The organism is Streptomyces sp. CB02366 (genome assembly GCF_001905905.1).
GTDB lineage: Bacteria > Actinomycetota > Actinomycetes > Streptomycetales > Streptomycetaceae > Streptomyces.
Genome location: NZ_LIVT01000007.1, coordinates 112,806 through 169,967, shown reverse-complemented (window position 1 = coordinate 169,967; position 57,162 = coordinate 112,806). Strand labels below are relative to the sequence as shown.

The 57,162-nt window shown below is 73.2% G+C and carries 44 protein-coding genes and 1 pseudogene (1 of these 45 cut by a window edge); 23 read left to right on the top strand and 22 right to left on the bottom strand.

What is annotated here, in order from left to right; genetic code table 11:
• The 4 genes from AMK24_RS21670 to AMK24_RS21655 all read left to right on the top strand — a co-directional run.
• Positions 1-807, top strand: the 3' portion of a protein-coding gene (locus tag AMK24_RS21670) for an SAM-dependent methyltransferase (protein ID WP_073770482.1). 12 nt of this gene lie to the left of the window's left edge; the window shows 807 of its 819 coding nt (coding positions 13-819); the start codon falls outside the window, past its left edge; the stop codon is at positions 805-807.
• Positions 808-1,480: 673 nt separating this feature from the next.
• On the top strand, positions 1,481-1,828 hold the full coding sequence (locus tag AMK24_RS21665; protein WP_073770481.1) for a BatC protein: 348 nt from the start codon (positions 1,481-1,483) through the stop codon (positions 1,826-1,828).
• A 2-nt stretch (positions 1,829-1,830) separates the two neighbouring features.
• Positions 1,831-3,141, top strand: a complete 1,311-nt coding sequence (locus AMK24_RS21660) for a cupin domain-containing protein (RefSeq protein WP_107427437.1) — start codon at positions 1,831-1,833, stop codon at positions 3,139-3,141.
• Positions 3,138-4,043, top strand: a complete 906-nt coding sequence (locus AMK24_RS21655) for a sucrase ferredoxin (protein WP_073770479.1) — start codon at positions 3,138-3,140, stop codon at positions 4,041-4,043. The genes AMK24_RS21660 and AMK24_RS21655 overlap by 4 nt, the downstream gene beginning before the upstream one ends.
• Positions 4,044-4,082: 39 nt before the next feature.
• Here AMK24_RS21655 and AMK24_RS21650 read toward each other — a convergent pair whose 3' ends face one another.
• Positions 4,083-4,493, bottom strand: a complete 411-nt coding sequence (locus AMK24_RS21650; protein ID WP_073770478.1) for a Fur family transcriptional regulator — start codon at positions 4,491-4,493, stop codon at positions 4,083-4,085.
• A 383-nt stretch (positions 4,494-4,876) separates the two neighbouring features.
• Between AMK24_RS21650 and katG the strand changes: the two genes are divergently transcribed.
• Positions 4,877-7,132: a catalase/peroxidase HPI gene (gene katG, locus AMK24_RS21645; RefSeq protein ID WP_073770477.1), complete on the top strand. Its 2,256-nt coding sequence runs from the start codon at positions 4,877-4,879 to the stop codon at positions 7,130-7,132.
• 135 nt (positions 7,133-7,267) lie between these two features.
• Here the strand turns inward: katG and AMK24_RS21640 are convergent, their stop codons facing one another.
• The 5 genes from AMK24_RS21640 to AMK24_RS21620 form a co-directional block, all read right to left on the bottom strand.
• Positions 7,268-8,746, bottom strand: a complete 1,479-nt coding sequence (locus AMK24_RS21640) for an aminotransferase class I/II-fold pyridoxal phosphate-dependent enzyme (protein WP_073770476.1) — start codon at positions 8,744-8,746, stop codon at positions 7,268-7,270.
• Between the two features lie 54 nt (positions 8,747-8,800).
• A complete protein-coding gene (locus AMK24_RS21635) occupies positions 8,801-9,400 on the bottom strand; it encodes a flavodoxin family protein (RefSeq protein ID WP_073770475.1) in 600 nt (199 codons plus the stop codon).
• 188 nt (positions 9,401-9,588) lie between these two features.
• Positions 9,589-10,476, bottom strand: coding sequence for an SDR family oxidoreductase (locus tag AMK24_RS21630; RefSeq protein WP_073770474.1), 888 nt, complete (start codon positions 10,474-10,476; stop codon positions 9,589-9,591).
• Between the two features lie 145 nt (positions 10,477-10,621).
• A complete protein-coding gene (locus AMK24_RS21625) occupies positions 10,622-11,806 on the bottom strand; it encodes a zinc-dependent alcohol dehydrogenase (protein ID WP_073770473.1) in 1,185 nt (394 codons plus the stop codon).
• 188 nt (positions 11,807-11,994) lie between these two features.
• Positions 11,995-12,414: an FKBP-type peptidyl-prolyl cis-trans isomerase gene (locus tag AMK24_RS21620; protein ID WP_073770472.1), complete on the bottom strand. Its 420-nt coding sequence runs from the start codon at positions 12,412-12,414 to the stop codon at positions 11,995-11,997.
• Positions 12,415-12,772: 358 nt separating this feature from the next.
• Between AMK24_RS21620 and AMK24_RS21615 the strand changes: the two genes are divergently transcribed.
• Entirely contained in the window at positions 12,773-13,582 is an 810-nt protein-coding gene (locus AMK24_RS21615; RefSeq protein WP_073770471.1) for an alpha/beta fold hydrolase, read from the top strand.
• On the top strand, positions 13,582-14,853 hold the full coding sequence (locus AMK24_RS21610; RefSeq protein ID WP_073770470.1) for a PP2C family protein-serine/threonine phosphatase: 1,272 nt from the start codon (positions 13,582-13,584) through the stop codon (positions 14,851-14,853). Before AMK24_RS21615 ends, AMK24_RS21610 begins: the two co-directional genes overlap by 1 nt.
• 102 nt (positions 14,854-14,955) lie before the next feature.
• Here the strand turns inward: AMK24_RS21610 and AMK24_RS21605 are convergent, their stop codons facing one another.
• From AMK24_RS21605 to AMK24_RS35450, 5 genes are all read right to left on the bottom strand, one after another.
• On the bottom strand, positions 14,956-16,254 hold the full coding sequence (locus tag AMK24_RS21605) for an LLM class flavin-dependent oxidoreductase (protein WP_073770469.1): 1,299 nt from the start codon (positions 16,252-16,254) through the stop codon (positions 14,956-14,958).
• Positions 16,251-17,657 carry an NtaA/DmoA family FMN-dependent monooxygenase gene (locus AMK24_RS21600; RefSeq protein ID WP_073770468.1) on the bottom strand — a complete coding sequence of 469 codons (1,407 nt, stop codon included), beginning with the start codon at positions 17,655-17,657 and terminating at the stop codon, positions 16,251-16,253. Before AMK24_RS21600 ends, AMK24_RS21605 begins: the two co-directional genes overlap by 4 nt.
• A 120-nt stretch (positions 17,658-17,777) precedes the next feature.
• Positions 17,778-18,077: a hypothetical protein gene (locus AMK24_RS21595; protein ID WP_242435217.1), complete on the bottom strand. Its 300-nt coding sequence runs from the start codon at positions 18,075-18,077 to the stop codon at positions 17,778-17,780.
• Between the two features lie 101 nt (positions 18,078-18,178).
• A complete protein-coding gene (locus tag AMK24_RS21590; RefSeq protein WP_073770467.1) occupies positions 18,179-19,474 on the bottom strand; it encodes an MFS transporter in 1,296 nt (431 codons plus the stop codon).
• A gap of 107 nt (positions 19,475-19,581) precedes the next feature.
• Positions 19,582-20,103: an SDR family NAD(P)-dependent oxidoreductase gene (locus AMK24_RS35450; protein WP_443333913.1), complete on the bottom strand. Its 522-nt coding sequence runs from the start codon at positions 20,101-20,103 to the stop codon at positions 19,582-19,584.
• 163 nt (positions 20,104-20,266) lie between these two features.
• Between AMK24_RS35450 and AMK24_RS21580 the strand changes: the two genes are divergently transcribed.
• A complete protein-coding gene (locus AMK24_RS21580) occupies positions 20,267-23,557 on the top strand; it encodes a BTAD domain-containing putative transcriptional regulator (RefSeq protein WP_073770466.1) in 3,291 nt (1,096 codons plus the stop codon).
• 215 nt (positions 23,558-23,772) lie between these two features.
• Here AMK24_RS21580 and AMK24_RS21575 read toward each other — a convergent pair whose 3' ends face one another.
• The gene (locus AMK24_RS21575; protein WP_073770465.1) at positions 23,773-24,195 is read right to left on the bottom strand and encodes a secondary thiamine-phosphate synthase enzyme YjbQ; all 423 of its coding nucleotides are present in this window, start codon (positions 24,193-24,195) and stop codon (positions 23,773-23,775) included.
• A 195-nt stretch (positions 24,196-24,390) separates the two neighbouring features.
• On the opposite strand from AMK24_RS21575, the gene AMK24_RS21570 reads away from it, so the two are divergent.
• Entirely contained in the window at positions 24,391-25,515 is a 1,125-nt protein-coding gene (locus AMK24_RS21570; RefSeq protein ID WP_073770464.1) for an NAD(P)-binding domain-containing protein, read from the top strand.
• A 70-nt stretch (positions 25,516-25,585) separates the two neighbouring features.
• Here the strand turns inward: AMK24_RS21570 and mltG are convergent, their stop codons facing one another.
• The 3 genes and pseudogenes from mltG to AMK24_RS21555 all read right to left on the bottom strand — a co-directional run bounded on the left by mltG (position 25,586) and on the right by AMK24_RS21555 (position 29,001).
• Complete coding sequence (mltG, locus tag AMK24_RS21565) at positions 25,586-26,446, bottom strand: endolytic transglycosylase MltG (RefSeq protein WP_073770463.1); 861 nt, start codon at positions 26,444-26,446, stop codon at positions 25,586-25,588.
• Between the two features lie 462 nt (positions 26,447-26,908).
• A pseudogene (locus AMK24_RS21560) lies at positions 26,909-27,088 on the bottom strand (hypothetical protein); the annotation flags it as partial.
• Positions 27,089-27,183: 95 nt separating this feature from the next.
• Positions 27,184-29,001, bottom strand: a complete 1,818-nt coding sequence (locus AMK24_RS21555) for an ABC transporter ATP-binding protein (RefSeq protein ID WP_073770462.1) — start codon at positions 28,999-29,001, stop codon at positions 27,184-27,186.
• A gap of 166 nt (positions 29,002-29,167) precedes the next feature.
• Here AMK24_RS21555 and AMK24_RS21550 point away from each other — a divergent pair, with 166 nt between their 5' ends.
• The 5 genes from AMK24_RS21550 (at position 29,168) to AMK24_RS21530 (ending at position 38,281) form a co-directional block, all read left to right on the top strand.
• Complete coding sequence (locus AMK24_RS21550) at positions 29,168-29,698, top strand: MarR family winged helix-turn-helix transcriptional regulator (RefSeq protein WP_199876476.1); 531 nt, start codon at positions 29,168-29,170, stop codon at positions 29,696-29,698.
• A gap of 61 nt (positions 29,699-29,759) precedes the next feature.
• Complete coding sequence (locus tag AMK24_RS21545; RefSeq protein ID WP_073770461.1) at positions 29,760-32,714, top strand: FAD-binding and (Fe-S)-binding domain-containing protein; 2,955 nt, start codon at positions 29,760-29,762, stop codon at positions 32,712-32,714.
• A gap of 260 nt (positions 32,715-32,974) precedes the next feature.
• Entirely contained in the window at positions 32,975-34,456 is a 1,482-nt protein-coding gene (locus AMK24_RS21540; RefSeq protein ID WP_073770460.1) for a Gfo/Idh/MocA family protein, read from the top strand.
• A gap of 157 nt (positions 34,457-34,613) precedes the next feature.
• Positions 34,614-36,503: an ABC transporter transmembrane domain-containing protein gene (locus tag AMK24_RS21535; protein ID WP_073770459.1), complete on the top strand. Its 1,890-nt coding sequence runs from the start codon at positions 34,614-34,616 to the stop codon at positions 36,501-36,503.
• Positions 36,500-38,281 (top strand): ABC transporter ATP-binding protein, encoded by a 1,782-nt coding sequence (locus AMK24_RS21530; protein WP_073770458.1) that lies wholly within the window; start codon positions 36,500-36,502, stop codon positions 38,279-38,281. Before AMK24_RS21535 ends, AMK24_RS21530 begins: the two co-directional genes overlap by 4 nt.
• A gap of 96 nt (positions 38,282-38,377) precedes the next feature.
• Here AMK24_RS21530 and AMK24_RS21525 read toward each other — a convergent pair whose 3' ends face one another.
• On the bottom strand, positions 38,378-39,940 hold the full coding sequence (locus AMK24_RS21525) for a fused MFS/spermidine synthase (protein ID WP_073770457.1): 1,563 nt from the start codon (positions 39,938-39,940) through the stop codon (positions 38,378-38,380).
• 281 nt (positions 39,941-40,221) lie between these two features.
• On the opposite strand from AMK24_RS21525, the gene AMK24_RS21520 reads away from it, so the two are divergent.
• Complete coding sequence (locus AMK24_RS21520; RefSeq protein WP_073770575.1) at positions 40,222-41,178, top strand: phosphotransferase; 957 nt, start codon at positions 40,222-40,224, stop codon at positions 41,176-41,178.
• A 126-nt stretch (positions 41,179-41,304) separates the two neighbouring features.
• Positions 41,305-42,666, top strand: a complete 1,362-nt coding sequence (locus AMK24_RS21515; protein ID WP_073770456.1) for an NAD(P)/FAD-dependent oxidoreductase — start codon at positions 41,305-41,307, stop codon at positions 42,664-42,666.
• 46 nt (positions 42,667-42,712) lie between these two features.
• Here AMK24_RS21515 and AMK24_RS21510 read toward each other — a convergent pair whose 3' ends face one another.
• Both AMK24_RS21510 and AMK24_RS21505 read right to left on the bottom strand, forming a co-directional pair.
• The gene (locus AMK24_RS21510) at positions 42,713-44,248 is read right to left on the bottom strand and encodes an ATP-dependent DNA ligase (RefSeq protein ID WP_073770455.1); all 1,536 of its coding nucleotides are present in this window, start codon (positions 44,246-44,248) and stop codon (positions 42,713-42,715) included.
• A gap of 89 nt (positions 44,249-44,337) precedes the next feature.
• Positions 44,338-45,129 carry a metal-dependent hydrolase gene (locus AMK24_RS21505; protein WP_073770454.1) on the bottom strand — a complete coding sequence of 264 codons (792 nt, stop codon included), beginning with the start codon at positions 45,127-45,129 and terminating at the stop codon, positions 44,338-44,340.
• Positions 45,130-45,267: 138 nt separating this feature from the next.
• Between AMK24_RS21505 and AMK24_RS21500 the strand changes: the two genes are divergently transcribed.
• Together AMK24_RS21500 and AMK24_RS21495 are read left to right on the top strand one after the other, a co-directional pair.
• On the top strand, positions 45,268-47,781 hold the full coding sequence (locus AMK24_RS21500) for a DEAD/DEAH box helicase (protein ID WP_073770453.1): 2,514 nt from the start codon (positions 45,268-45,270) through the stop codon (positions 47,779-47,781).
• Positions 47,782-47,828: 47 nt separating this feature from the next.
• On the top strand, positions 47,829-48,704 hold the full coding sequence (locus AMK24_RS21495; RefSeq protein ID WP_073770452.1) for an acyl-CoA thioesterase: 876 nt from the start codon (positions 47,829-47,831) through the stop codon (positions 48,702-48,704).
• Between the two features lie 153 nt (positions 48,705-48,857).
• Here AMK24_RS21495 and AMK24_RS21490 read toward each other — a convergent pair whose 3' ends face one another.
• From AMK24_RS21490 to AMK24_RS21480, 3 genes are all read right to left on the bottom strand, one after another.
• A complete protein-coding gene (locus tag AMK24_RS21490; protein ID WP_073770451.1) occupies positions 48,858-49,268 on the bottom strand; it encodes a four-helix bundle copper-binding protein in 411 nt (136 codons plus the stop codon).
• 145 nt (positions 49,269-49,413) lie between these two features.
• On the bottom strand, positions 49,414-49,932 hold the full coding sequence (locus AMK24_RS21485; RefSeq protein ID WP_073770450.1) for a DUF4396 domain-containing protein: 519 nt from the start codon (positions 49,930-49,932) through the stop codon (positions 49,414-49,416).
• A 169-nt stretch (positions 49,933-50,101) separates the two neighbouring features.
• On the bottom strand, positions 50,102-50,353 hold the full coding sequence (locus AMK24_RS21480) for a DUF6011 domain-containing protein (protein WP_107427441.1): 252 nt from the start codon (positions 50,351-50,353) through the stop codon (positions 50,102-50,104).
• Positions 50,354-50,677: 324 nt separating this feature from the next.
• Here AMK24_RS21480 and AMK24_RS21475 point away from each other — a divergent pair, with 324 nt between their 5' ends.
• The 5 genes from AMK24_RS21475 (at position 50,678) to AMK24_RS21455 (ending at position 55,768) form a co-directional block, all read left to right on the top strand.
• Positions 50,678-51,643 (top strand): DUF389 domain-containing protein, encoded by a 966-nt coding sequence (locus tag AMK24_RS21475; RefSeq protein WP_073770449.1) that lies wholly within the window; start codon positions 50,678-50,680, stop codon positions 51,641-51,643.
• A 77-nt stretch (positions 51,644-51,720) separates the two neighbouring features.
• Positions 51,721-53,181, top strand: coding sequence for a DUF2252 domain-containing protein (locus AMK24_RS21470; protein WP_073770448.1), 1,461 nt, complete (start codon positions 51,721-51,723; stop codon positions 53,179-53,181).
• Positions 53,182-53,309: 128 nt separating this feature from the next.
• Complete coding sequence (locus tag AMK24_RS21465; protein ID WP_073770447.1) at positions 53,310-54,647, top strand: chloride channel protein; 1,338 nt, start codon at positions 53,310-53,312, stop codon at positions 54,645-54,647.
• A 58-nt stretch (positions 54,648-54,705) separates the two neighbouring features.
• Complete coding sequence (locus AMK24_RS21460; RefSeq protein WP_073770446.1) at positions 54,706-55,230, top strand: GNAT family N-acetyltransferase; 525 nt, start codon at positions 54,706-54,708, stop codon at positions 55,228-55,230.
• A gap of 49 nt (positions 55,231-55,279) precedes the next feature.
• A complete protein-coding gene (locus AMK24_RS21455) occupies positions 55,280-55,768 on the top strand; it encodes a glutathione peroxidase (protein ID WP_073770445.1) in 489 nt (162 codons plus the stop codon).
• 77 nt (positions 55,769-55,845) lie between these two features.
• On the opposite strand, the gene AMK24_RS21450 is transcribed toward AMK24_RS21455, so the two are convergent.
• Positions 55,846-57,072, bottom strand: coding sequence for an acyl-CoA dehydrogenase family protein (locus AMK24_RS21450; RefSeq protein WP_073770444.1), 1,227 nt, complete (start codon positions 57,070-57,072; stop codon positions 55,846-55,848).
• Positions 57,073-57,162: the final 90 nt, after the last annotated feature.

Here is a 57,162-nt window from a genome sequence, read left to right as displayed (position 1 = left end):
CAGTCCGGCCGGGGCCTCGACACGAGCAGGCCGCACTCGGCCCGGATGTACGACTACTTCCTCGGGGGCAAGGACCACTTCGAGGTGGACGAGCGGGCGGCTCTGGCCGCCGCCGAGGCGCACCCGGGCCTCTACGTCACCGCCCGTGAGAACCGGGCGTTCATGCACCGGGCCACCCGGGTGCTGGCCCAGGAGCACGGCATACGCCAGTGGCTCGACATCGGCACCGGCATTCCGACCGAGCCGAACCTGCACCAGATCGCCCAGTCGGCGGCGCCCGACGCCCGTGTCGTGTACGCGGACAACGATCCCCTCGTCCTCAAGTACGCCGAACGCCTCATGCGCAGTACGGCGCAGGGGCGCACCGCCTACGTCGAGGCCGACGCCCGGGATCCCGACGCCCTGCTGCGGGCGGTGGAGGACGCGGACGTCCTGGACTTCGACCGGCCCGTCGCCCTCACGCTCAACGCGCTCATGCACTTCGTCACCGCCCCGCACGACCCGTACGCGATCGTGCGCCGGCTGCTCGACCCGCTCCCGCCCGGCAGCGCTCTCGCCATGAACCACTGCACCCCGGACTTCGACCCCGCCACCTGGAACCGGGTCGCGGAGTCGTACACGAAGTCCGGAACCCCGGTGGAGTTCCGTTCGCACGGCGACGTCGCGCGCTTCTTCGACGGGCTGGCCCTGATCGACCCCGGCATCGTCTGCTGCCACCGCTGGCGGTCCGCCGGACTCGACGCGGACGGAAAGGAGATCCCGGACGCGCAGATCAGCCTGCTGGCGGGCGTCGGCATCAAGCGCTGAGGGGACTCCTCCGCGAAAGGGCCCCGGTCGCGGCCCCGGGAAGCCGGAACCGGGGCCTTCGGCCGGGTGCGGAGCCGTCGGGCGGGCGCGGGGCCGGGCGAGGGCGCCGCCCCGCTACCAGCCGGCCTTCACCGCGTCGTAGTCCGCCCCGGGCCGTGTGCCGGGGCCAGGCGGCGCCGGAGTCCCGGCGAGTCGTCTACGAGGTGTTCGTCCAGGGCGTGTCGGCGGGGCCCGTGCCGACGCTCCACGCCGACGCCTTCGGGTCGGTGGACGGGAAGAAGGCGTTCCTGGGTCACGGCGCCGGCCTCGTATGTCGGCAGCGCGACGACCAGCGAGCAGGATCTGCTGTTCTGCAATCTGGACGGGGCGAAGAAGGTCACCGGCGAGGTCACCGCCCGAACGCACACGATCCGGGGGCTGGGCGTGCGGGTGGTGCCGGGAGACCCGGCCGGGCGGTGAGCGGGCGGTGGCAGCCCGGCCGGGCGGTGGGCGGGCGGGGCCGCCGTCTCGGCCGCTCCGGCATTCGGAGGACGCCCGGCCGCCCGAATCGATGTTTCCCCGCCCCGGCTATACGGTGATTACGGGCAATTCATCCCTATGTCACCGTCCTGGACGAGCAGGTTTCCGGGCGACGGAAAGCCGCCCGTCCATGGCGTGATCCCCAGGAGGCACGATGACCCAGCACGACGCGAGCGGACAGGAAGGCCCCGCCGACGGAGGCGCGGCCGGCACCCCCGGCGTCCACGACGGCGGAGCCGACGGCGGCGCGGAAGGGCCCGCCGACGGAGGCGCGGCGGGCACGCCGGGCGTCCACGACGGCGGCGCGGACGGCGGAGCCGACAGCGGTGCCGAAGGACCCGCCGACGGAGGCGCGGCCGGCACCCCGGGCGTCCACGACGGCGGCGCGGACGGCGGAGCCGACAGCGGTGCCGAAGGACCCGCCGACGGAGGCGCGGCCGGCACCCCGGGCGTCCACGACGGCGGCGCGGACGGCAGTGCCGACGGCGGCAGCCGCTCTTGAGCATGACCCGGACCGAGCTCCGGGATTCCGGCGCGCGTCAGGGCGCCGGAATCCTGGAGTCTCGCCTGACCAGCCTCGGCCGGGAGGAGTTCGCCCGTGACGTCTGGGGCCGCACGGCGGCGCTGACGCGCGGGGCGGACGACTTCTCCGACGTCTTCTCCACGGCCGCCGTGGACGATCTGATCTCACGGCGCGGGTTGCGTACGCCGTTCCTCCGGGTCGCCAAGGACGGTTCCACGCTTCCCGAGTCGTCGTTCACCGCGCCCGCCGGGGTGGGGGCCACCGTCGCCGACCAGCTCGACGACACCGCCCTGTGGCGAGCGTTCGAGGGCGGGGCGACGCTCGTCCTGCAGGCGTTGCACCGTACCTGGGAGCCGGTTGCGGAGCTGGTCTCCGCACTCGGCAGGGAGCTGGGGCACCCCGTACAGGCCAACGCCTACGTCACCCCGCCGCAGAACCGCGGGTTCGACGCGCACTACGACGTGCACGACGTCTTCGTCCTCCAGATCGAGGGGACGAAGCGGTGGGTCGTCCACGAGCCCGTGCTGCCGGACCCGTTGCGCGACCAGCCGTGGACCGGTCACCGCGCGGCCGTCGCCGAGCGGGCCGCGCACGACGCCCCGCACCTGGACACGACGCTCCGCCCCGGCGACGTGCTCTATCTGCCGCGCGGCTGGCTGCACTCCGCGCAGGCCCGGGGGGAGGTCTCGGTCCATCTGACCCTCGGGGTCCACGTCTGGACGCGCTACGCGCTGGCCGAACACCTGGTCCGGGCCGCCCTCGCGGACCTGGCCGACGACCCGTCGATGCGCCGCAGCCTCCCCCTGGGGGCGGGCGGGCCCCTCCTGGAGGCGGGCGGGCCGGACAGCGTGAACGGCACAGCCGGACCGAGCGGCGTTCCGGACGCTCCGGATGCTCCGGGCACGGTGAACGGCAGAGCGAACGGCTCGGGCAGTGCGACGGACCTGGTCCGCGAACGTCTGCTGGCCGCCGTCGCCGACGCCGACCCCGCCCCGTCGTTCCACCGTGCGCACCGGTCCCTGGCGCGCCCGGCGCCCCTGGGGCCGCTGGCCCAGCTCGCCGCTCTGAACAGCCTCGGCCCCGCCTCACCGGTCCGGCTGCGGGAGGCGTTGGAGCCACGGCTGGAGGGAACACGCCTGTTCACCCGTGTGGGCTACCTCGACTTCCCGGCGGACGACCTCGTCCCCGTGGCCCGGCTGCTCGGCGGGCAGGTCCGCACCGCCGGCGACCTCGGCCTCGACCTCGCCGGGCGACTGCTGCGGGCGGGCGTGCTGGTGCCCGCGGACCGGTGACCCCGTCCGGCCGCTTCTTCTGCGCCGACGCCGCCCGGGAGCGCGGCGACGCGTTCGTCGGCACGGCTCCGTACGGCACGGCCTGGATCCTCATCGAGTACCGGCGCGGCTGGCCCGCCGACGGCTACGACGGCCTCGCCCTCGATCCGGGGACCAAGGCCCTGGTGTACTCCGCCGCCCGGGCGCACCGGGCACGGATCCTGCTGGTCCGGCGGCACGGCCGCCGCCCCCTCCCCGACGGGGGCGGCCGGTGGGCAGTGCTGCGCCACGACGGCTCCGGCGGTCTGCGCCAGCAGTGGGGCGGCTGGCGCCGCGACGAGGACCTGGTGGGGATCGCGGCGGCGCTGGACTCCCCGGGGGAGCCCGGCCTTCCGCCGGTCGTCCTCGTCTGCGCCCACGGCACGCACGACGCGTGCTGCGCGGTGCGCGGGCGCCCGGTGGGCGCGGTGCTCAGCGCGCGCTGGCCCGACCTGGTGTGGGAGTGCACGCATGTGGGCGGGGACCGGTTCGCCGCCAACGTGGCCGTGGTGCCCGACGGCGTCTACTACGGCCGCCTGGACGCGACGTCGGCGGTCACCGTGGTGCGGGAGCATCTGGCCGACCGCATCCACGCCGGCCATCTACGCGGCTACACCACCCTCCACCCGCCGCAACAGGCGGCCGTGGCCGGGGTGCTCGCGCGCTACGGTCCGGCGAGCCGGTACGCGTACGACGTCGTCGAGACGGTCCGCGACCCGTGGGGCTGGCGTGTCCGCGTCAGCGACCGGGCGGACGGCGCGAGGGCGCTCGACGTCGAGGTACGGGCCCGTCGCACCCCGCCGCGCCGACTGACCTGCCGCGGCCCGGCCGACAGTTCGGCCCTCGTCTACGACGTGGCGTCGATCCGCGAGGTCCGGGCCTGACCGCCGGGCCTGCGCCCCCGGCCGCCGTCCGCCTCCGGCTCAGGCGCAGTCCGGGCACAGGCCGCGGTAGGTGATCTCCACCGCGCCGACCGTGAAGCCGAACCGCTCGCTCCCGGGCAGGTCGCCCAGAGCGTCGCCGACCGGGTGGACGTCGCGGACCGTGCCGCAGCCGGAGCACACCAGGTGCTGGTGCGCGCGGTGGGCGTTGGGGTCGTAGCGCTTGGCCCGGCCCACGGTGGAGACCTCCACCACCTCGCCCAGCGCGACGAGTTCTCCCAGCGTGTTGTAGACGGTCGCGCGGGAGATCTCGGGCAGTCGCGCGGCGGCCCGCAGATGCACCTCGTCCGCGGTCAGGTGCACGTGGTCGCCGTCGAGGACCTCCGCGACGACGCGCCGCTGCGAGGTCAGCCGCCAGCCACGGCCCCGTAGCCGTTGCAGGAGGTCGCTCATCCCGTTTCACCCGCTCCGCTTCGCCGGGAGGCGCGATCGCCGCAAGGAATCGGACGACGTCGCACCTCGGTCGATATGGTTTTAGCCCACTTCTTGACTTGGACGAAGTCCATCGTAGGATCGATCCCGGCGACATCCAAGAGACAGGAAGGCTCCGGCACGGCAGCAGAGACACCTGACGGGACACCGCCGTTCGACCGCGCGGTGCCGCCTGCCGACGCGGCCCGCACCGCACCGCCCGGGGCCACCCGGTCCACGGCACGTGAGGCGTTCGGTCCGGCCGCGGCGACGTCCTGGATCACAGCGTGCCCCTTCTGCACGGCCCGAATCCTTCTCCCCGTTCAGCGCCCCACGACCCGCCGCCGGGTCCGGAAGGATTTCCCATGACCGAGAACCACGAGTCGCACGTCTACGACCCCGTCACCCCGGATTCGCCCGAGACGGCTGTTCCCGAGGTGCCCGAGGCGCAGGCGAGCGGCTGCCCCGTGGCCCACGGCCGCGCGCCGCACCCCACGCAGGGCGGCGGGAACCGCCAGTGGTGGCCGGACCGCCTCAACCTGAAGATCCTCGCCAAGAACCCCGCCGTGGCCAACCCGCTGGGCGAGGACTTCGACTACGCGGCCGCTTTCCAGGCCCTCGACCTGCCCGCCGTCAAGCGCGACATCGCCGAGGTGCTCACCAAGTCGCAGGACTGGTGGCCGGCCGACTTCGGCAACTACGGACCGCTGATGGTCCGGATGGCCTGGCACAGCGCCGGCACGTACCGCATCAGCGACGGCCGCGGTGGCGCGGGCGCCGGCCAGCAGCGTTTCGCCCCGCTGAACAGCTGGCCGGACAACGGCAACCTCGACAAGGCCCGGCGGCTGCTGTGGCCGGTCAAGAAGAAGTACGGCCAGGCGCTGTCCTGGGCCGACCTGCTGATCCTCACCGGCAACGTCGCCCTGGAGACCATGGGGCTGAAGACCTTCGGCTTCGCCGGCGGCCGCGAGGATGTCTGGGAGTCGGAGGAGGACGTCTACTGGGGTCCGGAGACGACCTGGCTCGACGACGAGCGCTACACCGGCGACCGTGAGCTGGAGAGCCCGCTCGGCGCGGTCCAGATGGGCCTGATCTACGTCAACCCCGAGGGCCCCAACGGGAATCCGGACCCGGTCGCGGCAGCCCGCGACATCCGCGAGACCTTCCGCCGGATGGCGATGAACGACGAGGAGACCGTCGCGCTCATCGCCGGTGGCCACACCTTCGGCAAGACGCACGGGGCGGGTCCGGCGGAGAACGTCGGCGCCGACCCCGAGGGCGCCCCGCTGGAGGAGCAGGGCCTGGGCTGGCGCAGCTCGTACAGGTCGGGCAAGGGCGGCGACGCCATCACCAGCGGCCTGGAGGTGACCTGGACCAGCACGCCGACGCAGTGGGGCAACGAGTTCTTCCACAACCTCTTCGCCTACGAGTACGAGCTGACCACGTCCCCCGCCGGGGCGAAGCAGTGGGTTGCCAAGGACGCGGAGGCGACCATCCCGGACGCGCACGACCCGTCGAAGAAGCACAGGCCGCAGATGCTCACGACCGACCTGGCGCTGCGCTTCGACCCGGCGTACGAGCAGATCTCGCGCCGCTTCCACGAGAACCCGGAGGAGTTCGCGGACGCCTTCGCCCGCGCCTGGTTCAAGCTGACGCACCGTGACATGGGCCCGGTCCAGCGCTACCTGGGCCCCGAAGTGCCCTCCGAGGTGCTGCTGTGGCAGGACCCCCTGCCCGAGCGCACGGGTGAGCTGCTGGACGCCGCGGACGCCGCCGCGCTCAAGGAGCAGGTGCTCGCCACGGACCTGTCGGTGGGACAGCTCGTCTCGGCCGCCTGGGCCTCGGCGTCCTCCTTCCGCGGCAGCGACAAGCGCGGCGGCGCCAACGGCGCGCGGGTCCGGCTGGAGCCGCAGCGCGGCTGGGAGGCGAACGACCCGGACGAGCTGGCCCGCGTCCTGCGCGTGCTGGAGGGCGTGCAGGAGTCCTTCAACGCCAAGGGCGGCAAGCAGGTCTCGCTGGCCGACCTGATCGTCCTCGCGGGCAACGCGGCCGTCGAGCAGGCGGCCGCGGACGCCGGGGTCGAGGTGGAGGTGCCGTTCACGCCGGGCCGGGTGGACGCCACCCAGGAGCAGACGGACATCGAGTCGTTCGCCGCTCTGGAGCCGGCGTACGACGGCTTCCGCAACTACGTCGGCAAGGCCGCCCGCCTGCCCGCCGAGTACCTGCTCCTGGACCGGGCCAACCTGTTGACGCTGAGCGCTCCGGAGACCACCGTCCTGGTCGGCGGCCTGCGGGTGCTGGGCGCCAACACCGGCGGCTCCCAGCACGGCGTCCTCACCGACCGGCCGGGCACGCTGACCAACGACTTCTTCGTGAACCTGCTCGATCTGGGCACCACCTGGAAGTCGACGTCCTCGGCGCAGGACGAGTTCGAGGCCCGCGACGCGTCCGGCCGGGTCAAGTGGACCGGTACCCGCGCCGACCTGGTCTTCGGATCCAACTCCGAGCTGCGCGCCCTCGCCGAGGTGTACGCGAGCGACGACGCCCGGCAGAAGTTCGTGACGGACTTCGTCGCCGCCTGGGCCAAGGTCATGGACCTGGACCGCTTCGACCTGGCCTGACCACGTCCGGCCGCGGACGACCCGCCCGAGGCCGGCACGGATCGAACGGCGGGGCCGGTGCACCTTCGCACCGGCCCCGCCGCCGTGCCGGGGTTCCGTGCCGCCCCGCCGGTCCGAGGCCGTGCGGGGCCGGGCTCAGTCGGCGCCCACGTCGTGCACGGAGACGCGGATGGTGGCGACCGTGCCGTCGGCGGCGTCGGGGACGAACATGCCCGCCTCGACGCCGGTGCGCAGGTAGTCCACCACCGCCTGGTCGAGCAGCTCGCCGGGGAGGGCGGCGGGGATGCCGGGCGGGTACGGGGTCAGCGTCTCCGCGCAGACCCGGCCGACCGCCTCGTCCGCGGGCACCTGTTCGACCTCGCCGAAGAACGCGTCCCGGGGAAGCGTCACCTGTTCGAGGCGGAGGTCGCGCGGGTCCGGGACACGGATCTCGGGGGCCGGCGGCAGGTCGTCGGCGTGGGCCACCAGGTCGCGCAGGCCGTCGAGGAGCCGGCCCGTGGTGCTTTCGTCGTCGGCGTGGGTGAGCTGGGCGTTGATGCGCCGGTGGTCGGAGGTGTGCAGGTTGATCCGGTGGTTCCGGCGCAGCCAGTCGGCGGCGTCGTAGCCGCTGAACTTCACCTCGCCCAGGTCGATGAAGATCTGCAACGGGTCCATGTCGAAGGCGAGTCCGGCCGAGCAGAAGTCCTCGCGCCCGTTGACGTGCAGCCCCTCGACGGCCTGCACGGCCGCCCGTACGCGGCGGGCCCGCGCCAGGGACTCCTCCATGAGCCTGTGGCCGTGCTCCACCATCTGGCGGCGCCAGCCGTCCATGGCCGCGTAGACCAGGACCGAGGGGCTGGTGGTGTCCAGCAGATCGGCGCGGGAAGCGAGGGTGGCGGGGGTGATGAGGTCGCCCTGCAGGTGGAAGACCGACCCCTGTTCGAGCCCGGACCCCATCTTGTGCACCGACGTCACGCACACGTCGGCGCCGGCGTCCATGGCCCAGGTGGGCAGCTCGGGGTGGAAGGGCAGGTGCGCGCCCCACGCCTCGTCCACGATCAGCGGCACGCCGCGCGCGTGGCACAGCTCCGCGACGGCGTTGATGTCGGCGCAGGTCCCGTAGGGGGTGGGGCTGGTCAGCAACGCGCCGCGCGCGTCGGGATGCGCCTCGAAGGCCGCGCGGAAGGCGTCCGGCGTCGGCGGGTGGGCCAGATGCAGCCGGGCGTCCCACTGGGGCTCGACCCAGACGGGGCGGATGCCCGCGAGGATCAGGCCCGAGACCACCGATTTGTGCGCGTCCCGGCTGACCAGCAGCTTCTCGTGCGGTCCCGCGACGGCCAGCATGGCGGCCTTGACCGAGAGGGAGCTGCCGCAGGTGGAGAAGAAGGTGTGCTCGGCGCCCACGGCGTCGGCCATGAGGCGCTCCGCCCGCTCCAGGACCTTCCGGGAGGTGGTCCGGTCGTCCAGACCGGACACGGCCAGCATGTCCGCACGGAACAGGGCGTCCCCCAGGACGGCCCGCACTCTCGGGTCGGCTCCGCGGCCCTGTTTGTGGCCGGGCGGGGTGAAGGGCAGGTGGTCCTGGTCCTGGTAGGCCAGGAGAGCGTCGAGTACGGGGGCGGTGGAGTGATCCATACAGTCCGGCTTCCCGATGCGGGGGGAGGAGTAACGCCGCGCCGTCGACCGCCCTCAGGGCGCCGGGTAGGAGTCGCCGGCGAGCAGGCGGGCGAGGTGGACGGCGTTGGCCGCGAGCGCCGCGGTGGTCGAGGCGACGGCCTCGGGGGTCTCGTCCAGGTCCTGGTAGTCGGTGCCCTGCATGGCTTCGCCGACCCAGTACGCGACGGCTCCGGGGGCCAGGGAGAAGCCCACGTCGTTGAGGCCCTGGAAGACGTCGGCGCTCACCTTGTGCGCCCCGTCCTCGTTGCCGACGACGGCCACCGCGGCGACCTTGCCGTACGTGTGCGGCCTGCCCTGGTCGTCGGTCTCGGAGGACTCGGCGTTCAGGCGCTCCAGGACCCGCTGGCAGACGCTGGAGGGGTGGCCGAGCCAGATGGGGGTGGCGATGAGGAGGATGTCGGCGGCCAGGACCTTCTCCCGGATGGCCGGCCAGGCGTCTCCGTCACCCATGTCCACGCCGATCCCCGGACGGACGTCGTGATCGGCGACCCGGACGATCTCGCCCGGTACGTCGTGGTGGGCGAACCGGGCCATGACCTGCTCGGCGAGGCGCTGGCTGCTGGAAGGGGCGGGAGAGGCGTTCAGGGTGCAGACGAGGGCGAGAGCGCGCATGGCGGAGGAGGACTCCTTACTGGTGGGGGCGGAAAGACCGCTCACATCCGGCAGGGCCTGGCCGGCCCCCGAGGGGGCGCGGGCGGGCGCGGGGAGGCGACGCCCCCCGGACGGGGCCGGCGCGGTTCAGCCGTACCGGGGCGGGGACCGCGGACCGCCGCTGCCAGGGGGCGGCGGCGCCACCGCTGTCAGGGGATGGGGGTGCCGCCGGTGGCGTTCATGATCTCGCCGGTGATGAAGGAGGCGTTCGCGGAGGCGAGGAAGACGTAGGCGGGCGCCATCTCCGCGGGCTGGGCGGGCCGGCCCAGCGGGCTCTGCTTCCCGAACTCGGCGGTGTCGGGCAGGGTCGCGGGGATGAGCGGCGTCCAGACGGGGCCGGGGGCGACGGCGTTGACGCGGATGCCGTCGGAGGCCAGCATCTGGGCCAGCCCCTGGGTGAAGGTGACGATCGCCCCCTTCGTCATCGCGTAGTCCAGCAGGTGGGGGCTCGGCTTGTACGCCTGCACCGACGTGGTGTTGATGATCGAGCCGCCGGCCGGGATGTGCGGCAGGGCGTTCTTGCACAGCCAGAACATGCCGTACAGGTTGGTGCGCACCACCCGGTCGAACTGCTCGGTGGAGATCGCGGAGATCCCGTCGGGCTGGGACATCTGGTAGGCCGCGTTGTTGACCAGGACGTCGATCCGCCCGAACTCGGACACGGTGCGCTCCACGAGTGAGCGGCACTGTTTCTCGTCCCGGATGTCGCAGACGACGGGGACGCCCCGGCGTCCGGCCTCTTCGACCAGGCGGACGGTCTCCCGGGCCTCCTTCTCCTCCTCGGGGAGGTGGGTCAGCACGACGTCCGCCCCTTCGCGGGCGTAGGCCAGGGCGACCGCGCGACCGATACCGGAGTCGCCGCCGGTGATCAGGGCCTTCCGGCCGTCGAGCAGGCCGGAGCCGCGGTAGGACTCCTCGCCGTGGTCGGGCGGCGGGTCCATGGGCCCGGTCCAGCCGGGATGTTCCTGGTCCTGCTGGGGGAAGTCGGGACGGGGGTGGAGCTGGTTCGGGTCCTGCGGCTGTTCGCTGCCGGCCATGGGCCGTCCTTTCTCACGTCGTGGAATCGGCTCCCGAGGCGGCGGGGCGGCGGGGTGCGCCGCCCCGCGGAGCCGGGCTGTCCGGCTGTCGGGTTGTCGGGCTGCCGGAGGCGCCGGGTACCGGGGCTGCCGGTCACCGCGGGCGTCAGGGGATGAGGAGGGTCTTGATCATGCCGTCGGCCTTCTTCTGGAACGTCTCGTACGCCTTCGGCCCCTCCTCCAGCGGCAGGTGGTGGGTGGCGAAGGAGTCCACGCCCAGCGGGTCCCCGTCGACCAGCAGCGGCAGCAGGTCGTCGACCCAGCGCCTGACGTTGGCCTGCCCCATGCGGAACTGGATCTGCTTGTCGAACATGGTCAGCAGCGGCATCGGGTCGGCGGCTCCGCCGTACACCCCGGAGAGGGAGATCGTCCCTCCCCTGCGCACCAGGTCGATCGCCGTGTGCAGGGCGGTGAGCCGGTCGATCCCGGCCGTCTCCATGAGGCGCCGGCCGACCGCGTCGGGCAGCAGGCCGACCGCCGTGTGCGCGGCCTTGGCCAGCGGCGCGCCATGGGCCTCCATGCCGACGGCGTCGATCACCGCGTCCGTACCGCGCCCGTCGGTGAGGTCGCGGACGGCGTCCCCGAGGTTCTTGCCGTGGCGGCGCAGGTCGAGACAGGTGGCGCCGTAGGCGCTCACCCGGTCGAGGCGGTCGGGGACGAGATCCACGCCGATGACGAGGCCCGCGCCCCGGTGGAGGGCGATCCGGGCGGCCATGGCGCCGATCGGGCCGAGGCCGAGGACGGTGACGCTGCCGCCGGGCGGGACGGCCGCGTACTCCACGGCCTGCCACGCGGTGGGCAGGACGTCCGAGAGGTAGACGAACCGGTCGTCGGCCGGACCGTGCGGCACCTTGATGGGCAGGTCGTTGCCGAAGGGCACCCGCAGGTACTCGGCCTGCCCGCCGGGCACCTGCCCGTACAGCTTGGTGTACCCGAACAGGGCCGCGCCGGTGCCGTACTCCCGCACCTGGGTGGTCTCGCACTGGGAGTGCAGCCCCTGCTCGCACATGTAGCAGCGGCCGCAGGACACGTTGAAGGGGACCACGACCCGGTCCCCCGGGGCGAGGGCGGTCACCTCGGGCCCGACCTCCTCCACCACCCCCATGGGCTCGTGCCCCAGGATGTCGCCCGGGTCGAGGAACGGTCCCAGCACCTCGTAGAGGTGGAGGTCGGACCCGCAGATCCCGGTGGACGTGACCCGGACGATGATGTCCGTCGGGTCCTGGATCCGCGGATCCGGGACCGTCTCCACCCGGACGTCCCGCTTTCCCTGATACGTCAATGCGCGCACGGTCCCGCTCCTTCCTCGCCGATGTTCGCGAACGGGAGAGCCGGGTTCCCCCGACGCGCTCCGTGAAACACCCGGTCCGCAGGAGTGCCCGCGCCGCGCCGCTAGGGCGTCGGTCCGGAGCCGGGCCCGGGGCGGGGCGGGGCTGACGCGTCGGGCGGAGGAGGACGGCCGGGGCCGGCCCGGAGGCGTCAGACGGGGCCGGTCGCGCCGGGCCGGGGCCGCGTGGGCGGGCCGACGACGGTGAGCAGGTCCACGACGAAGACCAGCGTCGAGTCCGGCGGGATCGACGCGGTGGGCGACTGCCTGCCGTAGCCGAGTCGCGGCGGAACGATGATCTCGCGCCGGCCGCCGACCCGCATCCCCCGCACACCCCGGTCCCAGCCCTTGACGACCTTGCCGCCGCCCACCGCGAACTTGAACGGCCGGCCCCGTTCCCAGGAGGAGTCGAACTCCCTCCCGGACGCGAACGTGACGCCGACGTAGTGCACCTGGACGACTGTGCCCGGCCGCGCCTCGGGCCCCTCCCCGACCACGAGGTCCCGCACCGTCAACGCGTCGGGCGCGGCCCCTTCCGGAACTTCGACCTCGGGCTTCGCCGGTTCGCTCATCACACGGTCCCCTCACTCGCCACCGGGCCCCTTCGAACGGACCGGCCGGACGCATGGTCCCTCCATGCGGCAGCCGGTCACGCTACCGGCGCCGGCGGGGCCCACGCCCCTCGACGGGTACGAGCGCACCTGCGCGGGGAACACGCCGATCGAGCCGTCCCGGCGCGGGCGGTCCCGCTCGCCACGTCCCCGGGGGCGGCCGTCGCCAGGACGGCAGCCGGGCGGCGTGCCGGGCCGGGAACCGGTGGAGCGGCCGGGCGAGGACCGGGGCCCGGCCTCGCCCGCCATCCGGGCGGGCCCGGTCGCGTGACCCGGGAACGCTCCGGACGCCTCCGGGGTCGTCTGGGAGGATGGTGGTATGGATGTACGGCGCAGGAACCAGGTGAGGGTGACCGGGGCGGCCGGTGCTCCGGTGGTGATGCTGGCGCACGGGTTCGGCTGCGACCAGAACCTGTGGCGTCTGGTGGCGCCGGTGCTGGAGCGCGACTTCACGGTGGTCCGCTTCGACCACGTGGGGGCGGGGAGATCCGACCTGTCGGCGTGGAGCGCGGAGCGCTACGGCTCGCTGGACGGTTACGTCGACGACGTGCTGGAGCTGTGCCGGGAGCTGGACCTCGGGCCGGTGACCTTCGTGGGGCATTCGGTGAGCGCGATGATGGGGGTGCTGGCCGCCGCACGGGAGCCGGACGCGTTCGCCGGACTCGTGCTGCTGGCGCCCTCGCCGTGTTTCGTCGACGATCCCGGAACCGGCTACCGGGGCGGGTTCAGCGCCGGAGACATCGAGGAGCTGCTGGAATCGCTGGAAGCGAACTACCTGGGCTGGTCGGGCGCGATGGCCCCGGTGATCATGGGCAATCCGGACCGGCCGGAGCTGGGCGAGGAGCTGACCGACAGTTTCTGCCGCACCGACCCGGAGATCGCGCGGGTCTTCGCCCGGGTGACCTTCCTGTCCGACAACCGCTCCGACCTCTCCGCTGTGGAGGTGCCCACGCTGGTCGCCCAGTGCTCCCAGGACGCGATCGCCCCGCCGGAGGTGGGCGCCTTCGTCCACGCGCGGATCGCGGGTAGCAGGCTGATCACGCTGAACGCCACCGGACACTGCCCCCAGCTCGCCGCTCCCGAGGAGACCGCCGCGGCCATCGCCGCCTTCGCGGGAGCCCTCCGGTGATGTGCGGGGCCGGGGAGGCGGGAGAAGGCCCCCGGGAGCGGGAGGCGGAGCCGGCGCACGAACGGGCGCAGTTCTCCGCCCTGCTCGAGGACAGCGTCGAGGACCTGTACGAGAACGCGCCCTGCGGCTACCTCTCCACCCTGCTGGACGGCAGGATCGTCAAGATCAACACCACCCTGCTGAACTGGCTCGGCCGCCGGCGCGAGGACCTGGTGGGCCATGAGCACTTCTCCGACCTCCTCACCGTCGGCGGGCGGCTCTACCACGAGACCCACTTCGCTCCTCTGCTGCGCATGCAGGGCGAGGTCAACGGCATCGCCCTGGAGCTGAGGACCGCCCACGGCGCCCGCATGCCGGTCCTGGTCACCTCGACGGTGAAGACGGGCGACGACGGACGGCCCCTGCTGATCCGCACCACCGTCTTCGACGCCCGCGACCGACGCGCCTACGAGACCGAGCTGCTGCGCGCCCGCCAGGAAGCCGACCGGGAACACGCCCGGCTCCGGACCCTGACCACCACTCTCCAGAAGACCCTGCTGCCGCCGGTGCTGGCGAACGTTCCGGGGCTGGACGTCTCCGCGCACTACCACGTCGCCTCGGCCGACGAGGTCGGCGGAGACTTCTACGACCTCTTCCCCCTGACCGCCGGCACCTGGGGGCTGTTCCTCGGCGACGTGTGCGGCAAGGGCGCCGCCGCCGCGGTCGTCACCTCCCTGGCCCGCTACACCCTGCGCGCCGCCGCCGTCTACGACCCCGACCCGGCCGCCGTCCTCGGCAACCTCAACACGGTCCTCAACCACGAGTACCAGGGGGCCGACCCCCGCTTCTGCACCGTCGTCTTCGGCCTGCTCACCCCCGACGGGGCCGGGGGCGGTTTCCACGTCGTCCTGGCCAGCGGCGGCCACCCTCCGGCCCTGTTGATGCGCGCCGACGGGACCGCCGACTTCCTGCCCACCCCCGGCGGTCAGCTCATCGGCGTCCTGCCCGACCCGGAGATCGTCACCACCGAGATCCGCCTCGCCCCCGGCGACACCCTGCTCCTGCACACCGACGGTCTCACCGAGGCCCACACCCACGCCACCACCGGCGGCACAGAGCGCTACGGCGACGACGCCTTCCTCGACTTCGCACGCTCCCTGGCCCCCACCACCGCGTCGGACACCATCGGCGCGGTCCGCGACCTGCTCGACACCTTCGGCGCCGGCGTGGACGACGACACCGCCGTCCTGGCCATCCACGTGCCCCGGCCCCCCGGCGACGAGCCCCGGTGACCGGTCCCCCGCCACGCCGGGTCAGCCGAGGAAACCCAGTCGCACCCGGCGCTCCGGACTGCCCCTGGTGGGCGGCCGGGCCCCGAACTCGGGTGCCGCGTGTCAACCCGACTTCGCGTAGCGGCTGGCGGGGCGGGCCAGGCCGAGGTGGCCGCGCAAGGTGGTGGACGCGTACTCCGTACGGAACACTCCGCGCCGCTGGAGTTCGGGGACCAGGCCGCGGGTGATCACCATGAGGTCGTGCGGCAGCGTGGCCGGGCGGAGGCGGAAGCCGTCCAGACCGGTGGAGTACCGGTCGATGAGGAGGTCGGCCAGTTCGGCGGGGGTGCCGGTGAAGACCTCGGCGTCCGAGACGAGTTCGGCACCGGCCACCTCGTCCAGGCGGGCCTTGCGCCGGGCGGCGACGCCCGGTTCGTCGTCGAGGAGGACGATGAGGTCCGCGAACGTGCGCAGGGGCCGCTCGCTCACGTCCCGGCCGGTGCGTTCCACCGCCTCGGCCACTTGAGCGAGGATCGCCGCCGTGCCCGCCCGGTCGTGCGGCGTGATGGCGACGACGTCGGAGCTGAGGGCGGCGAACTCGTACGGTGTGGTGGCGTGCGCCAGACTCACCACCGGCGGTTGCCCCTGGGGGGTGCGCGGGGTGATGGACGGGCCCTTCACGCTGAAGTTCGTGCCCCGGAAGTCGATGTGGTGAACCTTGTCACGGTCGAGGAAGCGGCCCGTCGTCGCGTCCCGTATCTCCGCTCCGTCCTCCCAGCTGTCCCAGAGCCACCGTGCTGCCTGTACCACTTCCGCGCCCTCCACGAAGAGCGCGCGCAGCGGTTCGGAGATCGAATCGGAGTCGCCCACGTCGCGCTCGGTGAGCTGGGGTGCGGTGCGGCGCCCGAAGTGTGCGGCGTCGGCGGCCCGGGACGCGATCTGCGGGCGCCAGCCGGCCCGGCCTCGGCTCGCGTGGTCGAGCGTGGCGATGCCGATGGCGAGGTGGAACGGTTCGGTGTGGGTGACGTTGGTGGTCGGGACCAAGCCGATGTGCTGGGTGAGCGGGGCCAGGTATGCGGCGAGCAACACCGCGTCGATGCTTCCTCTGACCTGGTCAGTGCGGTCGTCGGGCAGGTGGAAGGCGGCGGACTGGAGGCCGAGGGCGTCCTCGAAGGTGACGAAGTCGAGCAGCCCGCGCTCGGCCTCGGTGACCAGGTCGGCCCAGTAAGCGGCGTCGAGCAGTTCGCCGGGCCGGGCGCCTTCCTCGCGCCAGGCCGCCGGATGCCAGCCGACACCGTCGAGCGCGACGGCGAGGTGGAGGAGGGCGGTGGGGTCGGAGGCGGTGGCCGGGGTGCCGGTCGGGTCGGTGGCACCGGTCGTACCGTGCGCGGCGCCCGATGTGTCACTCGTCGTGCCGGTCATGCGGTGGTCTCCTTCTCGTCGTGCCCGGTGCGCAGGGGCCGGCCGGGGCCGCCCCAGCCGGTCGGGCGGGGTGCGGTGGCCAGGCCGAGGTGGTCCCGGAGCGTGGTGCCGGTGTAGTCGTCGCGGTGGACGCCTTTCTCCTGGAGAATCGGCACCACCCGGTCCACGAAGTCGTCCAGGCCGCCCGGCGTGAGGTGCGGGACGAGCACGAAGCCGTCGGCGCCGTCGCTCTGCACGTAGTCATCGATGGCGTTCGCGACCGTCTGCGGGCTGCCGACGAAGGTCCGGCGGCCGCCGACCTCGATGACCAGCTCCCGGATGGAGAGGTTCCGCTCCTCCGCGAGCTCGCGCCACTGCCGGGCGGTCTCCGCCCGGCCCTTGCGGAAGACGGAGTGGCCCTTCAGGAAGTGGGCGTCGTCCTCGGGCTCGATGCCGGGCAGCGGCCCGTCCGGGTCGTACGCGGAGAGGTCGCGTCCCCAGACCGCCTCCAGGTGGGCGATCGCGGTCTGCGGGCTGACCAGCTCGCGGCTGATCTCCTCCGCGTAGGCCGCCGCCTCCTCGTCGGTGTCCGCGACGACGGCGTTGGCCGTGGGAAGGATCAGCAGATCGTCGGGGCTCCGGCCGTACGTCGCCAGGCGCCGCTTCACGTCCCGGTAGAACTCCCGGGCCGTGTCGAGCCGGTTGTGCTTGCTGAAGATGACCTCGGCGTCGGACGCGGCGAACTCCCGGCCCGCGTCGGACTCGCCGGACTGGATGATCACTGGATGGCCCTGCGGTCCCGGCGGAGTGGTGAACCGGCCGTAGATGTCGAAGTGCCGGCCCCGGTGGGCGAAGCGGCCGGCGTCGGCGGCGATGAACTCGCCCGAGGCCGCGTCGGCCTTGAGATCGCCGACCGACCAGCTGTCCCACAACTCCCGCGCTGTGGTCAGGAATTCAGCGGCCCGGGTGTAGCGGTCGGCCTCCGGGAGGAAGTCGCCTCGGCGGAAGTTCTCACCGGTGAACGCGTCGTAGCTGGTCACCACGTTCCAGGCGGCCCGCCCGCCGCTGAGCCGGTCCAGGGTGGCGAACCGGCGCGCGACCTCGTACGGCTCGTTGAAGGTCGCGTTCACCGTAGCGGCCAGGCCCAGATGCGTGGTGACGGCGGCCAGGGCGCTGAGCACCGTCAGGTTCTCCGGCCGGCCCGCGATGTCCAGGTCGTAGACCTGCCCCTTGTGCTCGCGCAGCCGCAGCCCTTCGGCAAGGAAGAAGAAGTCGAACTTGCCGCGTTCGACGGTCTGCGCGAGCCGGATGAAGGAGTCGATGGATATCTGGCTCTCGGAACGGGGGTCCGACCAGACGGTCACATTGTGGATGCCGGGCAGCTGCGCTGCGAGATGCACCTGCTTCTTGGCGGGGGCGGGCACGGTGGGGCCTCCTCCTACGAAGTCCATTTGTCTGTGCGGCGAGTTCATGCAGTGGCTTTCAGAGCGTGCCTGCGACCTGTGTCGTGTGCACAGGTCGACCGGCCCTGCTTCACGAACTGTTCATGCCGTCGCGACGAGCGCGGAATCCTCGGCGGCCTCCGGTGCCGGTGCGGGTGCCGGAGTGGTGGACGGGATCGGCGAGACGTACCGCATCCGGTTCTCGAAGGCGCCCCCGTGACTCTTCACGTCGATGGCGATCCGGTCGCCGTCGGCGATATGGAACTCGTCGTGGAAGCTCGCCTCGTCGGCGCCCAGCAGGACATGGTCGACCAGCCCGGGCCGCGGTACCGCCGGGAAGGTGAACAGGTGGTCCGCCCTGTCCTGGATCAGGTGGTGGAGCGCGTCGTCCCCATGGTCCAAGGGGCCCTCCCACGCCGTCGCGCCGTTCCGGACGATGGTGACGGGGAGCCGACCGCCGGAGGGCGGAGAGGGTGTCCTCCGGCGGTCGGGGCGTCGGGCTGTCAGCTCGCGGGGGTCTTGGCCTCGGCCTCGGTCTCCGCCGCTGTCTCCTCCGCCGCCTCCGCATCCGAGGACGGCCGGTGGGCAGGGAACCCGGCCTTCCGGGCGTGGAGCACGACCACGATCACCGGCAGCAGGAGCAGCACGACTGTCCACGGGAAGGACTCGCTGCCGAGGGTGTCCAACAGGATGCCGCCGACGATGCCGCCGCCGGCCATCGCGACGTTCCAGAGCGTGACGAGCATGGCCTGCGCCGCATCCGCCGACTCCCCGCCCGCGTCACCGACGGCGGTCTGCAGCAGCGTCGGCACACCGCCCCAGCCCAGTCCCCACAGCACCGCTGCCGCATAGACGAGCACGGTGGTGTCGGAGAGGACGGCCAGGAGCAGTGAGGCGACGGCGACCAACAGCGCGCCGGCGACGGTGAGACCGCGCAGCCGGCGGTTGATCTGCGCGCCGACGATCCAGATGCTCGCCAGCGAGGCGGCGCCGAACACCAGCAGGATCAGGCCGGTGTGCTCGCCCAGGCCGAGGTCCTTGAGGTACGTGGCGATGTACGCGTACAGGATGGTGTGCGCCAGGACGAAGACCAGCGTGACGAAAAGGACCGGCGAGACGCCCGGGATGGTCAGGGTGCGCAGGAGTTTCGGCCGCTCGCCGCGGGCCTGGCCGGGGAAGTCCGGCACACCGGCGAAGACCCACACCAGCAGTGCGACCGTGAGCCCGGTCATCGACAGGAACGCCGCGCGCCAGCCGAGCCACTCGCCGAGGAACGTACCGGCGGGCACGCCGAGGGAGAGCGCGACGGGGATACCGGCCATGGCGATGGCCATCGCCCTGCCCTGGAGGTGTACGGGAGCGAGGCGGCGGGCGTAACCGGCGAGCAGGGCCCAGGCGAGACCGGCGGCCACACCGGCGACGAACCGCGCCACCATCGTCAGCTCGTAGACCGACGACATGGCGGTCACGGTGTTGGCGACGGCAAACCCGGCCATGGCCGTGATCAGCAGCTTCTTACGCTGCCAGCCAGCGGTGGTGGCGGTGAGCGGGATCGCGGTGAGAGCGGTGCCGATCGCGTAGACCGTGACCGTCTGCCCGGTGGCGGACTCGCTGACCAGCAGGTCCTGGCTGATCGACGGCAGCAGACCGGCGGGGAGGGTCTCGGTGAGACTGGTGATGAAGACGGCGGTGGCGAGGGCCAGCAGGGCGAAGAGCGGGAGCTTGCGCGCTTCCTCACCGCCGCCCGGGGGCCCCGGTTCCGCCGCGGAGGCGGCCGCCGTGTCGGGTGCAGTGCTCATGGGGTGTGCTCCAGGTTTCCTGATGGGAAGGGGTGATGGTGGGGGCAGAGGACGGTTCGGGGGCTGCTGGGATCGTTCGCGGATGGCTGGGACCGCTTGCGGATGCCTCAGGACCGCTCCCGGGGGGTGCCGGGACCGCTCACGGGCGGCCTGGGCCACCGTCGACGGGGAGCCGCGCACCGGTGGTGAACGTCGCCTCCGCGGCCAGGAAAAGCGCGGCGCGGGCCACCTCTTCGGCGGCGCCGAGACGTCCCAGCGGAGGCAGGGGTACGGCGCCGGGGCACGGGGTCGGTGCGGGTCAGCACGACGGCGCCGCCGTCCCGGAGGTGCGGCAGCAGCGGTCGGGTGGGAGGAACGGCGTCGGCGAAGAGCAGATCGACACCGGTCTCCCCTTCTGGCCCGTCGAATCCCCCGAGGCTGTCGATCCCTTCGAGCAGGCCCACGATCGAGGACGGGGAGACGACACGGGCGACGGAGCCGAGTTCACCGACCGCGTGGGCGCGCTCCTCCTCGGTGCGGGCGGTCAGCAGGACGCTCGCTCCGCCCTCCACGAGTCGCTCGGCGATGGCCGGGCCGATACCGGTGGACTCACCGACGACCAGAGCCTTCCGGCGCGCGTACTTGGTCATGGTCTGCCGCTCCTCCCGCTCCCCCGGTCGGTACGACCCTGCACCCGGCCGCTTCGGAGAACCTTCGGGAAACCTTCGGGCGGCCTTCGTGGTCGGCCGGCGCCCGGAGTGGCGGTGCTCGGCGCCCGGGGCGCGGGTTTCCCGGGCCTGTACGGTGGCGCCCATGCGGTTGGGGGTACTCGGGCCACTGGTGGTGTGGGACGGCGAAGGGCGAGAGGTGAGGGTCCCGGAGGCAAAGGTCCGGGCCCTGCTGGCGGATCTGCTCGCGAACGACGGAGGACCGGTCTCCGCCGACCGGCTCATCCACGACCTGTGGGCCGACGCGCCCCCGGCCAACCCGGCGGGCGCTCTCCAGGCCAAGGTCTCGCAGCTGCGCAGGGCCATCGGCCGCGATCGCGTGGTGCGCCAGCCTCCGGGTTACCGGCTGCGGTTCGACGGCACCGACGACGAGACGGACGCCGTACGCTTCCGGGCCCTGGTGACCCGGGCCCGTCCCGTCGGGGATCCGCGCGTCCGGGCGAAGCTGCTGACGGAGGCCCTGGAGCTGTGGCGGGGCCCGGCGTACGCGGACTTCGCCGACGCCTCTTTCGTACAGCCGGCGGCCGAGCGCCTCGCGGAGCAGCGCCTCACCGTCCTGGAGGACCAGGCCCATGCCCGCCTGGAGACGGGCGACCACACGCTCCTGGCCGGAGAGCTGGCCGGCCTCGTCGCGCTGCACCCGCTACGGGAGCGCCTGCACGCACTGCGCATGAAGGCCCTGTACGCGACGGGCCGCCAGAGCGAGGCTTTGGCGTCGTACGAGTCCCTGCGCACGCGCCTGGCCGAGGAGCTGGGCGTCGACCCCAGTCCCGAACTGGCCACGTTGCACAGAGCGATGCTGAGGCAGGAACCGGGGCTGAGCGCGGGCGCTTACGAAGGGGAGGACGGCCTGCGGGTTCCGGCGCACGGCTCAACGGGCACAGCGACGCTCACGCTCACCACCACAACGCCCCACTCGAACCTCCCCACCCCTCTGACCCGCCTCCTAGGCCGGGGCGAAGCTCTCACCGACCTGGCCCAGCTCCTCTCCGCGACACGCCTGGTGACCCTCACAGGCCCCGGCGGCGTGGGCAAGACGCGGCTCGCCGTGGCGGCGGCCGCCGCCGAGCAGGACGGCGCGCGGGCGGGCGAACTGACCGACGGGACCTGGCTGGTGGAGTTCTCCGGCATCCGCTCCGGCACTCCCGCCGACCTCGCCCAGGTCGTCGCCGCCACACTCGGCATCCGCGACGACGCACCGCGCGCACTCCCCGGCTCCGGCACCTCCACGCCCTCCCTCCCGCACCGCCTCGCCGCCGCACTGCGCAACCGCCGCGCCCTGCTCGTCCTGGACAACTGCGAGCACGTCGTCGACTCCGCCGCAGCACTCACCGAACTCCTCCTGCTCACCGCCCCGGGCCTGCGGGTCCTCGCCACCGGCCAGGAGCCACTCGGCCTGGCGGGCGAGGCGACGTTCCTCGTCGAACCGCTGCAACCGGCGGACGCGGTGGAGCTGTTCATGGAACGGGCAGCCGCATCCGCACCCGGCTTCCCGCGCGCCCCGGACGCGCCCGAGGAGCCCGAGCGCCGGGCCGTGGCCGAGATCTGCCACCGCCTGGACGGCATCCCGCTCGCGTTGGAGCTCGCCGCCACCCGTGTAAGGGCCCTTGGAGTAAGGGAGTTGGCGGCGAGGCTCAACGATCGCTTCCGGGTCCTGACCTTCGGGCAGCGCGGCGCGCCGGCCCGCCACCAGACGTTGCGAGCGGTGATCGACTGGAGCTGGGAGCTGCTCAGCGCGCCCGAACGCATCGTCCTGCGCCGCCTCGCCGTCCACAGCGACGGCTGCGACCTGGCGGGCGCCGAAGCGGTCTGCGCCGGGGACGGCGTTGCGCGGGACGAGGTGGCGGACCTGATCACGCGGCTGGTCGACCGCTCCCTGGTGGTCGTGGCGCCCGGACCGACCGGCCCTCGCTACCGGCTCCTGGAGTCCGTCGCCGCGTACGCGACCGAGCGGCTCCACGAGATGGAGGACCTCGCCGCCGTGGGGGACCGCCATCTCGTGTACTACCGGATCCTGGCCGAAGAAGCCGAGCCGCAGCTGCGCGGCGCCGGGCAGCGGCCCTGGCTGGCCCGGTTGGACGCGGAGACCGGCAACCTCCGTACCGCGCTCGACGAGGCAGTCCGCAGGGCGGGCGCGGAGCCGGACGAGGCGGTCAGGCTGGCCACCGCGCTGGCCTGGTGGTGGCTGCTGCGCGGCCGCCTGAACGAGGCCCGCCGCAGCCTGGCCGCAGTGCTGGCCGCGACGGACGGCTCACCTGAACTCGTGCTCCTGCACGCGGCGTTCGCGCTCCTCACCGGCGACCCGGAAGCCGCTGCGGCCGACACGGCGGACGGCCGCGCCACCACCTCCGCGTCCGAGGCCGTCCCCGACCCCGTGCGCCGGGCTCGCGCGCTCTGGCTCTGCGCGTACGGCCTGTTCAGCGCGGGTGACGCGACCGGCAGCGCCGAGCTGAACACTCGCGCACTCACCTTGTTCAGCACCGCCGACGACCCGTGGGGCATCGCCGCCGCACTGGGCCTGCGCGCCGCGCTGGCGCTGGTCAGCGGCGACCTCGCCGGCCTCTGCCGGGACGGCAGCCGCAGTGCGCGCATTTTCCGCGAACTTGGCGACCCGTGGGGCGAGTTGCAGACGGTCTCGCCGCTCGCCGCGCTCGCGGAGATCAAGGGAGCTTACGAGGACGCCGAGCGCCGCCAGCACGAAGGGCTCGTCATGGCAAGCGAGTTGGGCCTGCAGGCGGAGGTGTCGGCGCGGCTCTCCGGCCTCGGCCGGCTGGCGCTGCTGGCCCGTGACTTCGAGCGCGCCCGCGACCTCCACGGACAGGCGCGCCGCATCGCCGCCGAACAGGGCTACAAGTACGGCGAGATCCACTCCGTGATGGGCCTGGCCCTCGGCGCCCGCCGCTCGGGTGACCTCGACGCGGCCGAGGCCCACCTGCTGCACCTCCGCGACGGCTACGCAGACGTCTCCTCCCAGGCGGGCGACCACCTCCTCCTGGCCGAACTCGGCTTCGTCGCCGAGCTACGCGGCGACGCACACGCGGCGGAGGCCCACCATCTCGCCGGCCTGGAGATCGCCCGGACCCTGGGCGAACCCCGAGCCCTGGCCCTCTCCCTGGAAGGCCTCGCCGGCGCGTCCGTCCTCTCGGCCCACACCTCCACCGCCACCCGATCGGCCATCCTCCTGGGCGCGGCAGCGGCAGCCCGCCGACGCGCCGGAGCCCCGCTGCCTCCCGCCGAACGCACCGACGTCGACCGCATCACGACGGCGACCCGAGCCGCCCTGGGCCCGGCCGCGTTCCGGGAGGCGTACGAGCAAGGCACCGGGTGGGAACCGGAGGAGGCGGTCCAGGCGACCCGTACCGGCACGGAAGGCTGACGGCAGGACACCTCCTACCGGCCACCGAGCGGGTGGATCCGGTCCGGCAGACAGCCAGGCAGACCTCGACGCTCGCCCCCGGAGAGGTCGCGGCCGAGGGCGGCACGCGGTCCCTTCTTCCACAGCTCCAGGTGGAGACGGGGGATGCCGACCGTGCGGGGCTGCGTCCCTACCGTTACCGGAAACCGGCGGCGCACCCCCCTGAACGATCTCGGTCAGCCGAAAAAACTCAGACGGACCCGGCGCTCCGGATTGTCCCGGTTCGTATCCACCAGGCAGACCGACTGCCAGGTACCCAGTTCCAACCGGCCGGCGATGACCGGAAGGGTGGCGTGGGGCGGCACCAGGGCGGGGAGTACGTGGTCCCGGCCGTGACCGGGGCTTCCGTGGCGGTGTTGCCAGCGGTCGTCGGCGGGGAGCAGGTGGTGGAGGGCGGAGAGGAGGTCCTCGTCGCTTCCCGCGCCGGTCTCCAGGATGGCGACGCCGGCCGTGGCGTGGGGGACGAAGACGTTGAGGAGGCCGTCGCGGCCCGGGGCGACGCGAGTCAGGAACTCCTCGCAGGCGCGGGTCAGGTCGGTGACGCTCTCGCTCGTCCCTGTGGTGAGGGTCAGGACCGTGGTGCTGAAGGAATCGGACATGCCTCCATCCTCACCCCTCGCACGCGGCATGACGCGTCCACGCTCCGCGAGACCGCCGTCCGTGTCTTGACGTCTTGACGTCTTGACCGGATGACTGCGTTCAGCGCCGTGTTCCGATCAGCTCCGCTCACTCCGAGCGGTACCGCTCGTCGGGCGGCCGGGAAGATCCCGGCCGCCCGACGAGTTAGTAGAAACGTGAACGTTTCTGGGGTGCGCGAGCTGGACGTGGTCGTGGTCGGCGCGGGTCAGGCGGGGTTGTCCGCCGCCTACCACCTGCGCCGCGCCGGGTTGGAACCGGGCGCCGGCTTCGTCGTGCTGGACCACGCGCCCCGGCCGGGCGGCGCGTGGCAGTTCCGCTGGCCCTCGCTGACGTACGGCAAGGTCCACGGGATGCACGCTCTGCCCGGCATGGAGCTGACCGGCGCCGACCCCGACCGGCCCTCCTCTGAGGTGATCGGCGCGTACTTCGCCGCGTACGAGGAGCGCTTCGGCCTGAGGGTCCACCGGCCCGTGGAGGTCGGCGCCGTACGGGAGGGCAGCGGAGGGCGACTGCTGGTGGAGACCTCGGAGGGGGTGTACGCCCCGCGTGCCCTGATCAACGCGACCGGCACCTGGGACCGTCCGTTCTGGCCGCGCTACCCCGGCCAGGAGGCCTTCCGGGGGCGGCAGTTGCACACGGTGGACTACCCGGGCCCCGAGGAGTTCGCGGGACGACGCGTCATCGTGGTCGGGGGCGGTGCTTCCGGTACGCAGCACCTGATGGAGATCGCCGGGTTCGCGGCCGAGACCTTCTGGGTGACCCGCAGCGAACCGGTCTTCCGGGAGGGGCCGTTCACCGAGGAGTGGGGGCGGGCGGCCGTGGCGATGGTGGAGGAGCGGGTACGCAAGGGGCTGCCGCCGCGGAGCGTGGTCAGTGTGACCGGGCTGCCGGCGACCGAAGCGGTGCGCCGGGCCGGGGAGCAGGGGGTGCTGGACCGGCTGCCGATGTTCGACCGGATCACGCCGACCGGTGCGGTCTGGGACGACGGCCGGGCCGTGGAGGCGGACGTGATCCTGTGGGCGACCGGTTTCCGGCCCGCCGTGGACCATCTCGCGCCGCTCAGGTTGCGCGAGCCGGGTGGCGGTATCCGGGTCGAGGAGACCCGTGCCGTACGCGACCGGCGCGTCCATCTCGTCGGGTACGGCCCCTCCGCCAGCACCATCGGCGCCAACCGCGCGGGCCGCACGGCCGTCCGGTCCGTGATGCGGCTGCTCGCGGAGACCGGCGGTGGACGGCCGGAGCGGATGGCGGGGTCGGCCGCCGCGACGACGGCTCCGTGAGGCTGAGCCTCGCCGCCCGGGAGGGGGCCCGGGGCGGGAGCCCGGGGCGGGCCGGTCCCGCTGGAGTCCGTCAGCTTTCGGCCCCGGCGCCCCGGCCTCGGTTGAACTCCTCCACGTTCCTCTGCTGTTCGGCGTAGTCGTCGGTGAACCGGGTGTCGCCGGGGCCGACCGTGACGAAGTACAGCCACGGCCCGGGCGTGGGGCTGACCGCCGCGCGCAGCGCCTCCTCCCCCGGGTTGCCGATGGGGGTCGGCGGCAGGCCCTTGACCCGGTAGCTGTTGTACGGGCTGTCCAGCCGGGTGTCGGCGGTCGTCGTGTCCAGGGTGGAGCGCTTCAGGGCGTAGTTGATGGTGGAGTCCATCTGCAGCGGCATGTCCTTGAGCAGCCGGTTGTAGACGACCCGGGCCACCTTGCCCATGTCGGAGGCGGTGTCGGCCTCGGCCTGGACGATGCTGGCGATGGTGACCGTGTCGTAGACGGAGACGTTGTTGCGCTGGGCCCCCGCCGTGACATGGCCCGCCCCGAAGTGCTTGCGGGCGGTGTCGGCCATGTAGCGCAGCAGGCCGGCGGGCTCGGTCCCCTCGTCGAGCGGATACGTGGCCGGGAAGAGGTAGCCCTCGGGGTTGCCCTCGGCCTGGGGCGGCAGCTTCAGATCCACCGTGGAGGCGGCCTTCCGGGTGCTGCCGGACGTGAGGCCGAGCGCCCGGTCGACGGACGCGTACACCTCCGATGCGCGGCGGCCCTCGGGAATCAGCAGGGTCTTGTGCGGCTGGTCCTTCTCCTTCCGGTGCTCGTCCGGTCCGAGCAGGGCCAGCGGGATCAGTACGGCGGCCGACACGAGGAGGAGCACGCCGACGGCCAGGACGATCTTCCCGCGGCGGGTCGGGCGGAGTCGGCGGCGGGGGCGGGCGTCCGGGGACTCGTTCACCATGCGGGCACGTTAACCCGGGGTACGAGCCGCCGCCGGTAGCCCGGCCACGGCGTCGGGCCGGGCGACACGAACGCCGTAGCGGTCCCTCCGGAACACACGGACACCGGAACATACGAACAGGGGATCGGGTGTTCGCTGGAACGCGTGATCGTCAGCGGATTCATTGCTCGTCACCCGTCCGGGGGGTGATGATTGCGGAGCGCAGTCGACGGGCTGCAGACCGCTACTGCGCAGTCCCACAGATGCACCACGCACAAGGAGAAAGACCAGATGAACTTCCTGACCAACCTGCTGGCCGGCGTCGTCCACTTCGTGGGTTGGCTCGTCTGACCATTGCTCCACCCGGCGCCGCCGCTCCCCGTCCCCGGGAGCGGCGGCGCCGCCGTGTGTGCGGCCGGGGCGGGTGCGGAGCCGTGCGGGCCGGGCGACCGCGGACCGGGACGGGTCTCAGCCGCGGGGCACGGCCGGGGCGGTGAAGTGGGTGAGCCGATGGCGCAGGGCGGGGCCGTCGCCCAGAGCGGCCGGCAGGTCCGGCGGCAGGTCGAAGAAGTGGAGCGACAGGACATCGCCGTGGTCGTTCAGCCCGGCGTCGGCGTCCACGGTCCGGTAGCCGGGGAGTTCCACCCCGAGAAGAGCTCTCATGCGCGGCGATCCTGCCGTAGGCGCGCCGTACCGCCTGCGCCGGGGGCGTTCGCGCCCGGGCCCGGGGGCACAGGGCCCGCCCCCGCCGGGAGCCGTCAGGGGGCCGGCGCGGGGGCGGGGCGGGAGTCGCGGCGGATCAGCGCGGCGTAGCGGCCCTCGCGGGCGAGCAGCTCCTCGTGCGTACCGCGTTCGGCGATCCGGCCGTCCTCCAGGACGACGATCTGGTCCGCGTCGCGGACGGTGGACAGGCGGTGCGCGATGGTGAGCGTGGTCCGTCCGGCGGACAGGGCGTCGATCGCCTCCTGCACGGCCTGTTCCGTGCGGGTGTCGAGCGCGCTGGTGGCCTCGTCGAGGATCAGCACCGGGGGGTCGCGCAGGATGGTGCGGGCGATGGCGAGGCGCTGCTTCTCGCCGCCGGAGAAGCGGTGGCCCCTCTCGCCGACCAGGGTGTCGTAGCCGTCGGGCAGGGAGGCGATGTGGTCGTGGATCTGCGCGGCTCGGGCCGCGGTCTCGATCTCCTCGGCGGTGGCGTCCGGCTTCGCGAAGCGCAGGTTGTCGGCGACCGAGGCGTGGAAGAGGTAGGTCTCCTGGGAGACGACGCCGACCGCTCGGGCCAGGGTGTCGAAGTCCAGGTCGCGGACGTCGACCCCGTCGAGCGTGACGCGGCCGCCGGTGACGTCGTACAGCCGGGGCACGAGGTGACTCAGGGTGGATTTGCCGGAGCCGGTGGAGCCGACGACCGCGAGACCGCTGCCCGCGGGGACGGCCAGGTCGATGCCGGTCAGCGTGGGGCCGTTCTTCTCGTCGTAGCTGAAGTCGACGCCCTCGAAGGCGATCTCGCCGCGGATCTTCTCCAGGCGGACCGGGTGTTCCGGCTCGGTGATGTCCACCGGGAGGTCGAGGTATTCGAAGATGCGCTGGAAAAGGGCGAGGGAGGTCTGCATCTGCACGCCGGTGGAGAGGAGGCTGACCGCCGGGCGGAACAGTCCCTGCTGGAGGGTGACGAAGGCGACCAGGGTGCCGATGGACACGGCGGCGGCCCCGGAGGCGAAGGTGAGTCCGGCCGCCCAGTAGATGAGGGCGGGCATGGCGGCCATGACGATGCCGATCGTGGACATCCGCCAGCGGCCGGCCATGTTGGAGCGCACTTCCAGGTCGACCAGGCGCTCGGACTCCTCGGCGAAGCCCCGGGTGAGGGAGTCGGAGCGCCCCATGGTGCGGCCGAGGAGGATGCCGCTGACCGAGAGGGACTCGGTGACCGTGGCGGCCATGGCGGCCATCTGCTTCTGGCGCTGGGTGGTGATCTTCTTGCGCTCCCGGCCGACCCGGCGGCTGATCGCGACGAAGACCGGCAGCAGGAGCAGCGAGACGACCGTGAGCCGCCAGTCGAGGGCGAGCATGGCGACGACGGTGGCGACGACGGCCGTGAGGTTGGAGACCAGCGAAGTCGCGGTGGAGGTGACCGTCGCCTGCATGCCGCCGATGTCGTTGGCGATGCGGGACTGGACCTCGCCCGTGCGGGTGCGGGTGAAGAAGGCGAGCGACATCCGCTGGAGCCGGTCGTAGACGGCGGTGCGCAGGTCGTGCATGACGCGCTGGCCGACGGTGGTCGAGATCAGGGTCTGGAGCACGCCGAAGACGCTGGTCATCACGGCGGTGAGGATCATGCCGAGCGCGAGCAGCGTCAGCAGGCCCGTCCGCCCCTGCGGGATGGCGGTGTCCAGGATCTCGCGCAGCAGGAACGGGGAGGCGACCGAGACCAGGGAGGACGCGCCGACCAGCAGGCCGACGAGGGCCAGGCGGCCCCGGTAGGGGTGGAAGAGGCGGAGGATGCGGCGCACCTCGCCCGGCTTCCGGTCGGCGACGGGACGGGCGTCGGGCGGGGGCGTCCAGGGGGGCGTGTCGGGTTTCATGGGCTCCTTCGTGGGACGTGTGGCGGGCCCGGCGGAGCCGGTCGGAAAGGCCGGCGCGAAGTCCGGGGGCCGGAGGCGGGACCGGACGGGGCCGGCCCTCGCCTTCGAGAGTCTAGTTCATTGTTACCTCTACTCACAATGAACGAGGTCCTGGTATTGTTCCCGTATGGACGCCCCAGATCCCTCCGGTCCGCCCGGCTCACCGGCCCCCGGGCCGGGCCGCTCCCCCGGCGGCCCCGGCGACGGCGGTGACTCCGGCCCCCCGGACACCGACGGCATGCTCGCCGAGCAGTTGCTGCGCCTGACCCGTCGGCTGCACCGCATCCAGAGCCGCCAGCTGGAGCCGATCGACATCACCCCGGCCCAGTTCCGGTTGCTGCGGACGGTGGCGAGTTACGACGCGTCCCCCCGGATGGCCGACCTCGCCCGGCGGCTGGACGTCGTACCGCGCGCCGTGACGACGCTGGTAGACGCCCTGGAGGCCAGCGGCCGGGTGCGCCGCGCCCCGGACCCCGACAGCCGCCGGGTCGTCCGCGTCGAGATCACCGACGAGGGGCGCGCCACCCTGCGGTCGCTGCGCAGCGCGCGCCGGGCCGCCGCAGAGGAGATCCTGGCTCCGTTGACCGCCGATCAGCGCGAGGTGCTCGGCGGTCTGCTGTCCGCTCTGGTGGACGGGATGCCGGAGCGCCACTGCTGAGCGCCGCACGGGGCCACCGCCACCGCAACCGCCGAGCACCGTACCGAGGGAAGGCGATCACATGCCGCTGCTGGAGCCCGAGCCGGAAGCCCTGCGTCCAGGAACGCCCCGGGAGCCGGCCCCCGACCGGGTCGCCGACGGCAGTGCCGGCGGCACCCCGGAGCCGCTGCGGAGCGAGCTGACGGCCCTGCTCGGCGCGGACAAGGTGCTCTGGAGGATCTCCGACCTCGTGCGGTACGCCTCGGACGCCAGCCCGTACCGCTTCCTCCCCCGGGTCGTCCTGCTCCCCGAGGACCTCGACGACGTCTCCGCGATCCTGTCGTACGCCCACGGCAAGGACCGCGACGTGGTCTTCCGGGCGGCGGGCACCAGTCTCAACGGCCAGGCGCAGGGGGAGGACATCCTCGTCGACGTGCGCCGCCACTGGAGCGGGGTCGAGGTGCTGGACGGCGGGGCGCGGGCCCGCGTCCGCCCGGGGACGACGGTGCTGCGGGCCAACGCCGCCCTCGCCCGGCACGGCAGGCTGCTGGGCCCCGACCCCGCCAGCGCCATCGCCTGCACCGTCGGCGGGGTCGTCGCCAACAACGCCTCCGGCATGACGGCCGGCACCACCCGCAACTCCTACCGGACGCTCGCATCGCTCACCTTCGTACTGCCGAGCGGCACGGTCGTCGACACCGCCGACCCCGCCGCCGACGCGGAGCTGGCCCGTGCCGAGCCGGAGCTGTGCGCGGGGCTGATGGAGGTGAAGGCGGAGATCGAGGCGGACGCGGAGCTGACCGCCCGGATCCGCGCCAAGTACACGATCAAGAACACCAACGGCTACCGCCTGGACGCCTTCCTCGACGGGGCGACCCCGGTGCAGATCCTGCGGGGGCTGATGGTCGGCTCCGAGGGCACCTTCGGTTTCATCGCCGAGACCGTCTTCGACACCCTGCCGCTGGAACGGCACGTCTCCAGCGCCCTGCTGTTCTTCCCCTCCCTCACCGCCGCCGCGACCGCCGTGCCCCAGTTCAACGAGGCGGGGGCCATCGCGGTGGAGCTGATGGACGGCAACACCCTGCGCGCCTCCGTCAGCGTGCCGGGCGTTCCGGCGGACTGGGCGGCGCTGCCCCGGGAGACGACCGCGCTGCTGGTGGAGTTCCGGGCGGCCGACGAGGCGGGCCAGGAGGCGCACGAGCGAGCCGCCGACGCAATCGTGGCCGGTCTGGACCTGGTCCGCCCGGCCGCGTCGGTGACCAACGCGTTCACCCGCGACGCCGGGACGATCGCCGGGTACTGGAAGGCCCGCAAGGCGTTCGTCACCGCGGTCGGCGGATCGCGGCCCTCGGGCACCACCCTGATCACGGAGGACTTCGCGGTGCCGCCCGCGCGGCTGGCGGACGCCTGCGAAGCGCTGCTGGAGCTCCAGTCGCGCCACGGCTTCGACGCCGCCGTGGCCGGTCACGCCGCGCACGGCAACCTCCACTTCCTGCTGGCGTTCGACGCCGCGAAGCCGGACGACGTGGCGCGGTACGACACGTTCATGCAGGAGTTCTGCGCCCTGGTGGTGGACCGGTTCGACGGGTCGCTCAAGGCGGAGCACGCCACCGGCCGCAACATCGCGCCGTTCCTGGAGCGGGAGTGGGGGCCGCGCGCCACCGAACTGATGTGGCGGACGAAGCAGATCATCGATCCGGCCGGAGTGCTCGCGCCGCGCGTCGTTCTGGACCGGGACCCGCGGGCCCATCTGCGGGGACTCAAGACCATTCCGAAGGTGGAGGCGGTCGCCGACCCGTGCATCGAGTGCGGCTTCTGCGAACCGACGTGCCCCAGCAAGGACCTGACGACCACTCCGCGCCAACGAATCGTGCTGCGCCGGGAGATGATGCGCCAGGCCGACGGTTCGCCGGTGGAGTCCGGCCTGCTGGACGCGTACGGCTACGACGCCGTGGACACCTGCGCCGGGGACTCCACCTGCAAACTCGCCTGCCCGGTCGGCATCGACACCGGGGCGATGATGAAGGGCTTCCGGCACCGCAGGCACTCCCCGCGCGAGGAGCGGATCGCCGCGCTGACAGCACGGAACTTCCGTGTGGTGGAGGCGTCCGCCCGGCTCGCCGTCGCCGTCGCCGACACGTTGGGGAAGCGGGTGGGCGACGCCCCGCTCCAAGCGGTGACGCGGCTCGCCCGCAAGGCCGTCCGCCCCGACCTCGTACCGGAGTGGCTGCCGCAGGTCCCGGGGGCGGCGGCCCGGCGGCTGCCGCCCACCTCCCGGGCCGGGGCGAGCGCGGTCTACTACCCGGCCTGCGTCAACCGCATCTTCGCCGGTCCGGACGGCGGTGACGGCGGCCCCGGGCTCTCCCTGGCCGAGGCGGTGGTCGCCGTGTCCGCGCGGGCCGGAAAGCCGGTGTGGATCCCCGAGGACGTCGCGGGGACGTGCTGCGCGACCATCTGGCACTCCAAGGGGTACGACGCCGGCAACAGGATCATGGCGAACCGCATCGTGGAGGCCGCCTGGGGGTGGACGGCCGGCGGGAGGCTGCCGCTGGTCGTGGACGCGTCCTCCTGCACGCTCGGCATCGCCGAGGAGGTGGCGCCCTACCTCACCGAGGACAACCGGGCCCTGCACCGCGAACTGACCGTCGTGGACTCGCTGGTGTGGGCGGCCGAGGAGCTGCTGCCGGAGCTGACGGTGTTCCGGACCGCCGCGTCGGCCGTCGTCCACCCGACGTGCTCGATGGAGCACCTGGGCGACGTGGGGCAGTTGCGTGCGGTGGCGGAGGCGTGCGCCGACGGGGTCGTGGTCCCGGACGACGCCGGGTGCTGCGCCTTCGCGGGCGACCGGGGCATGCTCCACAAGGAGTTGACCGACTCGGCGACCGCCGACGAGGCGGCCGAGGTGGACCGCCGCCCCTACGACGCCTACCTGTCGGCGAACCGGATGTGCGAGATCGGCATGGAGCGGGCCACCGGCCGCCCCTACCGCTCGGCGCTGATCGAGCTGGAGCACGCCACCCGGCCGACCGTCCGGTGATCCCCCGGCGGCAGCCGCCGCCACACCCCGCCGACGTGCACAGATGAGCGCCGGACGGCCCCGATTGGTTGAACCGGTCGGGGCTTTCGGCATGCCGCGAGGAAAGTCCAAGGTTTGAGGACGAGAGTCCAAATTCCTCCCTTGCGCACCATCAGCCTCAGCCTCCAAGGTCCTTACCGAGACCCGGTCCCCACGCCTTCGGCCTACGGGGACCGGACGCGCTCGCGCACGTCTGAACCCCCAACCCACCTGGAGGCTCGATGAACGACGACGCCCGGCCCGCACCGGAACCGCAGGACATGCCCCCGCACAGCGGCTCGGCCGACGAGGCGAAGCGGCAGGACCCCAGCCGCCGTTCGGTGCTGTGGACCACGGCGGGCGTGGCCGGGGCCGGGCTCGGCCTCGGCGCACTGGGAACGGGCGCCGCGTCGGCGGCCGGACCGACCGCCCCGGAGGCGGTGTCGGCCGCGGAGGCCGCCGCCGCTCCCGCCCGGAAGGGCCGCACGATGGCGGGCGTCCGTTTCGAGAGGCGGTCCACGGTCCGGGTCGGCATCGTGGGCCTCGGCAACCGGGGCGGCAGCATGATCGACCTGTTCCTCGCCCTGCCGGGCGTCCAGGTGAAGGCGGTCTGCGACCCGGTACGGGACAAGGCCGAGAGGGCCGCCGCGAAGGTGACGGCCGCCGGGCAGCCCGCGCCCACCGTCTATGCCAAGGGCGAGGACGACTACGAGAACCTCTGCAAGCGCGGGGACCTCGACTTCGTCTATGTGGCGACCCCGTGGGAGCTGCACTTCCCGATGGCGAAGACGGCGATGCTGAACGGCAAGCACGTCGGCGTCGAGTGCCCGATCGCGATGCGCCTGGATGAGCTCTGGGAGCTGGTGGACCTCTCCGAGCGCACCCGCCGGCACTGCATGCAGCTGGAGAACTGCTGCTACGGCAAGAACGAGATGCGGGTGCTGCGCATGGCGCACGCGGGTCTCTTCGGCGATCTGCTGCACGGCGCGGGGGCGTACAACCACGACCTGCGCGAGCTGATGTTCGACCCCGACTACTACGAGGGGCCCTGGCGGCGGCTGTGGCACACCCGGCTGCGCGGTGATCTCTACCCCAACCACGGGTTCGGGCCCGTCGCCAACTACATGGACGTCAACCGGGGCGACCGGGCCGTGAGCATCACCAGCATCGGCACACCCGCCCTGGGGCTCGCCGAGTACCGCAAGGAGCACATGCCGCCCGGCGACCCGAGCTGGAAGGAGTCGTACATCGGGGCCGACCGGACGATCAGCCTCGTCCAGACGGCCAAGGGCCGGGTGATCCGGCTGGAGCACGACGTGTCCACCCCGCACCCCTACTCCCGTATCAACAGCCTCGGCGGTACCCGGGGCGTGTTCGAGGACTACCCCGCCCGAATCTACCTGGAGCCCGCGAACTCGAACCACCAGTGGGACGATTTCAAGAAGTACGCCGAGTGGGACCACTGGCTCTGGAAGGAGCACGCGAACCCGCCCGGCGGCCACGGCGGCATGGACTACCTGATGGTCTTCCGGCTGATGCAGTGCATGCGGCTCGGCCTGGTCCCCGACTTCGACGTCTACGACGCGGCGACCTGGACGGCCCCCGTGCCGCTGAGCCACCTCTCCATCAAGGCCAAGGGGGCACCGCTGCCGATTCCGGACTTCACCCGGGGCGAGTGGAAGAAGGCCCGCTCCGGAGTGGACTCGGAGAAGCCCGAGGAGTGAGGTCCCGGGGCCCCGCGCCGGGCGTGCGCGGGGCCCCGCAGGAGGCGGAGAGGGCCGGAAAACCGGTTGCCCCGGACCGGGACGGACAGAGAACCTTGCACGTCACCCCGTTCTTCGAGGTCCGCCAGGATCTCCGCTTCACGAGCCCTGGGACGTCATGCAGATTCGCGACCTTCCGTATTCGGATCCCGGCGACCCCGATGTCCGTTCCGGCCCCCGCTTCCTCCACTGGCTCGGGCGCAACCAGCTCGGAGGCCAGCTGAAGGCCCTCGCCTGGGGGCTGCTGCACCAGTTGGGCATCGCCGGTCTCCCGGTCACCGTGGGCCTCGCCGTCCAGGCCGTCGTCGACCGCTCCGGGGGGCGGCTCGCCCTGGCCGGCGGCCTCATCCTCGTCCTCGGCGTGCTGATCGCCCTCGGCGACACCATGCTCCACCGGACGGCCGTGACCAACTGGATCACCGCCGCCGCCCGTGTCCAGCAGCTCCTCGCCCGCAAGACCGCCGAGCTGGGTTCGGCGCTGACCCGGCGGGTCGCCGCCGGTGAGGTCGTCGCCGTCTCGACCGGCGACGTGGAGAAGATCGGCTGGTTCGTCGAGGCGCTGTCGCGCTTCGCGGCGGCGGCCACCGCCCTCGTGGTGATCTGCGTCGGGCTGGTCCTCTACCTCCCCTCCCTCGGCCTGCTGGTGGCGCTCGCCATGCCGGTGCTCGCCCTGGCCGTGCTGCCGCTGCTGCCGCCCGCCACCCGGCGCGCCGACGAGCAGCGCGAGAAGGCGGGCAAGGCCACCGAGCTGGCCTCGGACACGGTCGCCGGACTGCGCGTGCTGCGCGGGATCGGCGGCGAGGAGCTGTTCCTCGGCCGCTACCGCCGCGCCTCCCAGGAGGTCCGCAGGGCGGCCGTGCGCAGCGCCAGGATGTGGGCGCTGATCTCGGCGGTGCAGGTGCTGCTGCCGGGCGTTCTGCTGATCTCCCTGGTCTGGTACGGGGCGACGCTCGCCCAGGACGGCCGCATCGGCGTCGGTCAGCTCGTCACCGTCTACAGCGCGGCCACCCTGATGCTGTTCCCGCTGCGCCACTTCGAGGAGATCGCCATGGCGTACTCCTTCTCGCGGCCGTCCGCCCAGCGCGCGGTGCGGGTGCTGTCGCTGCGCCGCAGCGACCGGGAGGCCACCGTCGAGGGGGTGGTTCCGGCGGGCGACCTCTACGACCCGGTGACCGGTCTGATGGCCCCTCGGGGGCAGTTCACCGCCGTCGTCTGCGGCGACCCGGACGAGGCGGGGCGGCTGGCCGAACGGCTGGGCGGGCACGCCGAACCCGTCGAGGAGGCGGGGGCGGAGACCGCCGGGGCCGAGGGCGCCGCGGGCGGGGCCGCGCTTCCGGAGGACGCGGCGAGGACCCCGTCCGTGCTGCTGGGGGCGGTCGCTCTGGACGAGCTCCCGCTGGACGCCGCCCGAGCCGCCGTCCTGGTCCAGGACAAGGACCCGGTGCTGCTGTCCGGCACCCTCCGGGAGCTGCTGGACGTGCCCTCCTCCGGACTGGTCACCGCGGACGCGGCGCTGGAGGCGGCCCAGTGCGGTGATGTGCTGAGCGCCCTGGCGCAGGCGTCCCCGGACAACGACGGGGATCCGATGCGGACCCGGATCACCGAGCGCGGCCGGTCCCTCTCCGGCGGCCAGCGCCAACGCCTCGCGCTGGCACGGTCGCTGGTCGCCGACCCGGAGGCGCTGGTGCTGGACGAGCCGACCTCGGCGGTCGACTCGCACACCGAGGCGCGGGTGGCCGCCGGAATCGCGAAGCTGCGCCGGGGGCGTACGACGGTGGCGTTCGCCTCGTCGCCGCTGCTGCTCGACGCCGCCGACCGGGTGGTCCTCGTCCACGGGGGCGCCGTGGTGGCCGTGGGCGACCACCGCGACCTGCTGCGCACCGAGCCGCGCTACCGGGCGGTCGTCACCCGGGAGACCGACGAGGAGGCGGCCGTCGCGAACGCGGTGGACGACGCCGTCGAGGTCCCCGCCATGAAGAGCATCCAGGAAATCGAGGAGAGGGCATGATCGGCGTCGCACCCCCGGCGTACGACCCCGCGGCCCCGGAGTCGGCGACGACGCTGCCCGTGGGCACGCCGACGACCGTCCGGAGCTACGTACGGAGTCTGCTGCGCCGTCACCGCAAGGCGTTCGCGATCCTGATCGCGGTCAACGCGGTGGCGGTGATCGCCTCGATCACCGGCCCGTATCTGCTGGGCGGCCTGGTGGAAGGCCTCTCGGACGGAGCCGCCGACCTGCGTCTGGAGCGTACGGCGGCGATCTTCGCGGTCGCGCTGGCCGTCCAGGTCGTGTTCACCCGCTCCATGCGGGTGCGCGGCGCGATGCTGGGCGAGGAGATGCTGGCGGACCTGCGCGAGGACTTCCTCGTACGGTCCGTGGGGCTGCCGCCCGGAGTCCTGGAGCGGGCCGGGACGGGCGATCTGCTCTCCCGGATCACCACGGACATCGACCGGTTGGCGAACGCGATGCGCGAGGCCGTGCCGCAGCTGGCGATCGGTGTCGTCTGGGCCGGTCTGCTGCTCGGCGCGCTGACGGTGACCGCTCCCCCGCTGGCGCTGGCGGTGCTGATCGCGCTGCCGGTGCTGATCGCGGGGTGCCGCTGGTACTTCCGCCGGGCCCCTTCGGCGTACCGTTCGGAGGCCGCCGGTTACGCCGCCGTCGCGGCGGTGCTCGCGGAGACCGTGGACGCCGGGCGGACCGTGGAGGCGCACCGCCTGGGCGGTCGCCGGGTGGCGCTGTCGGACCGGCGGATCACCGAGTGGACGGCGTGGGAGCGGTACACGCTGTTCCTGCGCTCGGTGCTCTTCCCCGTCATCAACGCGACGTACGTGACGATCCTCGGCGCGGTCCTGCTGCTCGGCGGCTGGTTCGTGCTGGAGGGGTGGATCACGGTCGGGCAGCTGACGACGGGTGCGCTGCTGGCCCAGATGATGGTCGACCCGATCGGTCTGATCCTGCGCTGGTACGACGAGCTCCAGGTCGCCCAGGTGTCGTTGGCCCGGTTGGTCGGCGTCCGGGAGATCGAGCCGGACGCGGGCGACGCCGAGACCGTCCCGGACGGCCGGGACGTACGGGCGGACGGGGTGCGCTTCGGGTACCGGGAGGGCGTCGACGTCCTGCACCGGGTGTCGCTCGACGTCGCTCCGGGCACCCGGCTCGCCCTGGTGGGCCCCTCCGGCGCGGGCAAGTCCACCCTGGGACGGCTGCTGGCGGGGATCTACGCCCCGCGCACCGGCGAGGTGACGCTCGGCGGGGCGGAGTTGTCGCGCATGCGGGCCGAGCGGGTCCGGGAGCATGTGGCGCTGGTCAACCAGGAGCACCACGTCTTCGTCGGCACCCTGCGGGACAATCTGCTGCTGGCCCGGAACGACGCCGGGGACGCGGAGCTGTGGGCGTCGCTGGCGGCGGTCGACGCGGACGGCTGGGCGAAGGCCCTGGAGAAGGAGCTGGACACGGAGGTCGGGTCGGGCGGGTTCGCGCTGACCCCGGCGCAGGCCCAGCAGATCGCGCTGGCCCGTCTGGTGCTGGCCGATCCGCACACGCTGGTGCTGGACGAGGCGACCTCGCTGCTGGACCCGCGGGCGGCCCGGCACCTGGAGCGTTCGCTGGCCCGGGTGCTGGAGGGCCGGACGGTCGTGGCCATCGCGCACCGCCTGCACACCGCGCACGACGCGGACGTGATCGCGGTGGTGGAGGACGGCCGGATCAGCGAACTGGGCAGCCATGACGAGCTGGTGGCGGCGGACGGCGCGTACGCGTCCCTGTGGCGGTCCTGGCACGGGTGAGAGACCGCACGGGCGGTCCGGGGGCCCCGCCGGGACCGCCCGGGTTCTACCTGGACCGTCCCCGGGGCCACCGGGGCCCTCGGGAGCCGTCCGGGCTCACCGGGCCGTCGGGGTGCGGTCGGGCTGGAGGAGCTGGTCGACGGGCGCGTGGTCGTCGGTGAGGACCCGGGCGTTCCCCGTCCAGGCGGTGAGGGCCGCTCCGGTGGCGGCCCTCCAGCCCACCTCCCGGGCGTCCAGGGCCCGCTGGATCGCGGGGACGTCGATCGGCCGCTCCGAGGCGACCGCCACCAGGTTGCCGCCCACGGTGGACGCGGTCGGGTCCAGGCCGATGTCCGCCGCCTTCCCGACCAGCGCGACGTGGGGGAAGGCCCCGGTGAGGGTGGCGACCTCGGCGCGGGCGAAGGCGAGTGCGCCGTGGTCGATGAGGTTGGCGACGTACAGGCCGTCCGCGTCGAGCACCCGGCGTACGTCCCCGAGCGCCTGGGAGGTCGTGAGGTGCCACGGCACGCTGACGCCCCCGAACGCGTCGCCGACCACCAGGTCGCGGCTGTCCGCCTCCAGCCGCCGCAGACCCAGTCGGCCGTCCTCCACGCGTACGTCGATGCCGGTGTCGGCCGCGGCGCCCAGGCCGAGCAGTTCCCGGTCGACGCGGACGACTCCGGCGTCGATCTCGGAGACGAGGCTGCGGGTGCCGGGGCGTACGGCGGCGAGGTAGCGGGGGAAGGTGAGGCCGCCGCCCCCGATGTGGTGGGCCCTCAGCGGCTCGCCCTCGGGGAAGGCGGTGTCCACCACGGAGGCGATGGCGCGTATGTAGGCGAACTCCAGGTGGGTCGGATCCTCGGTGTCGACGTAGGAGTGGCGCAGGCCGTCCAGGATCAGCGTGCGGCCGGTGGCGCGGTCGGGGTCCGCGACGACGCGGGCGCAGTGGTACCGGGTCTCCGCGTCGCAGCCGCCGGGCGCGGCCCCGGTGGCGAGCGAACCCGCGACGACGGTCGCGAGCGCCGCGGCCACCGCGCGGCGGGAGCGGCGGGCCCGCCGTCCGACCGGGACGGCGGCGAGGACCAGCAGCGTTCCGAGGCCGATCAGGATGGAGCTGACGGGCAGCCGGGAGACCAGCACGAATCCGGTGAGAACGGTGCCGACGATGGCCCCGAGGGTGCCCACGCCCGACAGCCGGCCCACGACCGTGCCGGTCTCGGCGAGGGTGGTGAGCCGCAGCTTCGTCACGAACGGGGTCACCGCGGAGAGCAGGGCGCCGGGCACCAGGAGGGTGGCCGAGGCGACCAGCAGGAGCAGCGCCGGTGACCACTGGGCGGTGGTGCGCAGCAGGAGCGGGGTGAGCGCGACGACCACGCCCGACGCCCCCAGGGCCGGGGCGATGAGCGGTCGGGGGTCGACCTGGTCCGCGACGCGCCCGCCCAGCCAGGAGCCGAGCGCGATGGCGGTGAGCGCGACGCCGATCACCATCGTGCTGGTCTCCAGCGTGAGACCCAGGTACGGGGCCAGCAGCCGCAGGGCGACGATCTCGACCACCAGGACCGCGGCCGACGACCCGAACACGAGGGCCGCGGCGGCGCGGGGCCCGGGCCCGGGGTCGCGGGGCGGGCCGCCGGCCGGGTGTGGGACGTCGGCCGCGGGCGAGGGGGGCGGGGTGGTCATCCCGGCATCCTCGCACGGGCGGGGCGGCCGAACTCCCGTTCTTCCAGGGTGCGGAGGGCTCCGTCGCGCGGGGATGCCGATACGCCGGGGGCAGGGCGCCGGCGGAAAATGCGGTGCGCCCGCGCTCGGGCCGGTGGTCCCATGAGCCGGTGCACAGAGACGACACGACCGCCTCCGGCGGCGACGCGGCCACCGGCGCGCCCCGGGCCGAGGCTCCCCCGGCCGGTGCGACCACGCGCGACCCCGCCACGACCGTCGACCGGGGGCGGTTCCCCGGCGCCGTGACGCCCTGGGAGGACCCGGACCGGCGGGCGGAGGCCCTCGACTGGGTGGCCGAGGGCCTCGCCGCCCACGGGCTGGCGGAGACGGGCCCCCGGACCGTGCGGCTGCGGCCCTGGTCGGTGCTGGTGCGGTTGACCGTCGCCGGGCCCGACCCGGTGTGGTTCAAGGCCGTGCCGCCCGCCGCGGCCTTCGAGGCGGGGCTCACCGACGCCCTCGCGCGCTGGGTTCCGGACCATGTACTGGCCCCGCTCGCCGTGGAGGCGGAACGCGGCTGGGTCCTCACCCCGCACGGCGGCCCGCTGCTGGAGGAGGTCCTGGAGGAGCGGGCCGCCGAGCCCCGGTACTGGGAGGAGCCGCTGCGTCAGTACGCGGAGATGCAGCGGGCCCTGACCCCGTACGCGACGGAGATGACGGCACTCGGTGTGCCGGCGGCCGGGCCGCGTGCCCTGCCCGCCCTGTTCGACCGGCTGATCGCGGAGAACGCGGTGCTGACCCGGCGGGACCGGCTGGAGCTGGAGCCGTTGCGGCCCGGGCTGGCCGACTGGTGCGAGGAGCTGGCGGCGTCGGGGGTCGCGGATTCGCTGGACCACGCCGACCTGCACGAGAAGCAGCTGTTCGCGTCCGGCTCCGGCCGCTATGCCTTCTTCGACTGGGGCGACGCGCTGGTCGGGCACCCGTTCTGCAGCCTGCTGGTCCCCGCCCGTTCCGCCCGTGAGCGCTGGGGCCCCGAGGTGCTGCCCCGGCTGCGGGACGCCTACCTGGAACCGTGGACCGGGGGCGGCACTCCGGTCGCGGATCTGCGCCGTGCGGTGAGCGTGGCGTACCGGCTGGCCGCACTGGGCAGGGCCGCGTCCTGGGGCCGGATGTTCCCCGCCCCGGCCGGTGGGCCGGCGGCGGCCGGGGGCGAGGAGAGCGCGTACTGGCTGAGGGAGCTCGCGGTGGCCCCGCCCCTGTGACCGGCCCCCGTTTCACCCCCGCCGGGAGGCGGATGCCGGGACGTCCGGTGAGGATGAGAAGTGAATCACCCGGTAAACGGGGCAGGCGAGCGCAGAACCACGCAAGCCCGAGAAGGGACGCAGACCGTGGCACCACCCAGGATTCTTGTCGTCGGCGCCGGATTCGCAGGCGTCGAGTGCGTACGCCGCCTGGAGCGCAGGCTCGCTCCGGGAGAGGCCCGGATCACGCTCGTCACACCGTTCTCCTACCAGCTGTACCTGCCGCTGCTCCCCCAGGTGGCCTCCGGGGTGCTCACGCCCCAGTCCGTCGCGGTGTCGTTGCGCCGCAGCCGCCGCCACCGGACCAGGATCGTGCCGGGCGGGGCGATCGGCGTGGACCCGCAGGCGAAGGTCTGTGTGATCCGGAAGATCACGGACGAGATCGTGAACGAGCCGTACGACTACATCGTGCTGGCGGCCGGCAGCGTCACCCGGACCTTCGACATCCCCGGCCTGCTGGACAACGCCCGGGGGATGAAGACCCTGGCCGAGGCCGCCTACGTCCGGGACCACGTCATCGCCCAGCTCGATCTGGCGGACGCCAGCCAGGACGAGGCCGAACGGGCCTCCCGGCTCCAGTTCGTGGTGGTCGGGGGCGGTTACGCCGGTACGGAGACGGCGGCCTGCCTCCAGCGGCTCACCACCAACGCGGTGAAGCACTATCCGCGGCTGGACCCCCGGCTGATCAAGTGGCATCTGATCGACATCGCCCCCAAGTTGATGCCGGAGCTGGGCGACAAGCTGGGGCTGGCCGCCCTGGACGTGCTCCGCAAGCGGAACATCGAGGTCTCGCTCGGGGTCTCGATCGACAAGGCGGGGCCGGAGGAGGTCACCTTCACGGACGGCCGGGTGCTGCCCTGCCGGACGCTGATCTGGACCGCCGGAGTGGCCGCCAGCCCGCTGATCGGGACGCTGGGCGCGGAGACGGTACGCGGCCGGCTCGCCGTCACCCCGCAGTTCTCGCTGCCCGGTTCCGACGGCGTGTTCGCGGCCGGCGACGCGGCGGCGGTGCCCGACCTGGCCAAGGGCGACGGGGCGATCTGCCCGCCCACCGCGCAGCACGCTATGCGGCAGGGCAGGGTCCTGGCGGACAACCTGATCGCCTCGCTGCGCGGTCAGCCGCTGGAGGACTACGTGCACAAGGACCTGGGGCTCGTCGTGGACCTGGGCGGCAAGGACGCCGTGTCCAAGCCGCTGGGCATCGAGCTGCGCGGGCTGCCCGCGCAGGCGGTGGCGCGGGGCTACCACTGGTCGGCGCTGCGGACGAATGTGGCGAAGACCCGGGTCATGACGAACTGGATGCTGAACGCGGTCGCCGGCGACGACTTCGTACGGACCGGGTTCCAGTCCCGCAAGCCCGCGACGCTGCGGGACTTCGAGTACACGGACGCCTATCTGACGCCGGAGCAGGTCAAGGAGCACGCGGCGGCGGCGGTCATCGGGCACTGAGCCGCCGAGGGCCCCGTGAGCGCGCCCCGGCTCCCCCGGGGCGCGCTCACGGCTGCCGGGACAGGACCGTCTCCACGGTGTCGGCCTCCTGTGCGGTCTTGTCCTCCCGGTAGCGCAGGACGCGGGCGAAGCGGAGGGCGACCCCCGCGGGGTAGCGGGTGGAGCGCTGGAGGCCGTCGTAGGCGATCTCGACGACGAGTTCCGGGCGTACGGTGACGACGTGGCCGTCGTCACCGGTGGCCAGCTCGCCCAGTTTCTCGGTCTGCCAGTCCAGCAGGGCGTCCGTGAGCCCCTTGAAGGTCTTGCCGAGCATCGCGAAGGCGCCGTCGGGCCTGCGGGCCCCCAGGTGGAGGTTGGAGAGTTTGCCGGCGCGGCGGCCGCTGCCCCACTCGACGGCCAGCACCACCAGGTCCAGGGTGTGCACCGGTTTCACCTTCAACCAGGACGCGCCCCGGCGGCCCGCGCTGTAGGCGGCGGCGAGGTCCTTGACGACGACGCCCTCGTGGCCTCGTTCCAGGGTGGCGGCGGCGAACGCCTCGGCCGCCGCGCGGGCCCCCGGGTCGTCCGGGTCGGCCACCGGGACGCGGCGGACGCGCAGACCTTCGGGGACGAGCCGGTCCAGGGCGGCGTGGCGTTCGGCGAAGGGCAGGTCGAGCAGTTCCTCGTCGTGGACGAGGAGCGCGTCGAAGAAGACCGGGACCACGGGCACGTGTGCCGCCGCCCCGGCCACGTCCCGCCGGGAGCCCACCCGGGAGGCGGTCTCCTGGAAGGGGCGGGGGCGGCCGTCCTCCCCCAGGGCGATCACCTCGCCGTCCAGGATGAAGCGGTCGGCCGGGAGGGCCGCTACGGCGGCGACGAGTTCGGGCAGCCGGTCGGTGATGTCGTCGAGGGTGCGGGTGTAGGCGCGGATCCGGTCGCCGTCCCGGTGGACCTGGACGCGGACGCCGTCGAGCTTCTCCTCGACCGCGCAGGGGCCCAGCCGGTCCAGGGCCTCCTCGACCGAGGCGGCGGTGTGCGCGAGCATCGGGTGGACGGGCCGCCCGACGGTGAGCCGGAACCCCGCCAGTGCCGGTGGTCCTTCCGCGAGGAGGACGCGGGCGACCTCCTGGAGCGATCCGGCGAGCATCACGGCGCGCCGGACGTCGGCGGGCGCGGCCCCGGCGGCGTGGGCCAGGGCGTCGGCGGCGACGGCGTCCAGGGCCCCCTGGCGCACCTCGCCGGTGAGCAGGGCCCGCAGGAAGCGCTGTTCGTCCTCGGTGGCGGCGGCGAACAGGTCGCGCAGGCTCTCCTTGCGCCGGGCCTGGGAGCCGGGGCCGGAGACGGCCGCGAGGGCGGTCAGCGCGGCGTCGGCGCCGGTGACGGTGAGGGTGGGCTCCGAAGCCGGCTCGACGGGGTCCCCGAGACTCCGCCACCCCACCCCGATCCGGCCCTGGGGCAGCCGTCCGGCGAGGTAGGGGATGACGACGGGGACGTCCTCGGGGCCGGCGTCGCGGAAGAGACCGGCGAGGAGCGCCACCTTCTTGGACCGGGCGGAGGTGGCGGCGACCTCCAGGGACACCTGGGCGAGCTCGGCGAGCAGCATGCGCCCATGGTGCTACGGGGCGGGGTCCGCCGCCCACCCGGACGGCTCCGGGCGCGCCGGGCCCCGGGGCCGAGTGGTGCGGCGGGGCGTCATATGACGTTGAGGGCGGCGGCCCCGCCGACGCCTCCCAGGATCATGAAGACGGGCATCAGCACCTTGATCTCCACCCAGCTGCCGGCCCGGAAGCGCATGGCCTTGGGCGGTCCGAGCGGGTACCAGCGCTTGCGGCCGATCGGGATGGGCCACAGGATCGGACAGCCCGAGACGGTCAGGGCGTCGCCGATGTCGTGGACGAGCGCGCCCAGCACGATGGGCAGGCCCAGCCACATGTACTCCTGGCCGGGAGCGTCGAACAGCCAGTCGGCCCCGTTGCCGGGCTTGTCCAGGACGCCCGCCAGGATCCAGGCGCTGGTCGCGCCGAGCAGCCACACCAGGATGTCGCTGGAGACGCGGGCGGCCCGCCACAGCAGGCCCTCCACCGCGAGCACGAGGTGGACGAAGAGGATGGCGAGGACCGCCCAGCGGCCGCCGGTGATCGCGGCCACGGAACACCCGCCGCCGACCAGGACGGCCCACACCCAGGTGTGGGTCAGGGTGCGGTGGCCGCCGGTGCGGCGGGGGTCGCCGGCGCTCTTGGTGGCCTTGTAGACGGCGTAGGAGAGCTTGTCGACGATCTCGCAGAGGGTCTTGGAGACCGGTCCGAAGGCGCGCGAGATGGTCGCGGACTTGTGGTCGAGATCGGGGGCCAGCGCGGCTCCCGCGCAGATCAGGGCCCCGACGACGAGCACGGGCCAGGGCATCGCGTAACCCGTCGCGGTGGCCGCCGCGCCCACCCCCAGCCAGGCCGCCGCCCCGGACAGGGAGTGTGCCGGTCCCATCATGGTCTTTTCCCGCCCCCAGTTGCGCGTGCGCCCATCACCGGTGCGGAGCGGGCAGTTTGAGACCGCAGCGTATCGCCCGTGATCTTGGACGCGTCGGCCGGTTCCCTCATCCGGCCGGAAGACAGGCAAGATGGGGGCGTGACCCTCATCGACCAGCTTCCCCAGACCGCCGACCCGGACGCCCTCTTCGAGGCCTTCTCCTCGTGGACCGAGAGCCAGGGCATCACGATGTACCCGGCTCAGGAGGAGGCGCTGATCGAGGTGGTGTCCGGGGCGAACGTGATCCTTTCCACCCCGACCGGCTCGGGCAAGAGCCTGGTGGCGGCGGGTGCGCACTTCACGGCGCTGGCGCAGGACAAAGTCACCTTCTACACGGCCCCGATCAAGGCGCTGGTGTCGGAGAAGTTCTTCGACCTGTGCAAGCTGTTCGGCACCGAGAACGTCGGGATGCTCACCGGCGACGCCTCGGTCAACGCGGACGCCCCGGTGATCTGCTGTACGGCCGAGGTGCTGGCCTCCATCGCCCTGCGTGACGGGAAGTACGCCGACATCGGCCAGGTCGTGATGGACGAGTTCCACTTCTACGCCGAGCCGGACCGGGGCTGGGCCTGGCAGATCCCGCTGCTGGAGCTGCCGCAGGCGCAGTTCGTGCTGATGTCGGCGACGCTCGGCGACGTCTCGATGTTCGAGGAGGACCTGACCCGGCGCACCGGCCGCCCCACCTCCGTGGTGCGCTCGGCGACCCGTCCGGTGCCGCTCAGCTACGAGTACCGCTTCACTCCGATCACCGAGACGCTGACCGAGCTCCTGGACACCCGTCAGTCGCCGGTCTACATCGTGCACTTCACGCAGGCGGCGGCGGTCGAGCGGGCGCAGTCGCTGATGAGCATCAACATGTGCACCAAGGAGGAGAAGGAGAAGATCGCCGATCTGATCGGCAGCTTCCGCTTCACCACCAAGTTCGGCCAGAACCTCTCCCGTTACGTACGCCACGGCATCGGGGTGCACCACGCGGGGATGCTGCCCAAGTACCGCCGACTGGTGGAGAAGCTGGCCCAGGCGGGGCTGCTGAAGGTGATCTGCGGAACGGACACGCTCGGCGTCGGCGTCAACGTCCCTATCCGCACGGTGCTGTTCACGGCGCTCACCAAGTACGACGGCACCCGGGTGCGGACGCTGCGCGCGCGGGAGTTCCACCAGATCGCGGGCCGGGCCGGGCGGGCCGGGTTCGACACGGCGGGTTTCGTCGTGGCGCAGGCCCCCGAGCACGTCATCGAGAACGAGAAGGCCGTCAAGAAGGCGGGCGACGACCCGAAGAAGAAGCGCAAGGTGGTCCGCAAGAAGGCCCCGGAAGGCTTCGTCGCCTGGTCGGAGACCACCTTCGACAAGCTGATCCAGTCCGAACCGGAGCCGCTGACCTCCCGCTTCCGGGTCACGCACACCATGCTGCTCGCGGTGATCGCCCGGCCGGGCAACGCGTTCCAGGCGATGCGGCACCTGCTGGAGGACAACCACGAGCCGCGCCGGGCGCAGCTGCGGCACATCCGGCGGGCCATCGCCATCTACCGTTCGCTGCTGGACGGCGGGGTGGTGGAGCAGCTGGAGACGCCGGACGCCGAGGGCCGGATCGTGCGGCTGACGGTCGACCTCCAGCAGGACTTCGCGCTGAACCAGCCGCTGTCCACCTTCGCACTGGCCTCGTTCGACCTGCTGGACGCCGAATCGCCCTCGTACGCGCTGGACATGGTCTCGGTCGTCGAGTCGACGCTGGACGATCCCCGGCAGATCCTGGCCGCCCAGCAGAACAAGGCGCGCGGCGAGGCCGTGGGGCGGATGAAGGCGGACGGCGTCGAGTACGAGGAGCGGATGGAGCTGCTCCAGGAGGTCACGTACCCGAAGCCGCTGAGCGAGCTGCTGTGGCACGCGTACGACGTGTACCGCACGAGCCACCCGTGGGTGAACGACCACCCGGTGTCGCCGAAGTCGGTGATCCGCGACATGTACGAGCGGGCCATGACGTTCACGGAGTTCACCTCGCACTACGAGCTGGCCCGGACCGAGGGCATCGTGCTGCGGTATCTGGCGAGCGCGTACAAGGCGCTGGAGCACACGATCCCGGACGACGTGAAGTCGGAGGACCTCCAGGACCTGATCTCCTGGCTCGGCGAGATGGTGCGCCAGGTGGACTCCAGCCTGCTGGACGAGTGGGAGCAGCTGGCCAACCCCGAGGTGGAGACCGCCGAGCAGGCCCAGGAGAAGGCGGACGAGGTCAAGCCGGTCACGGCCAACCCGCGCGCCTTCCGGGTGCTGGTGCGCAACGCGATGTTCCGGCGGGTGGAGCTGGCCGCGCTGGACCGGGCCGGTGCGCTGGGCGAGCTGGACGGCGACTCCGGGTGGGACGAGGACGCGTGGGGCGAGGCCCTGGACGCGTACTGGGACGCGCACGAGGAGATCGGCACCGGTCCGGACGCGCGTGGCCCGAAGCTGCTGAAGATCGAGGAGGACCCGGCGCACGGGCTGTGGCGGGTCTGGCAGGCGTTCGCCGACCCGGCGGGCGATCACGACTGGGGCATCCGGGCCGAGGTGGACCTCGCCGCGTCCGACGAGGAGGGCCGGGCGGTCGTCCGGGTCACCGAGGTCGGTCAGCTGTGAGCGGGGCCCCGGGAGCCGGACGAGCGGAAGAAGTGGAGAGCGACGGTATGACGAACCCGGCCGAGCGCCTGGTCGACCTCCTCGACCTGGAGCGGATCGAGGTCGACATCTTCCGGGGCCGCAGCCCCGAGGAGTCCCTGCAACGGGTCTTCGGCGGGCAGGTCGCCGGCCAGGCGCTGGTGGCGGCGGGCCGGACCACCGACGGGGACCGGCCGGTGCACTCGCTGCACGCCTACTTCCTGCGGCCGGGACGGCCCGGGGTGCCGATCGTGTACCAGGTGGAGCGGGTACGGGACGGGCGGTCCTTCACCACCCGGCGGGTCACGGCCGTCCAGGAGGGCCGGACGATCTTCAATCTGACGGCGTCCTTCCACCGGCCCGAGGAGGCGGGGTTCGAGCACCAGCTGCCCCCGGCCAGGATCGTCCCGGACCCGGAGGAGCTGCCGACGGTCGCCGAGGAGGTGCGCGAGCACCTGGGCACGCTGCCGGACGCGCTGGAGCGGATGGCCCGGCGGCAGCCGTTCGACATCCGCTACGTGGACCGGCTGCGCTGGACGCTGGAGGAGGTCGAGGACGCCGATCCGCGGAGCGCGGTGTGGATGCGGGCGGTGGGGCCGCTGGGCGACGACCCGCTGGTGCACACCTGCGCGCTGACGTACGCGAGCGACATGACGCTGCTGGACGCGGTCCGCATCCCCGTGGAGCCGCTGTGGGGGCCGCGCGGCTTCGACATGGCGTCCCTGGACCACGCGATGTGGTTCCACCGGCCGTTCCGGGCGGACGAGTGGTTCCTGTACGACCAGGAGTCGCCGATCGCCACGGGCGGGCGGGGGCTGGCGCGTGGCCGGATCTACGACCGGGCGGGGCAGCTGCTGGTGTCGGTGGTGCAGGAGGGGCTGTTCCGTCGGCTGGACCGGCCGTAGGGGCGCCCCGCCGGAGGCGTAGCGGTACCGGGCTGCGCCTCCCGGTGTCGGGCTCTCCCTTGCCCGAGCGGGTCCGTGGCCCCGCCCCGCGCGCCGCGCCTTCGGCTTCTTCGTGGGACAGCCGAACGCACGCGTTCAGCCGGGGGTGCGCGTTCAGCCGAGGGCGCCGAGGAGCTCGTCGCACGCCCGCGCGCAGGCGCGGCAGGCTTCCGCACAGATGCGGCAGTGCTCGTGCATGCCCGCGTGCCGTCCGCATGCGTCGGCGCACGACGTGCAGACCACGGCGCACGCCTTCAGGATCGCCGCGGTGACCTTGGCGTCGTAGCCGGTGTGCCGCGAGAGCACCGCCGCGGTGGCGGTGCAGACGTCGGCGCAGTCCAGGTCGGTGCGGATGCACGTGGCGAGATCGCCCACCCTGCCCTCGGACAGGCAGGCGTCCGCGCAGGCGGTGCACACCTGCGCACAGGCGACGCACTCCTCGATGCAGGCGATGAGCTCGGCCCGGTCGATGTCGCCGAGGTCGGCCGGGTAGGCGGCGAGCATGTCCTTGACGGTGCTGGTCATCGTCGGTGCCTCCGTTCTCCGCGGGGCCGGCGGATCCGGTGCGTCCGCCGTCGAAGCCCCCGGCACCTTCCAGGTAACGCCCCCTGACGCGACCGCACCCGTTCGGACGCCGGGCGCGGCCTGCCGCGGCGGAGCGGAACCGGAGTCAGTGGTGGGCGTGGACGACGGCATGGCCCTTGCCGCGGCCGATCATCCACTTGTTGACCGGCGTGGTGACCACGAAGGCCACGGCCAGGCCGCCCAGCAGCGCCGTCCAGAACAGCGAGTCCGACAGGTGGGCGTCCATCGCGCCGGGGATCAGGGCGATGATGCCGTTGTCGACGAGCTCCATCACCGCGATCGAGACGGTGTCGGCGGCCAACGCGACCTTGATCGCGCTCTTCCAGTCCAGGCCGCCGCGGCGGACCGCGAACAGGGTGAAGGAGTAGCCGAACACGAAGGCCAGGGCGATCGCCAGGATCATCGTCTGGACGTTGCTCCACAGCAGAGCGGTGCCGAGGACCATGCCGAGGATCTCACCGATCGCGCATCCGGTCAGGCAGTGCAGCGTCGCCTTCGCCGCCGTCCCCCAGGAAGCGCCCCCGTGCGCGTGTGCGTCGTGGCCGCCGGCCGCGTGGGCCCCGTGGCCGTGAGCGGTGCCGGTGTCGTGTGTGCCGTGTTCCATGACCGTCCTCCCGTCTCGTCCCCTGTGAGGCCGCCTCAGTGGCCCCGCACTACGGAACCATATACCCCCCTGGGGTATTCCGCAGGGGGAATTTGCCGCTGATCGCGAGCCGCGTCGAGGCGCAAGGGCCGAACACCTTGCCCGGGGGGATCCTCGCCGGGAGGGTTCCTCACGTGCCCGGCAGCGGGTCCTGTTCCACCTCGTGGCGGCGGGTGCGGATGTCCGGGGGCGCGGGGTGCAGCTTGGCGTCGCAGGTCGGGCCGAGGCCGCTGCGGCGCGAGCCGGCCCCGGTGAGGGGCCGGCCGCAGAGGCGGCAGCGGACCAGGCGGCGGCGTCCGGGGGCCCCGTGGTCGCCCGTCTCCTCGCGGACCGCCGCGTCGGCTCCGGGCAGCGGTTCGGGGAAGGCGTCGGAAGTGTCCACGCCCCGATCCTCCCAGAGGGCACGACGGCCGCCCGCGGGGGCGGCGGACCAGTCGGCCGCTCCCCGCGAGGAGGTCAGCGCGGCGGTCTGCGGGCCGCCCACGCGTCCGCGGCCGGCGATCGGCGGATACCGGTCCATGAGCCTTCCCTCCCGGCCGGGCCCGCGCTCCTCACCGTCCGGCGCCCCGGCCCCGGCTGCGCGCCGTGCGCCGTGCCGGCCCGGGGCACGGCACCCGGTTTGCCGAGCGGGGCCGTAGCCGCGTTACTGGAATGAGGGCCGGGCGTCGCTCCGCCCCACGGGGCCGGGAGCCGCGGAGGTAGCGGGATGGACATGATCCACATCCGCGCGGTGAGTCCGCCGGACCTGACCGACGAGGTCGTCGCCCTGCTCTCGGACGACGCGTGCGTGCTCGGCCTCGTCGTCCAGCGCGGCGCCGCCCGCCGCCCGGACGGCGACTCCATCGCCTGTGACGTCCTGACGGGGGCGGCCAACGACGTGCTGCACCGGCTCCGCGCCGTCCGGCTCGACCGACGGGGCTCCCTCGTCATCGAACCGGTCGACACGGCCTTCCCCGGCGAGGCCGCCGAAGAAGGGCGGCGCGCGCTGGGGCCGCTGAACGGGGCTCCGGTCTGGGAGCAGGTCGAGGCGCGCATCAGGTCCGGGGGGCGGTACCCGCCGAGCTTCTACCTCTACCTGGTCGTCGCCGGTCTGATCGGTTCGGTCGGCATCGTCACCAACTCGCAGATCCTCATCGTGGCGGCGATGGTCGTCGGGCCGGAGTACGGCGCGATCGTCAGCGTGGCGCTGGGGATCGACCGGGGCCACCGGCCCGCGGTACGCGGCGGGCTGGCCGCCCTGGGCGCCGGCTTCCTCCTCACCATCGTGGTCGCCTTCCTCTTCGCCCTCCTCATCCGCGGCTTCGGGCTGGAGTCGGAGGCGTTCGACCGGGGGCTGCGTCCCGTCTCCAACCTCATCAACACACCGAACTTCTTCTCCGTCGCCGTCGCCACCCTGGCCGGGGTCGTCGGGATCGTGTCGCTCACCGAGGCCAGGACGAGTGCCCTGCTCGGAGTGTTCATCTCGGTCACGACGATCCCGGCCGCCGCGGACATCGCGGTCTCCACCGCGTTCACCAGCTGGTCCGACGTGCGGGGTTCGGCCATCCAGCTCGTGGTGAACATCCTGGTGCTGATCGTGGTGGGCACGGCCGCGCTCAGGGCCCAACGGGGGATCTGGCGCCAGGTCGGTCTCCGGCGGGCCCGACATCGACGGACCGCCGAAGAGGGCTGACGCACGAACGCTCGATCGGAAGCCCGCAGTCCGATGCCCGAACCCCCCGCCCTGCGAATTCGGGAAGGAACCCCCCCATGGACCGGGAAGCCACCGCACCGCTACGCGCCGCACCCCACGCGACACCGGCCGAACGCGCGACCCTCGGCAGAGCGGCGCGCCGCGGGGCTCCCCGGTCGAGCCACGCGGAGTTCACGCCGTCGCCGCACCGTGCCGACCCGCTGGCGGTCCTGGAGGCGCAGTCCGCGGAGCGGGTGCCCGAACTGGTCCCGATCCGCTACGCCCGGATGACCGAGTCCCCGTTCCGCTTCTACCGGGGCGCGGCGGCCCTGATGGCCGCCGACCTGGCCGGCACCCCCGACTCGGGGATCCGGGCGCAGCTGTGCGGCGACGCCCACCTGCTGAACTTCCGGCTGCTGGCCTCGCCCGAGCGGAACCTGCTCTTCGACATCAACGACTTCGACGAGACGCTGCCGGGCCCCTGGGAATGGGACGTCAAACGGCTGGCGACCAGCCTCGTCATCGCGGCGAGAGCGAACGGTTTCACCGACCGGGAGCGGTCCGGGATCGTCCGGGCGTCGGTCCGCTCGTACCGGGAGTCGATGGCCCGGTACGCCGGGATGCGCAATCTGGACGTGTGGTACGCGAGGACGGACGCCGAGCGGCTGCGGACGCTGGCCGCCCAGGAGTTGGGCGGACGGGGGCGCAGGAACGTCGGCCGGGCGCTGGACAAGGCCCGTTCCAGGGACAGCCTGCAGGCCTTCGGCAAGCTCGCCGAGGTGGCGGGCGGGCGGCTGCGGATCGCCGCGGACCCGCCGATGGTCGTCCCGCTCACCGAACTGATGCCGGGGATGGAACCCGAGGCGGTGCACCGGAGGTTCGGCACTCTGGTGGCCGGCTACGCCCGCAGCCTGGCGTCCGACCGGCGCAGCCTGCTGGAGGACTTCGCGCTGGTGGACGTGGCCCGGAAGGTCGTCGGTGTGGGCAGTGTCGGCACCCGGTGCTGGATCATCCTGCTGCTCGGCCGGGACGACGGGGATCCGCTTCTCCTCCAGGCCAAGGAGGCCGGGCCCTCGGTGCTGGCCGAACACGCCGGGGCGAGCCGCTACGCGAACCAGGGCGAGCGGGTGGTCGCGGGGCAGCGTCTGATGCAGGCGTCCAGCGACATCTTCCTCGGCTGGGAACGGGCGGACGGCATCGACGGCCGGATCCGGGACTTCTACGTACGCCAGCTGCGGGACTGGAAGGGCATCGCCGAGCCGGAGTCGATGGCGCCGAAGGGGATGCGCGTCTTCGGCGAGGTGTGCGGTTCCACGCTCGCCCGCGCCCACGCCAGGTCCGGGGACCGGATCGCCATCGCCGGCTATCTGGGCCGCAAGGACGTCTTCGACCGGGCCGTCGCCGCGTTCGCGGAGGCGTACGCGGATCGCAACGAGCGGGATCACCGGGCTCTGGTGGACGCGGTGGCGTCCGGTCGGCTGCCGGCGGACGCCTCGGCCGGGGGCGGCGCGCACGGCCTCCCGGAGCCGGGCGGCTGACCTTCCGTGCCGGAGGGCGTGTCCCCGGCCGCAGGAAAACGGCCGGGGGACCGGCGCGTGGTATGCCGACGTGAGCGCGTGGGGAAGCGCCCCCGCCGCGGGAATCGTCGCGTCGAGGAGTCGAGATCATGCCGCCCACGCCACCGGGATCACCCGTCGACGCGCCGGAGGACCCGTACGCGCCGGTCCGCACACGGAGGTACGCGGGGCTGCTGCTGATGGCGGCCCTCCTCGGGGTGCCGGTCTCCGCCCTCGCGTTCGGCTTCCTGGCCCTGGTCTCGGAGCTCCAGTCGCTGACGTACACGGAGCTGCCGAAGGCGCTGGGGTTCGAGGGGACGCCGTCGTGGTGGCCGGTTCCGCTGCTCGGCGTCGCCGGCCTCCTGGTCGGGCTCGTCGTCCGCCGGCTGCCCGGCGGGGGCGGGCACCGGCCGGCGGAGGGACTGGTGTCCACCGGCGCTCCGGCCCCGGTGGACCTGCCGGGCGTCGTGCTCGCCGCGCTCGTCTCGCTGGGCGCGGGCGCCGTGCTCGGACCGGAGGCGCCGCTGATCGCACTGGGCGGCGGGGTGGCGGTCTGGGCGGCGAACCGCCTGCGGCCCGGCCTGGCTCCGGAGGCGCGGGCGCTGGTCGGGGCGTCGGGGAGCTTCGCGGCGGTGAGCGCCCTGCTGGGGTCGCCGTTGCTGGGCGCGTTCCTGCTGATGGAGGCGGCGGGGCTGGCCGGGCCGATGCTGGGCGTGGTGCTGGTGCCGGGGCTGCTCTCCGCGGGGGTCGGCGCGCTGATCTTCACGGGGCTGGGCTCCTGGACGGGGCTGGGGACCTACTCCCTGCAGCTGGGCGAGGTGCCGCGGGCGGCGGACCCGGACGTCGCGGGGTTCGGGTGGGCGCTGGTCCTCGGCGTCGCCGCGGCCTTCGCGGGGGTCGGCATCCGGCGGTTGGCGCTGGCCCTCCAAAAACGGGTGGAGCGGCGGACCGCGGCGGCCACGGCGGTGCTGGGGCTGGCCGTCGGCGCGCTCGCGCTGGTGTACGCCCAGACGTCGGGGAGGGAAGGCTCCGAGGTGCTGTACTCGGGCGAGCACGCGCTGGGCGGTCTCCTGTCGGGGAGCGCGGCGTACTCGGTGGGGGCGCTGCTGCTGCTGATCGTCTGCAAGTCGCTGGCCTACTGCGCCTCGTTGAGCTGCTTCCGGGGCGGTCCCGTCTTCCCCGCGATGTTCGTGGGCGCGGTGGGCGGCATCGCCCTGTCCCACCTGCCGGGACTGCACCTGACCGCCGGTTTCGCCATGGGCGTCGGCGCGATGTGCGTGGCGATGCTGCGGCTGCCGATGACCTCGGTGCTCCTGGCGACGCTCCTGCTCGGGAGGGAGGGGCTCACCGTGATGCCCCTGGTGATCGTGGCGGTGGTGGTGGCGTACGTGGTCACTCTTCGGCTGACGCCCGTCCCGGTGGACACGGGCGGCCCGGAAGCGGTGTGATCGTCCCCGTGGGTTTTCTCCCCGGCCCCTGCTCCCGCTTCGCGAAAGGACCCTTCTCATGACCGAGATCGTCCATGTCACCGCCCCCGAGCTGGTCACCTACGCCGACGAGTTGGCCGGTCTGCTGGTCGAGACCGTCGAGGAGGGGTCCTCGGTGGGGTTCCTGGCGCCGTTGGGCCGGGAGGCGGCCGCGGTCTGGTGGCGGGAGCGGGCCGCAGCCGTGGAGGCCGGCAGCATCGACATCTGGATCGCGCGGGACGGCGGCCGGGTCTCCGGGACCATCGCCCTGGTGCGGGCGCCGCTGCCCAACGCCCGGCACCGCGCGGAGGTCGCCAAGCTGATGGTCCGGCCCTCCGCCCGCGGCCGGGGCCTCGGCGGGGCGCTGCTGGCCGCCGTCGAGGCGTACGCGGCGGCCGAGGGCATCACGCTGCTGATCCTGGACACCGAGAGCGGCAGTCTGGCCGAGCAGGTCTACTGCAAGGCTGGGTGGACGGAGGTGGGCAGCGTTCCGGGATACGCGGCGGATCCGGCGGGCAGCCTGAAGCCGACCACTTTCTACTACAAGGAGCTCGCCGCTCCGTGAGCGGCGGACGGCGCCATCCGCACCACACGCGATGACCAGGGAGAGTTTCATGACGCTGCACGACATTCCGCTGCGCACCCTCGCGGGCGAGCCGACCACGCTGGGCGCGTACGGCGGCCGGACCGTCCTGGTGGTCAACGTGGCCTCCCGGTGCGGGCTCACCCCGCAGTACGAGGGCCTGGAGCGGCTGCAGCGGACGTACGGGGACCGGGGCCTGACGGTGCTCGGCGTGCCGTGCAACCAGTTCGCCGGCCAGGAGCCGGGGAGCGCGGAGGAGATCCGGACGTTCTGCTCGACGACGTACGGGGTCACCTTCCCGCTGCTGGAGAAGACCGACGTCAACGGCGAGGGGCGGCATCCGCTGTACGCGGAGCTGACGAAGCTGGCGGACGCGGACGGGGAGGCCGGGGACGTCCAGTGGAACTTCGAGAAGTTCGTGGTCTCGCCGGCCGGTGAGCCGGTGGCCCGGTTCCGGCCGGGCGCGGAGCCGGAGTCCGCCGCGGTGGTCGCGGCGATCGAGGCGCAGCTGCCGGGCTGAGGCACGGGGGCGGCCGGGGACCACGAGGTCCCCGGCCGCCCTTCCGTCTCCGCCGGCGCGGTCGTTCCGCCGCTCCGCTAGCGGATCGGCATGCCGGAGAGCGTGCGGGCGATCACCAGGCGCTGGATCTCGCTGGTGCCCTCGAAGATGGTGTAGATCGCCGCGTCGCGGTGCATGCGCTCGACGGGGTACTCGCGGGTGAAGCCGTTGCCGCCGAGGATCTGGATGGCCTGCGCGGTGACGTCCCGGGCGGTCTCGCTCGCGTACAGCTTGGACATGGAGCCCTCGGCCGAGGTGAACGGCTTCCCGGTGGTGGCCATCCAGGAGGCGCGCCAGACCAGCAGCCGGGCCGCGTCGACGCGGGTGCGCATGTCGGCGAGCTGGAAGGCGATGCCCTGGTTGTCGATGATGGGGCGGCCGAACTGGCTGCGGGTCTTCGCGTAGTCGAGGGCGACCTCGTAGGCGGCGCGGGCGGTGCCCACGGCCATCGCGCCGACCGCCGGGCGGGACGCCTCGAAGGTGGCCATCGCCGCGTTCTTGACGCGCTCGCCGCCGGTCCTCGCGCGCTCGCGGGCCCGCGCGAGGCGCTCGTCGAGCTTCTCCTTGCCGCCGAGGAGGCAGTGGCCGGGGACGCGGACGTCCTCCAGGACCACCTCGGCGGTGTGGGAGGCGCGGATGCCGTGCTTCTTGAACTTCTGCCCCTGGGAGAGGCCGGGGGTGTTCGGCGGCACGATGAAGGAGGCGTGACCCTTGGAGCCGATCTCGGGGTCGACGACGGCGACGACGACGTGGACGTTGGCTATGCCGCCGTTGGTGGCCCAGGTCTTGGTGCCGTTGAGGACCCACTCGTCCTTGGCCTCGTCGTAGACGGCGCGGGTGCGCATCGAGGCGACGTCGGAGCCGGCGTCGGGCTCGGAGGAGCAGAAGGCGGCGACCTTCACGTCGTCGGCGTCGCCGTACATCTGCGGGATCCAGGTGCCGATCTGCTCCTCGGTGCCGTTGGCGAGGACGCCGACGGCCGCCAGGCCCGTGCCGACGATCGACAGGGCGATGCCCGCGTCGCCCCAGAACAGCTCCTCCATGGCGACGGGGATGCCGAGCCCGGTGGGGTCGAAGAACTGCTGGGCGTAGAAGTCGAGGGAGTAGATGCCGACCTTGGCCGCTTCCTGGATGACGGGCCAGGGCGTTTCCTCACGCTCGTCCCACTCGGAGGCGGCGGGGCGGATGACGTCCGCCGCGAAGCCGTGGAGCCACTCCTTGACCTGCTTCTGGTCGTCGTTGAGTTCAAGCGTGAACTCGGCCATGTTTCCCCTCCAGGCACTGCTGCGGAAAAGCACACGTTACTTGCGGTAACCACAGTCTGTTACCGGCAAGTAGCCACTGTCAACCGCCCC

What these genes read in the sequence shown, in the direction of transcription:
- AMK24_RS21465 (WP_073770447.1), top strand. Translation starts at nt 53,310, where the DNA reads ATGCCGCCCACGCCACCGGGATCACCCGTCGACGCGCCGGAGGACCCG.
- AMK24_RS21580 (WP_073770466.1), top strand. Translation starts at nt 20,267, where the DNA reads ATGCGGTTGGGGGTACTCGGGCCACTGGTGGTGTGGGACGGCGAAGGG.
- AMK24_RS21575 (WP_073770465.1), bottom strand. Translation starts at nt 24,195, where the DNA reads ATGTCCGATTCCTTCAGCACCACGGTCCTGACCCTCACCACAGGGACG.
- AMK24_RS21640 (WP_073770476.1), bottom strand. Translation starts at nt 8,746, where the DNA reads ATGGATCACTCCACCGCCCCCGTACTCGACGCTCTCCTGGCCTACCAG.
- AMK24_RS21460 (WP_073770446.1), top strand. Translation starts at nt 54,706, where the DNA reads ATGACCGAGATCGTCCATGTCACCGCCCCCGAGCTGGTCACCTACGCC.
- AMK24_RS21635 (WP_073770475.1), bottom strand. Translation starts at nt 9,400, where the DNA reads ATGCGCGCTCTCGCCCTCGTCTGCACCCTGAACGCCTCTCCCGCCCCT.
- AMK24_RS21510 (WP_073770455.1), bottom strand. Translation starts at nt 44,248, where the DNA reads ATGCTGCTCGCCGAGCTCGCCCAGGTGTCCCTGGAGGTCGCCGCCACC.
- AMK24_RS21450 (WP_073770444.1), bottom strand. Translation starts at nt 57,072, where the DNA reads ATGGCCGAGTTCACGCTTGAACTCAACGACGACCAGAAGCAGGTCAAG.
- AMK24_RS21490 (WP_073770451.1), bottom strand. Translation starts at nt 49,268, where the DNA reads ATGACCAGCACCGTCAAGGACATGCTCGCCGCCTACCCGGCCGACCTC.
- AMK24_RS21540 (WP_073770460.1), top strand. Translation starts at nt 32,975, where the DNA reads ATGAACGACGACGCCCGGCCCGCACCGGAACCGCAGGACATGCCCCCG.
- AMK24_RS21545 (WP_073770461.1), top strand. Translation starts at nt 29,760, where the DNA reads ATGCCGCTGCTGGAGCCCGAGCCGGAAGCCCTGCGTCCAGGAACGCCC.
- AMK24_RS21495 (WP_073770452.1), top strand. Translation starts at nt 47,829, where the DNA reads ATGACGAACCCGGCCGAGCGCCTGGTCGACCTCCTCGACCTGGAGCGG.
- AMK24_RS21605 (WP_073770469.1), bottom strand. Translation starts at nt 16,254, where the DNA reads ATGACCGGCACGACGAGTGACACATCGGGCGCCGCGCACGGTACGACC.
- AMK24_RS21555 (WP_073770462.1), bottom strand. Translation starts at nt 29,001, where the DNA reads ATGAAACCCGACACGCCCCCCTGGACGCCCCCGCCCGACGCCCGTCCC.
- AMK24_RS21620 (WP_073770472.1), bottom strand. Translation starts at nt 12,414, where the DNA reads ATGAGCGAACCGGCGAAGCCCGAGGTCGAAGTTCCGGAAGGGGCCGCG.
- AMK24_RS21525 (WP_073770457.1), bottom strand. Translation starts at nt 39,940, where the DNA reads ATGACCACCCCGCCCCCCTCGCCCGCGGCCGACGTCCCACACCCGGCC.
- AMK24_RS21455 (WP_073770445.1), top strand. Translation starts at nt 55,280, where the DNA reads ATGACGCTGCACGACATTCCGCTGCGCACCCTCGCGGGCGAGCCGACC.
- AMK24_RS35450 (WP_443333913.1), bottom strand. Translation starts at nt 20,103, where the DNA reads ATGACCAAGTACGCGCGCCGGAAGGCTCTGGTCGTCGGTGAGTCCACC.
- AMK24_RS21650 (WP_073770478.1), bottom strand. Translation starts at nt 4,493, where the DNA reads ATGAGCGACCTCCTGCAACGGCTACGGGGCCGTGGCTGGCGGCTGACC.
- AMK24_RS21665 (WP_073770481.1), top strand. Translation starts at nt 1,481, where the DNA reads ATGACCCAGCACGACGCGAGCGGACAGGAAGGCCCCGCCGACGGAGGC.
- katG (WP_073770477.1), top strand. Translation starts at nt 4,877, where the DNA reads ATGACCGAGAACCACGAGTCGCACGTCTACGACCCCGTCACCCCGGAT.
- AMK24_RS21505 (WP_073770454.1), bottom strand. Translation starts at nt 45,129, where the DNA reads ATGATGGGACCGGCACACTCCCTGTCCGGGGCGGCGGCCTGGCTGGGG.
- AMK24_RS21485 (WP_073770450.1), bottom strand. Translation starts at nt 49,932, where the DNA reads ATGGAACACGGCACACACGACACCGGCACCGCTCACGGCCACGGGGCC.
- AMK24_RS21610 (WP_073770470.1), top strand. Translation starts at nt 13,582, where the DNA reads ATGTGCGGGGCCGGGGAGGCGGGAGAAGGCCCCCGGGAGCGGGAGGCG.
- AMK24_RS21470 (WP_073770448.1), top strand. Translation starts at nt 51,721, where the DNA reads ATGGACCGGGAAGCCACCGCACCGCTACGCGCCGCACCCCACGCGACA.
- AMK24_RS21615 (WP_073770471.1), top strand. Translation starts at nt 12,773, where the DNA reads ATGGATGTACGGCGCAGGAACCAGGTGAGGGTGACCGGGGCGGCCGGT.
- AMK24_RS21530 (WP_073770458.1), top strand. Translation starts at nt 36,500, where the DNA reads ATGATCGGCGTCGCACCCCCGGCGTACGACCCCGCGGCCCCGGAGTCG.
- AMK24_RS21475 (WP_073770449.1), top strand. Translation starts at nt 50,678, where the DNA reads ATGGACATGATCCACATCCGCGCGGTGAGTCCGCCGGACCTGACCGAC.
- AMK24_RS21550 (WP_199876476.1), top strand. Translation starts at nt 29,168, where the DNA reads ATGGACGCCCCAGATCCCTCCGGTCCGCCCGGCTCACCGGCCCCCGGG.
- AMK24_RS21660 (WP_107427437.1), top strand. Translation starts at nt 1,831, where the DNA reads ATGACCCGGACCGAGCTCCGGGATTCCGGCGCGCGTCAGGGCGCCGGA.
- AMK24_RS21630 (WP_073770474.1), bottom strand. Translation starts at nt 10,476, where the DNA reads ATGGCCGGCAGCGAACAGCCGCAGGACCCGAACCAGCTCCACCCCCGT.
- AMK24_RS21590 (WP_073770467.1), bottom strand. Translation starts at nt 19,474, where the DNA reads ATGAGCACTGCACCCGACACGGCGGCCGCCTCCGCGGCGGAACCGGGG.
- mltG (WP_073770463.1), bottom strand. Translation starts at nt 26,446, where the DNA reads ATGGTGAACGAGTCCCCGGACGCCCGCCCCCGCCGCCGACTCCGCCCG.
- AMK24_RS21535 (WP_073770459.1), top strand. Translation starts at nt 34,614, where the DNA reads ATGCAGATTCGCGACCTTCCGTATTCGGATCCCGGCGACCCCGATGTC.